The sequence below is a fragment of the Corynebacterium breve genome (assembly GCF_030252165.1).
Taxonomy (GTDB): Bacteria; Actinomycetota; Actinomycetes; order Mycobacteriales; family Mycobacteriaceae; genus Corynebacterium; species Corynebacterium breve.
The window spans coordinates 1,949,230-2,006,900 of sequence record NZ_CP126969.1 but is presented as its reverse complement, the minus strand read 5'-3'; the positions used below and the strand labels follow the sequence as shown (position 1 = coordinate 2,006,900).

The following is a 57,671-nucleotide window of genomic DNA, read 5'->3' as shown; positions in this document are numbered from 1 at the left end:
ATCTTCAGATCGACAATGAGGGGATGTTTTCGCTCTATGCGAGCAATGATATCTACGCTGAAACGGTACGTGTATTGCGGAAACGAAATCCGCGCGCGCGAGGGAAGATGATCCGCGACCGCGTGGGTAAGATCAAAGCCTGTCTCGGAGAGAAAGTCTCTGATCTTCCCGATGACCTTCCGTTTTCCGGTACAGATGAAGGCGATTACCACGTTCACGCTGCGGCAATTGAGGGCCAAGCCGATATTTTGCTGACCTTTAACAAGTCCGTCGATTTCACAGCTGATCCGGATAATGAACCGTATGAGATTTATCATCCCGACGATTTCTTCCAATTAGTAATTCAATCAAATCCTAGTTGCCTACTGCCTACCGTTCGAGGACAGTTTGAATACTGGTCCCTGAGACCAAAACACAATGGCCTCGAAAGGGCACTGCACGATGCACAGTGCCCGGAGTTTGCGAAAATTGTCCGCGAGGCGTTAAGCGAAATCGCACAGCGAATGTGAGCTACATCCGCGGCTCAATCGGGTTACCCTGCCACACGGTGTTGGCTGGGACCTGGTCGCCTCGCATCATCAACGAGCCTGGCCAAACAGTTGCACCCTGGCCGATCGACGATGCCGGCAGCGCCACCGAGTGCGATGCCAAGGTTGCGCCCTCTTCGATGGTGACGGTGTCCAGACTCATCACGCGATCCTGGAACAGGTGCGTTTGCACTACGGTACCTGGGCCAACACTTGCGCCCTTGCCCACGTAACACAGGTCGGTTTCCGGGAACCAGTACGAATCGATCCACGCGCCCCGGCCAATCTTCACACCAAGAGCACGCAGCGCCATGTTCAGCTCGCCCGAGCCAAGCGTTGCGTTGAGGAAATAAGGTGCCGCGACGGCCTCGACAAAGCTATCCTGCAGCTCGTTGAGCCACACGAACCACGTAAACAGTGCGTGATCGCCAGGACGATGCTTGCCCACGCAGACCCACTTGACCACCACGGTCACGGCCATCGCGACAAAGCCCGCTGCCATCAGGATCAGACCACCAGCAGCGAACGGGGCCCACACACCGACACTGACCAGCAGGTAATGCATGGCCGCGAGGATGCCGCCGGTAATCATCGTAAATGTCATCGGTGCCAAAAGACGCAGCGTCTCGATCAAGCCTCGGGCGATTTTGAGCCCGGTAGAAGGGGAGTAGGTACGAGCCTCGCCACCGTCAGCGTCAACCTCGACGCGGCGCATTCGCTCCGGCGGGCTGCCCCACCAGTTTGAGCCGGCCTTCGCCTTCTTCGGCGTCGAAGAGAGCACCGCAACCAGCGAGTTTTTCGCCAGCTTGCGACCAGGTGCCGTGATGCCCGAGTTGCCCACGAAAGATCGCTTGCCGACGACCGCCTCACCTGTCATCATCCAGCCACCGCCAAGCTCGTAGCCGCCGATCATGGTGTCGTCGGCAAGGAATGCTCCTTCACGGACCTCCGCTAGCTTTGGCACCATGACCGCAGTGGACACCTCAGCATCCTTGCCGATTTTCGCGCCGAGGGAGCGCAACCACGTTGGGGTGAGCGCGCCGGCATAGAGGGGGAAGAGACGGGTACGGGCATCGTCCATCAAGCGGGTGATCGTCCAGATCTTCCAGCCCTGCAAGGAACGCACAGGCGTCACACCAGGCTTAACGCCGATGGACATGATGCGCACACCCAGCCAGATCGCTACCAAAGTAACAGCGAACAAGACTAGGCCACCCAGCGCGCCGAAGACTACTGCGCCCAAGTACGGGCTGCCGCCGGTGAGCTCGATCAGCCAGACCACCGTCGCGATGGCACACGCCGCAGCAAACAGTGGCAAAGCTCCCAGGAACGCCGAGGTCAAACCGTAGATCAGAACCCAGATGGAACGGCGTGGCGGGTGCTCGACAGGGAAGCGGTGCTTGGAGCGGCCAACCTTCTTCGCCGGCGAGCCGGACCAGCGCGCCCCCTTCTTCACGGTCTTATTACCGGTCACGGTGGAGCCTGCCTCCACGTGCGCGTCCTCACCCACGTGGGTACCCGGAAGCAGGGTAGAGCGGGCGCCGATGCGGGCCTCGCGATCGATCCGAATGGAGCCGACGCGCAGAATGTCGCCGTCAATCCAGTAACCGGAGAGATCCACCTCGGGCTCCACTGCAGCGTAATCGCCGATGGTCAGCAGACCCGTCACAGGCGGCAGGGTGTGCAGATCCACACCCCGGCCAACCTTCGCGCCCAGCATGCGGGCGTATGAGATCACCCAGGTTGACCCCGAGATAGCACGGGAACCAGACGCATCGGCCCAGCGCTCCGCCGCCCAGAGGCGCAGGTGAACGCTACCGCCGCGGGGGTACTCGCCGGGCTTGATGCCGGTGGTGAGCAGGCGCGCGCCGAGCGCACCCAGTGGAAGACGACCGAGCGGAGTACCGAAGATCACCACGAGAACCGTGGCCAGCACCCAGTCAGTGTGCACGGCCCACTCGAGGCCGAGCATGAACAAAATGTTCGAGATGATCAGCCACCAAGAAACGATACTTGCAGCTTGCAAAGTCATCACAGGTAGTTGGATCAGGCTTTGGCACAACCGAACCGCCAGTGGAACGGGCTTGACCAAGCGAGGTTCGGCAGTGGTGTCGTCGCCAAGCGAAATGCCCGAATCAGCTGCAATGCGATCAACAGTTTCGGCGAGCTTCTCCAGTCGAGGGTGGTCGTAGAGGTCACGCACGGCAACAGTCGGGACCTCCTCGCGGATGCGCGCGACCAACGTTGCCGCCGCGAGCGACGAGCCGCCAAGCTCGAAGAAGTCCGCGTCCTTGTCGCTGACTGCAACACCGAGCACGTCGACCCAAATGTCCGCAAGCCAGGACTCGGTAGGGGTCAGGCCCTCGGCCTCGACACCTACACCAGGCAGTGGCCACGGCAGGGACTTCTTGTCCACCTTTCCCGAGGTGGTTACCGGCAGCTCGTCCATCACGCAGATGCGTGGAACGAGCGCGGCCGGCATATGTTCGGCCAAAGTGTCGTGGGCGGCTTGATGGTCGAAGCCAGCCGCAGGATCGTCTAGCGAAACATAGCCCACCAGCACGGAATCTCCCGCGCCAGTCTTTTGCACCGCCACCGCGGAGTTATACACGTTCGGCAGGGCAGCGACATTCGCATCCACCTCGCCCAGCTCGATGCGACGACCACCGATCTTCACCTGATCATCAACACGGCCCACGAAATACAGGCCATCTTCTTCCAAACGCACGTGATCGCCGGAACGGTACGCGCGAGGCCAATCGCCCCACGCCGCGTACTTCTCCGCGTCCTTCGCCGGATCAAGGTAACGCGCCAGGCCCACGCCGCCGATGATCAGCTCGCCAACCTCGCCTATTGCAACAGGCTGCTCTTGCTTATCGACGACAACCAGGTCCCACCCATCCAGCGGTAGGCCGATTCCGACCTCTTGGCCTGGGAAAAGCTGTGTTGCACAAGCAACCACCGTGGCTTCTGTCGGTCCGTAGGTGTTCCACATCTCGCGGTCCGGGGTGGCAAGGCGATCCACAAGTTCAGCCGAACATGCCTCGCCGCCTACGATCAGCAGGCGCACATGGTCCAGTGCTTCCGCAGGCCACAGGCCTGCAAGGGTAGGGACGGTAGACACCACAGTGATGTCGCGGCGGATCAGCCACGGGCCCAAGTCCTGGCCAGAGCGCACGAGCGAACGCGGCGCCGGAACCAGACACGCGCCACTTCGCCATGCCAGCCACATTTCTTCACAACTTGCGTCGAAAGCAACCGACAGACCAGCAAGAACGCGGTCCTCTGGGCCAAGCGGATAGTCGGCGCAGAAGATGCGCGCCTCGGCATCCACGAATGCTGCCGCCGAACGGTGCGATACCGCGACACCCTTCGGGGTGCCGGTGGAGCCGGAGGTGAAGATGATCCAGGCGTCGTCGTCAAGCGATGGCTTGCTGGTGTCGCCGTCGCGCTCTGGTGTGAGCATGCGGAACCCGCCGTCTTCGAAGAGGCCGTTGATACCTGCCTCGGAGAAGACTAACTCGGCGCGCTCGTCGGGATCGTCAGCATCGACGGGGACGTACGCTGCGCCGGCGTAGAGAGTTGCCAGGATCGCGGTGTAGAGTTCGCGGGTGCCCGAGGTCATCCGGATGCCGATGCGATCGCCGCGACGGATGCCATTGCGGTGAAGTTCGTCGGCCCAGGCGTGAATGTCTTCGATGAGTTCGGAGTATGTGATGACGTCGCCGTCATCAATAGCCGCCGCTTCCGGGTAGGTCGCGGCGGTGTCTTCGAGAACGTCGATCAGTGTACGGGGAGCAGGAGCACGGTTCGCTGCGAGAAACTGCTGCAAGCCTATCCCTCCTCCTGCAAGATGGCCTGAGTCAACTTGCGTAGGTGCTTGAGCTGCTTCGTGGTCGTCGCGTCGAGGGCACGGTCCTCGGCGGCCGTGACAAGTGCAGCCAGTTCGGCCTGGGCCTTGATGCCCTTCTTGGTTGGGGCGATGATCTGACGGCGGCGGTCTTTGGGGTCGCGCTCGCGGGCGGCCCAGCCGTGCTTTTCTAGGGAATCGATGAGGCGCACCATGTCGGAGGCGTCAACGGCAAGCGTTTCCGAAAGGTGGGTCTGGCTCGCAGCGTTCTCTTCAACGATGCAGGTCAGGACCCAAAACTCGCGCATGGTGGTGCCTCGGCTGCCGAGGGTGGCTTCGACCTCGTCGCGGGTGCGACGGCGCACGCGTTCAATTTGGAACGACGGCGACGAGACCAATGCTGCAGGCAGGTTAATTGGTGATGACATATCTACATGGTAGATCGCGATTATTACTTTGTAAAATGATTGGCTCGCGCCCATCAATTTAAGAAAGCAAATTAGTCACCCAATGGAAGCTGCTGCTCAATCCACTCGTTGGTGCCGCCAAGGACATTGATGCCGTTGTCCCAGCCGCGTGATTGCTCCATGTACTCGATCGCTTGCGCGCTGCGACCTCCGGAGCGGCAAATGATATACGCCGGCTCATCTGGATTGATCTGATCGCACAGCTGCACAAATTGGCTTAGCGGCAGGTTGACCGTGCCCTTGGCGTGGGCTTCGGCATACTCGTCTGGTTCGCGGACATCGATGAATTGCGCGCCCTCGGGCACGTCGTTTACGTGTGCTTCTTTCATGGTGCCCAATTTATACCGAACTCGAGGCAGTAGTGTTGAGCAACGTGAACCAAAATCACCCACGATCCGCGACCGGCGCCATTACTTGGCGACTTTGGACCGTCGTCATCCTCTTCGGTGCCCTGGCAGCGCTGCTACTTTATCTCCAGATCCCAGCCGTCATCGGCGGAAGCTTAGCGACGATCGCCTCGCTCACAGCCCCCATCGCCATCATCATGACCGTCGCATGGATCCTCGGCCTCCCCGCGCGGGTGATTCCGAAAGTAATTTTGTGGCTCGGCGTGGTCGGCTGCGTTGTCGGCGTCGGTGGACTGATCATGTCTCCCGGTCAGCCGGTGTTGATCGTCGTTTTTGCTCTTGGCGTGTGGTTGCTGCTTGTTGGGTTGATTGCATCGCTCGTAGTGGCGCCGAAAGTGTAGCGACGGGCACCTTCTACAAAAGCGTCTGGAAAACCAGACGGGTTTGCAGAAGGTGCCCGACGCGACCTTCCGCAAACCCGTACCACCAGCGGCACGCTTTTGCGCAATGCAAAAACGCACCAGTATTTCCCAGGGCTTTCGCCTGAGAAAATTAGTGCGCTGGAGCAGCCGGCGAGTTTAGTTCTCGGTCTTCGCGTCCTTTTCCTCTTCGAGGTTGTCGCGCGAGTTGTCGCCACCGTAAGCATCGATGGATGCCTGCAGGATCTTCTCTGCCTCAGCCTTGTTGCCCCATCCGGAACCGGAAACTTCCTTACCTGGCTCCAGATCCTTGTAGTGGACGAAGAAGTGCTCGATCTCGTCGAGGGTGAACTGGTCAACGTCCTCGATGTCCTGGAAACGCTCGAAACGGACGTCGTCGATAACGCAAAGGAGCTTGTCGTCGCCACCGGCCTCGTCGGTCATCTTGAAAACGCCGATCGGGCGAGCAATCACAGTGACACCAGGAAACACTGGCTCCGGGGTGATGACCAGCGCGTCTAGTGGATCGCCGTCGTCAGCCAGCGTGTTCTCAATGAAGCCGTAGTCAGCTGGGTACGCCATTGGGGTGAACAGGTAGCGGTCGAGGAAGACGCGGCCGGTCTCATGGTCGACTTCGTACTTGTTGCGGGAACCCTTTGGGATCTCAATGATGACTTCGATGGCCATTGTGGGCTATCTCCTTAACGCTAGGAACAATTAGTGGGGCTATGAAAACCAAGATCTACTCTACCGTGGACTAGGGTAAAGGCCGATGAGTGGGAAGAAAATTTGGGCAAGTGTGGCAACCGTCGTGGCGCTGGGCGCCGTGGGCGGTGTTGCCGGGACCGGTTATTGGGTGCATGACCAGCTCTCCGATTTGGAGGTCAAGCCTGGCTACGTGCTGCCTACCGCCGAACAGGTGCTGGTTCCGGCGACTCCGGATCCGATCGATCGCAACGCTCTAACTGCCACATTGCAGGCACTTTCCGACGACCCCGCCCTCGGAACCTTCCACGCCCGCGTCTCCGACGGCTTCACAGGCGAAGTGCTTTTCGACGCACACGCCGCCGAACCCCTCACCCCCGCGAGTTCTACCAAGGTGCTCACCGCCGCTTCTGCGATCTACACGCTTGGCCTCGACGACACCATCACCACCGAGGTTGTCCGTGGCACCAATCCCGGCGAGGTGGTGATCAAAGCCGCAGGTGACGTGTGGTTCTCCCAGGAAACTATCGACGATCTCGCCTCCCAAATCGGCGACGCCAGCGCAGTATTCGTCGATACGTCCATCTGGTCTGGCGACAAAATCATGCCCGGCTGGGACCCCGATAACATTGATGCCGGCTACATCGCACCACTAGAACCGGTCATGATCCACGGCGGCCGCATCGGCGACACCACCGGAGACGTCCCACGCTCACACACCCCGGCTACCGACGTCGCTCAAGCACTCGCCGATCAGCTGGGAGCTGGCACCGTGGGCACGACCACTGCTCCCGAAGGCGCCGAGGTCATCGCTTCAGTCGAGTCCCCGGAACTCGCCGAACGACTCGCCGAGATGATGAAGGAATCCGACAACGTTATGGCCGAAGCGATTGGCCGCGAAGTCGCCCTGCAGCGCGGCGCCGATGCTCCCCAAGCCACCTTGGATATCCTCGCCGAGGAAGGCTTCGACCTCACCGGGGTTACCCTGTCCGACAACTCCGGTCTTTCCACGGACAACCTGATCACCCCGCAGCTCCTCGACGACATTCTCGTCCGCGCCACCACCGAAGATGAGCTGCGCCCCCTGCTGGCCACCTTGCCCGTCGCTGGCGGCGAAGGCACCCTGACCACCCGCTATGGTGACCTGGGCGGCAAGGGGTGGGTCCGCGCGAAGACCGGCACGCTCACCGGGGTCAATGCCCTCGTCGGCACCGTGACTTCCGACCGTGGCAACGTCTACACTTTCGCATTCCTAGCCAACGATGCCGACATCAATGGTGCCCGCCGTGCGATGGACACCTTGGCCTCGGCATTGCGCGATTTCTAATGATTCCGTTTTGGCCTCGTCGCTCGCCGCACTTTCTCGCTTGTCGACGAGCGACTCGCCCCTGGACCCGCCCCGCAATCATTGGCCTTTCCGGTGGTCCTGATTCGCTGGCGTTAGTCGCCGCGGCCGCTGCCGAGGAGCTACCCGTTGAGGCCGTTGTTGTCGACCACGGCCTGCAGCCCGATTCCGCCGAGATCGCGCGCAGTGCCGCCGCACAGGCCCGTGAGCTGGGTGTTTCGACGCGCATCACACGCGTTTCTGTGGCACCTGGCAATGTGGAGGCCCAGGCCCGCGAGGCTCGCTACCAGGCGTTGCATGACATAGCCGACGGTCGCGACATCTGGGTTGGCCACACCGCCGATGACCAGGCCGAAACACTCCTGCTGGGCCTTTTGCGCGGTAACCCGACCGGCATGCCTCCCCGCAATGGCCAAGTGGTGCGCCCTTTCCTCGACCTGCGCCGCGCCGATACCGTCGCCGCCTGCGCTGAACTGGGCCTTTCGCCGTGGCAGGACCCGATGAACAACGACGCGGCTTATCGACGAGTCCGCATCCGCAATGAAGTCCTCCCCCTGCTTGGTGATGTGCTCGGGGGCGATGTCGTTGATCCTTTGGCGCACGCGGCGGGTCGCATCGTCGCAGATCAGGACTACTTTGGCGCGCGGGTGTCGTCGACAAGCGACTGTGCGGAGCTCGCGGCGATGCACCCGGCGGTGCGCAATCGCAGCATCGTGGCCTGGCTGAATGGGCTGGGTGTGGGGGCGAGTGGGTCGTCGATAAGCGGAATTGCGGCGCTGTGTACAGACTGGCACGGGCAGGGACCTGTACACGTGGGTGGGGGAATCGTGGTGGTGCGCCGTGCGGGGCAGCTCGTGGCCGAGCCAGAACCCGAACGGTAAAACCCGAACGCGCCGGATGGGGGAGGAGCGGCGAGGAGGCTATCCAGGGCGTTCGGGGTTTGCAGTTCGTGATGTGGAAATGGCCTGGCTAGGGAAGAGCGCACCTTAAGCGCTACACTGGTGCCATTCATTACTACCGCGCGATGTCACAGAGAAAGAGACGAAAAGCTCACCATGACCGCTCTATATGATCACAAAGATTTCAACGTTCCCGCGAACCGTTACGGCGAAGACATTGAAGCCATCCTGATCCCCGAGGACAAACTCGCGGAACGTATCCAGGAGCTGGCAGACATGGTCTCCGAGAAGTACAAGGATGCAGACGAATCGCTCATCCTGGTTTGCGTGCTCAAGGGCGCTGTTTTCTTCCTCACCGATTTTGCTCGCGCGCTGACGATCCCGGCGGAGATGGAGTTCATGGCGGTGTCGTCGTATGGAAACTCGACAACTTCTTCCGGCGTTGTGCGCATCCTGAAGGACCTAGACAAGGAAATTCAGGGCCGCGACGTGCTTATCGTCGAAGACATTATCGACTCCGGTCTGACGTTGAGCTGGTTGATGCGCAACCTCGAAGGACGCAACCCGAAGAGCCTCAACGTGGTGACCCTTTTGCGCAAGCCCGAGGTGCAAACCGCAGAGGTCGACATTATGGAGGTCGGCTTCGACATCCCGAACGAGTTCGTCATCGGCTACGGCCTGGACTACGCGGAGCGCTATCGTGACCTGCCATACGTGGGCACCTTGCACCCGCGCGTGTACTCGTCTGAAGACTAATTCACGTAGCTGCCTGGGAACGTTTTCGACCAATCAGGCGTTACATACGGTGACGTAATCCAACGAAAGGTTTAGCCCGGAAAGTCCGTACTTTTCGCAAGTCATTCATGAAGAACAAGAAAGTCTTACAGATCGGCCTGATGGCGGCCGCAGCGTTGATGGTGCTCTACCTTTTCACCATGCTTGGCGACGACACGCGCAAGTTCCAACCGGTAGACACCTCCATTGCCATGCAGCAATTGCAGGACAACAACGTCGAAGAAGCAGAAATCGACGACCGCGAGCAGCGACTCCGACTCACGCTCAAAGAGCCCATCACGGTAGAAGAACGTGACGGGCTTGAGCAGATCATGGCGCAGTATCCCGCGCGCACCGCTCCGCAGATCTTCGACGCAGTGAAAGCCACCGAGGCAGAAAAGTACACGACCAACGTGACCCAGGAGTCCTTCCTGCTGTCCATGTTGTCGTTCATGCTGCCGATGGTGCTGATCTTCGGCCTGCTGTTCTTCTTCATGTACCGCATGCAGTCGGGCGGCATGTTCGGATTTGGCGGTTCCAAGGCGAAGGAACTGACCAAGGACATGCCGGAGACCACCTTCGCAGATGTTGCCGGTGCCGACGAAGCTGTGGACGAACTCCAAGAGATCAAGGACTTCCTGCAGGATCCGTCGGTATACGAGAAGCTCGGCGCGAAGATTCCACGCGGCGTATTGCTCTACGGTCCTCCGGGAACCGGTAAGACATTGCTTGCCCGCGCTGTTGCCGGTGAAGCGGGTGTTCCGTTCTATTCGATTTCGGGTTCCGACTTTGTGGAGATGTTCGTCGGTGTTGGCGCCTCACGCGTGCGCGACCTGTTTAAGCAGGCCCGTGAGAATTCGCCCTGCATCATCTTCATCGACGAGATCGACGCCGTCGGCCGTCAGCGCGGCTCCGGCATGGGCGGCGGCCACGACGAACGCGAGCAGACCCTGAACCAGCTGCTGGTGGAGATGGACGGCTTTGGCGATCGTGAAGGCGTCATCCTCATGGCCGCAACGAACCGCCCGGACATCCTCGATCCCGCGCTTTTGCGCCCAGGTCGATTCGACCGTCAGATCCCAGTGACTAACCCAGACCTTGCTGGCCGCGCGAAGATCCTGAAGGTTCACGCGCAGGGTAAACCACTCGGCCCAGATGCTGATTTGGACGCGCTGGCCAAGCGCACCGCTGGCATGAGTGGTGCCGACCTAGCGAACGTACTCAACGAGGCTGCACTTCTTACAGCGCGCATCGGCGGCAACGTCATTACTGCCGACGCCCTAGAAGAGGCAACCGACCGCGTCATCGGCGGCCCACGCCGTTCCTCCAAGATCATCTCGGAGAAGGAAAAGAAGGTCACCGCGTACCACGAAGGCGGCCATACCCTGGCTGCGTGGGCGCTCAAGGACATCGAGCGCGTATACAAGGTCACGATTCTTGCCCGCGGCCGCACCGGCGGTCACGCCATGACCGCAGCCGAAGACGACAAGGGCATGTACAACCGCGATGAGCTCTATGCTCGCCTCGTCTTCGCGATGGGCGGTCGCGCCGCAGAAGAGCTGGTCTTCGGCGAGCCAACTACCGGTGCGTCTGCCGATATCGAGCAGGCCACCAAGATCGCGCGCGCCATGGTCACCGAATACGGCATGAGCTCCGCGCTAGGCACTGTGAAGTATGGCGAAGAGCAGGGCGACCCATTCGCAGGTCGTGGCGCCGGAGGGTCGTTAGACTACTCGCCGTCTGCTGCTGAAAAAATCGACGAGGAAGTACACAAGCTTGTCGACGCCGCCCACGAACGCGCCTACTCCATCCTCCGCGACAACCGCGACCACCTGGACACTTTGGCCTCCAAGCTCCTGGAGAAGGAGACTCTGCGCCGCCCAGATCTGGAAGCAATTTTTGAAGGAATCGAGCCACAAGGCTCCGGTTTGGGCCCCGTGGACCAGCGCTTCCCGCGCCAGGACAACCGCGAACCAGTCAAGACCCCGGTGGAACTTGCAGAAGAACGGGGCGAAGAGCCGCCGAAGAAGTTCTCCCTGCTGGAGGCCTCCCGACAGGCACGCGAGAAGCGCCTGGCAGAGAAGGCCGAGCGTGGATCCGCAGCACCAAACATGGCGCCCATGCCGATCCCACAGGGCGGTATTCAAGGTGGTATTAAGGGTGGTACTGAGGACACCCAGAACACCCAGCCGCAGTATGACGGCCCGAAGCCGCCTGCCGACTGGCACGTGCCGGGTGGAGCGTGGCCTCAGGCAGCTCCAAAGGACGACAATCAGCAGCCGGCTCAACACCCTGGGTGGAAGAATTACGACGCGGGCACTGAAGAACGGCCAAAGCATGCCGAACCGGAGCAGCCAGAACAGACAGAACAGCCGAAGGAAGAAATCATCGGCTTCCGCCTGCCGGAGAACGAGCGACCTGACAACCCTTGGCCTGCGGAAGAGGACACCACGCAGATGCCTCGTGTGAACCCAAGCGACGTTGCTGCCCCAAAGATGCCTGAACCAGAGCTGCCGGAGCATGAGTCGGTACGCCCAGAGCATCGCCCAGAGCATCGCCCAGAGCATCGCCCAGAGCATCGCCCAGAGAAGGATGAACAATAGTGACCGAACCAGGCCCTGACAATTTTGACCAAGAGCGGGCGGAAGCGGCGGTTCGTGAACTGTTGATTGCAGTCGGCGAGGACCCTGATCGCGAGGGCTTGAAGGACACCCCGTCTCGGGTTGCGCGTGCGTACAAGGAGATCTTCGCAGGTCTGCATACCGACCCAACCGAAGTCTTGGAGCGGACCTTTGCGGAGAACCACCAGGAGCTTGTCCTTGTGCGCGACATCCCGATCTACTCCACTTGCGAGCACCACCTTGTACCGTTTTTCGGCAAGGCGCACATCGGCTACATCCCTGGCAAAGACGGCCACGTCACCGGCCTGTCCAAGCTCGCCCGTCTGGCCGATATGTACGCTAAGCGGCCGCAGGTGCAGGAACGATTGACCAGTCAGATCGCGGACGCGCTCGTCGACAAGCTGGGTGCACAGTCGGTGATTGTGGTCATCGAGTGCGAGCACCTGTGCATGGGCATGCGGGGAATTCGCAAGCCTGGTGCCGTGACGACGACTTCTGCCGTGCGCGGTGGGTTTAAGAAAAACCATGCCTCGCGTGCCGAGGTCTTGAGCCTGATTAGGGGATAGTAGTGGTACGAGTTTCTGATCTAACGGTGCCGGGGCGCACGCTGATCATGGGGATTGTGAACGTGACCGCGGACTCGTTTTCCGATGGTGGCAAGTGGCTCGACCTCGATCGTGCGATCGCACACGCCCACGAGCTGGTCGCCCAGGGCGCGGACATGATTGACGTCGGCGCGGAGTCTACTCGCCCCGGTGCCACGCGCGTCGACCCTGAACTGGAGGCTGCCCGCGTTGCACCTTTGATCAAAGCGCTTGCCGACGACGGCATCGCCACCAGCGTGGACACGATGCGCGCATCCACTGCGTTGGCTGCTGCTGAGGCAGGAGTTGCCATGATCAACGACGTCTCCGGTGGCCTTGCCGACGACAACATGTACAAGGTCATGGCAGAGACCGCGTTGCCGGTGTGCCTGATGCACTGGCGCACCGTGCAGTTCGGCGACGCCGCAGGCAGTGCCGATCACGGCGGCGACGTGGTGCGCGACGTCCACGAAACCTTGGACCGTCTAGTTACCAACGCCGTGACAGCCGGTGTGGAGCACGACCAGATCGTGCTGGACCCAGGCTTGGGCTTTGCCAAGAGCGCAGCCGATAACTGGGCGCTGCTAAAGGCTTTGCCGGAGTTCATCGCGGGCGATCTGCCGGTGCTGGTGGGGGCAAGTCGCAAACGCTTCCTCACCGAGATCCGTGCGGCCCGCGGCTTAGATCACACCCCCATCGATGCGGATCCGGCCACTGCTGCGGTCACCGCGATTTCGGCGGCCCACGGCGCGTGGGGAGTACGAGTCCACGAGGTCGCGGTGTCGCGCGATGCAGTAGACGTTGCCGCCGCGTGGGAGAAGGGACAGGATTTCTAAATGGCTGACCGGATCGAACTCAAAGGCTTGGAAGTCTTCTCCTACCACGGCGTTTTAGATCACGAACGCGAATACGGCCAGGCGTTTACCATCGACATCACTTGTTGGATGGACTTTGCCGACGCAGCCGCTGCCGACGATCTTGAACTCACCATCAACTACGCGGAACTAGCCCAGCTGGCCTATGACATCGCGGCTGGCACACCACGCAACCTCATCGAGACCGTGGTGACTGAGATCGCGGACACTGCGATCGCACGCTACCCGCAGTTGCATTCGATCGAGGTCACGCTGCACAAGCCACACGCGCCGATCCCGCTAGTGTTTGACGACGTTGCCGTGGTGGCGCGCCGCTCCCGCAAGCAAGCCCCCGCGATCATGAGGAATGCATAATGCGCGCAGTACTTTCTATCGGCTCTAATATGGACGATTCGTGGGCCTATCTCGATCTTGTCGCTGCGCACTTCACCGACGAACTGGTCAACGCATCCGGCGTCTACAGCACCCCGCCATGGGGCGGCGTAGAGCAAGACGATTTTCTCAACCAGGCCCTAATCGTCGAAGTCACCGAAGGGCCGCTTGAGTTGCTTCGGCGCTGCCAGGCGCTAGAAAACGAGGCGAGCCGCTCCCGCGAGGTCCGGTGGGGGCCACGCACTTTGGACGTGGACATTGTGCAGCTTATCGACGACACCGGCGCCGAGATTACCAGTGATAGCGAGGAACTCACGCTACCGCACCCTCGTGCGCGCGAGCGGGCGTTCGTGTTGGTCCCATGGCTCGACGCTGATCCTCACGCGAAGCTTGGTGGGGAAGCGGTGGTGGATATCGTCGATAAGCTAGACAGGGATGAAGTCGAGCAGATAAGGCTTGTGGAACGATGACCCGCACCCCCATTTCCGGCCTCGTCGCAGCATTTGTGTTTTCCGCTGCGGCGATGGCGATTGTGACCTGGGGATTTTACGGCAGCTTCTCGACGATTCCCGTGATGGTGTCAGCCACGTTGTGGATCATGGCGATCTTTTGTCTCGTTCTGACATACGTGGTGAAAGACCGCCGGAAAGAAGGGCTGATCGGGCTGGATCGCTCGCAGCTCAATCCGATGATGGTGACCAATTTCTTGCTCATCGGCAAGGCGAGCGCATGGACCGGGGCGGTTGTCGGCGGCGGATACGCGGGCATTGGCACGTATGTGATTCCCAATCTGAGCATGCTGGCCGCGGCGCAGGCGGACCTGCCCGGGGTGCTCTCGAGTGCGGCTGGCGGAATCGCGTTGGCGGTGGCCGGAATAATTTTGGAGCGTGCTTGCGAGGTGTCGCCACCCGCTGATGGGGAAAGTATTGGTTAGGGTGTATGTATGACTGACGGAAATCGCACTTCAGACCGCGGGCAGCTGTGGATATACCTGCTTGTAGGCTTAGCGATTATCGCCACGGTGATCATGCTCTTTACCGACTCCAACGCGGCGCTTAAGCTCGCGCTTATCGCCGCGCTGTGGGCCGCTGCCATCGGGTTTTTCCTGGTGTCACGCTACCGTCGCGACAAGCTTGAAGCCGAACACGAACTAGAACTAGTCCAGGCAACCCACGAAGCTGAACTCAAAGCCGTTGAGGCAGAGGCCAACACCGACAAGCGCGCCCTTGAGCTGGTGCAAACCGCCGAGGGAAAGCAGCTCGTACCGGCGGATACTGAACTTCTGCGTGAAATTCGTGAGGAGCTTGCAGCGATCCGCAGCCAATTGGAAGACCTTGCGGGTCGCGAATTTGGCTACGAGCCGGCTGCGCTCCAAGCGGAGGCGCGACGAATTTTGGAACTCCAGGCCAAGGCCGCGTCGGCGTTTAGCCCGGTGGCGGAACCGGCCCAATCGCCAGCGTATTCCGAGGAAGACTCAGTGACTACGGCATTCGCAGCCGTTCCAAGCGTTGCGGACGAGCCAGGAGAGCAGGAACCACTCGACGATGAGCCGGACGAGATCGTGGCGGAAGAGGTCACGGACGAGGTTGTCGCTGAAGAGGCTGAGCCGGAGGCTGAGCCAGAGGTAGAGCCGGAGCCGGAGGCTGAGCAGGACAACACCGACGCGGAAGAAGCAGAGGAAGACGCACCGGCACCCGCTCCCGCTGTTGCTCGTGCACCTTCGGCGGATGCCGTCGCAGGTCGCGTCGGTGGGTTCGATGAGGCACAGAACCGCAAGCCGAACCCGCTGTCGCAGCTGATCAGTGAGCGTCGCGAAGAAGCAGCTGCTGAGGAAAGTGCTGCCGAAGAAGAAGAGTCGCAGTCGCGTCGTGGTCGTCGTCGTCGTGACGAGCACAGCGAAGGCTCCGTCTCCGTCGCAGAGCTGCTTGCTAGGGCGAGGAAAGAAAACAACTAAGTGAGTGCACCCCGTATGTCCGTCGGCGTTGTCGGCGGACACTTACTATTTTCACTACTTCGCGAGACCGGTCACACAGTCCACTGGATCGAGTCACCCTCGCAGGTCGCGCAGTTCGACCTTGTGGTATTCGATCTGCCCGGAAGTGAGCTAGCCAGCGCAGTTGAGATGTATGCACCGTTTGCTCGTCGCGGTCAGATCTATTTGCACACTGCGTTGGAGTTCGGCGTGCAGGCGCTTGATCCGATGGAGACCTCTGGGGCGATCGTCGTCACGGCGCACCAGCTCACCGAGCGCATGTGGGTCACCTCGGCAGCGGACGAACTCGGAGAGACTATCGTCGAGTTGCTGGTGGGCGAAATGGGCGGAAACGCCCTGCTTATCGACGACACCCAACGCGCACAAATCGAAGCTGCAATGTCCTACATGAACTTCGCCAACTTGATGCAGTCTGATGCGCGGTTGATGTTGTCGGATGCGATTGAGAATCCGGAACTCATCGAGGATCTGATCCCCGCGCCGAAGGTGCAGACGCACACGCCGGTGGAGGATTTGGATCGGCAGTACAAGGCGTTTGATAATCCGGGGCGGGCGCAGGCGTTTGCGGCGATGGTTCGTCGTCACGCAGAAGAGCGACACATACAAGATGCTGAACTTTGGGCCATCGCCCACATGAACGTCAAGGAGTGACATGACTTTCCAACCCGGCCACGCCACCGTGGTTACCGACCCGGCGCTGTTTGCTACCTACGGGCGAGCTTTCCGCAAGACAGGTAAGCGCGTGGTACTGGTGCCTTTGGGCAGCGGTGTGCACGCGGGCCACATCGCGCTGATTCGTGCGGCGCGTTCGCTTGCCGGTGCGATCACGATGGTCACCTACTCCGGTGACGAGGTGCCGGAGGACTTTGCCAAGGAGAAGGTCGACGTGGTTTTCCATGGCTCGCTGGACACGCACGGCATTGCTATTACCTCCGGGCTGGAGCACCTCGAGGAGCCATCGCTTATCGACGATGCCGTCACCCGCATCATCGCCGCCACCATTGCGTCGAGCGCGACCGATGTTGTCGCTGGCGAGAAAGACTTCGAAACCTTGGTGGCTCTGCAGCACGCCGTGGCCGGGTTGCACCTGAACGTGCAGCTGCACAGTGTTCCAACGGTGCGGATGCCGGATGGATTGGCGATCTCTCGGCGAAACGCGGATGTGGCCGAGGACCAGCGCGACAAGGCGGTGGTGATCGCAGCGGCACTCACAGCTGGGGCGCACGTGGCCGAGCATGGTCACGCGGTGATCCTAGAAACTGCCCGTGGAGTTCTTGAGGCAGGCGGAGTGACACCGTCGTATCTTGAGCTGCGGGATCTCGATTTCGGTCCAGCACCGGAGTTGGGTGATGCGCGCTTACTCGTCGGTGTTGACCTCGGTGGGGTGCACTTGGTGGACAATGTTGGAGTGCCCGTGGGAATTGGGTTTAAGAACATCGAAGAATAGCGTGGCGACGAGCAAGCGCCCCCTGCCGAACTGAGTCGGTAGGGGGCGCTTGGGTTCGTCGATAAGCGGTTAAGGCTTATGCCATACCAATCTTGCCGCCGTCAGTCTTCCAGACAACAACTGCTGCTGGGCGTGGCTTTGCGTCGCCACCCTCTGGCCAGTTGGAGGAAGGGTTCTCAACGGTGGACTCGTCGCCCTCGCCTGGGTGCTGAACGTTGACCAGGACGTGCTCGTCGTCGATGTAAGGGCCACAGGTCTCAGCGTCAGCTGGAACGGTCATGAAGCACTTCAGCTCGCCGCGGGTGTCGCCCTCGGTGGAGGCTGCGTACAGACCGTCGTGGGTGCCAAGCGCGTTGCCGTCGGTGGAGATCCACAGCAGGCCGTGCTTGTCGAATGCGACGTTGTCAGGGCAAGAGATAGGGGAGACCTTCTCCTTGTCGAAGCCGCCGAAGTAGGTGTAAGCCTCTTCTGGGTCACCACAAACGATGAAGAGGTTCCAGGTGAACTCCTCGCCGGTGCCCTTCTCAGCGTCGTCGATTTCCATGACGAAGCCGTTCTTGTTCTCCTTGATTGGAGCCCACTCCATTGGCTCCTCTTCGTTCTTCTTAGCGTTCTCGCCGGTTGCGCCACGGTAGGAGTTGTTGGTCAATGCAACGTAAGCCTTGCCGGTGACTGGGTTCTGCTCGAAGTCCTCAGGGCGGTCCATCTTGGTTGCGCCGACGGTGTCAGCTGCAAGACGGGTGTACACGCAGACCTCTTCTGGAGAGAAGCCTTCGATGTGGGACTCGGCGTTGCCGTCGATGTCAACGGTCACCAGTGGGTGCCAGGTGCCCTTGCCGTCGAACTGGCCATCCTCAGGAAGCTCGCCGGAGCCGTCGATCTCGTCTTCCTTGGAGTTGCCCTCGAGGGATGCAACGTACAGGGTGCCGGCGGTCATGAGCTTCATGTTGTGCTCCTTGTCGCCCTCCTTGTACTTGTCAGCGGTGACGAACTTGTAGATGTACTCGAAGCGCTCGTCGTCGCCCATGTAGACAACAGCGCGGCCGTCGTCAGCGATGTGGGTATTGCCAGCTTCGTGCTTGAAGCGGCCCAGCAGGGTGTGCTTGACAGGCTTGGACTCTGGGTCCATTGGGTCGATCTCGACGATGTAGCCGAAACGGTTGATCTCGTTTGGCTCCTTCTCCATGTCGAAACGATCGTGGAAGAGCTCCCAGCCACGCTCGGACTGGCCCTCTTCTTCAACACCAATACGGTCTGCGTACTCCTTGTTGCGGCCGTCAAGTGCCTTGGAGTTGGTCCAGTACTGGTCGATGTTCTCTTCACCGGAAAGGTAGGTGCCCCAAGGGGTAACGCCACCTGCACAGTTGTTCAGGGTGCCCAGAACTTCCATGCCGGATGGGTCCTCGTTGGTCTTGAGCAGGTCGGTGCCAGCTGCAGGGCCGGAGAAGGTCATTGGGGTCATAGCGGTGATGCGGCGGTTCAGTGGGCCGAACTCCATCTTCAGCTCGCCGGAGCCTTCGACCTTGGAAACCTCGATGATGGACTGACCGTGAGCTGCGAGGCCGATGTTGACCTGCTCCTCGGTTGGGTTCTCAGCATCGTAGTTAGGGTGCATCTGTGGCTCGGTGGTGTACTCGTGGGAGCACACGTAAACCATCTTGTTCTCGTCTTCTGGGTGATCGAAAAGACCGAGGAAGTCGTTGTTAAAGCCGAACTGCTCTTCCTGAGCCTTAGCGGTCTGGTTCTCGATGTCGAACTCAGGTGCGCCTTCGATAATTGGGTCGCCCCATGCAACGAGGACGGAGTACTCGTAGCCTTCTGGCACGGTGACATCGTCGTTGTTGTTTGGCTCGACTGGCTCGAACTTCATGCCGTCAACGGAAACGGTGTCTACCTTAACGTCCTTGGTAGGTGCTGCGGAGCCGTCTGCGGAGGAGGAACCGGAGGAAGCTGCTTCTTCCTCGGAAGGGGAGCAAGCTGCGAGTGCTGCTGCGCCACCGACTGCAACGACAGACAGGCTGCCTGCCTTTAGAGCGGAACGGCGGGTCATGTCGCCGAAGTACTCGTTGTCGGTAGTGTTGCGGCATTCGCCGAAGCAGTTGTTACCGCACTTGTAGGTGCAGGTAAGGCTGGAACGGCTGGAGGTGAACTTGTTGGAGAAAAGGTTGAGGCCCTTAAGTGCCATGGGGTGCTCCTTAAGTAAAAGCATAGTTTGGTCGAACTGTATGCACTCTAAACTGGGAACATGGCCACAAAGGGGCCTTGAGGTGTTCTTTAGTTGAATTCTGGGCGAAGAACGATGCTAATGGCATTAATATCCAGCCGCCTATAGATCATAAAACCTTTACTAATTGCGCGAAGGTTTCGTCGCAAAGTGAATTAAAACGGTCAAAGCCGTGATAAATAGTCGAATTCCTGTAGCCTGGTTCCTAATCAACCCTCTCAGGAAAGGACCCCTACATGTACGTCGACCAACTTCCCGACACCACGCGACGTCTCTCTGAGACAAGCCACCAGATCGTCAAAGACACCCTGCCGCTGGTGGGGGCCAATATCAACGACATCGCCCCAGTCTTTTACAAGAAGATGTTCGCCGCACACCCCGAACTCCTCGACAACACATTCAACCGTGGTAACCAAAAAGCCGGCGAACAGCAGAAAGCACTTGCGGCGTCCGTCGCAACCTTCGCCACCATGCTTGTCGACGACAACGCGCCCGATCCCGTAAACCTGCTCAACCGCATCGCGCACAAGCACGTCTCGCTAGGCATCGTGAAGGATCAGTACCCGATCGTGCACAAGCACCTACTTGCCGGAATTGCGGAAGTCCTCGGCGATGCCGTCACCGAAGAGGTGGCCAAAGCATGGTCGGAGGTGTACTGGCTCATGGCCGACGTGCTCATCGAGCAGGAGAATATCCTCTACGCTTCCGACGGGGTCGAGCCAGGCGACGTGTTCCGCGCCGTAAAAGTCACCGCCAAAGAGCAGCTTAGCGACGACGTCACGCGCTACACCCTCGAAGGCGACCTCACCGAGCCACAGCCAGGCCAGTACACCTCCATCGGCGTCAAGCTGCCGGACGGTGCACGCCAGCTGCGCCAGTACTCAATTGTCGATTCCGCGCCGGGTAGCTACACCATCGCTGTCGAAACCGAAGGCGAGGTTTCTTCGTTCCTTCGCGACAACGTCGGCATCGGCGATGAGGTGGAAGCCACCCTAGCTGCAGGAGATCTCGTTCTTCGTGATTCCAATGCGCCAGTCGTCCTCATTTCGTCGGGCATTGGCTCCACCCCGATGATCGGCATGCTGGGGTACTTGGCTCGAAAAGACTCCCAGCGCACTGTGACTTTCCTCCACGCCGACAACACCGAACAAAGCTTTGCGCAAAAGAATGAGGCTGAAGTGTTCGTCGACAAGCTTGCAAATGCAACCCTGACCACTGCCTACCGTGAGTCGGGTGAGAAGATCGACGTGGCGGCCGCCGACCTCGCAGGAGCTGACGTCTATTTGTGCGGAGGCACCGCGTTCCTGCAAAGCATCCGTGACTCAATCGCTGAGCTTTCCGACGATGCTGCGCCTCACAACGTCTACTACGAACTGTTCAGCCCCAATGACTGGTTGATCAACTAGGTGGGTGCAGTAGTCCCATCTCGCTTGCGCGTCGCATCTGCGCGCGTTTCCAACTCGAGTCAGGGCGCCGAGCAAAGATGCTGGCTGCCGAGACAGTTCGGAGACCCCTGTACTCCGTGACTGCCCTCGGCGGCATGCCGGAATACTCCGCTACATCTACAAATTCGGGAACCTCCTTGCGCAGCTTGCCGCTGATATGCACGTGAATGTGGGGATACCACGATCGCTCTAGACCCATCATTGCGAGAGCCGATTGGGCGCCGATCCAAGAATCCTTGCCGACGCAAGCCAGGGCTGCTGCATATTTGGTCAGATGGGTCACGGGAACCTCGAGGTGTTGGTAGACGCCGTGGGATATTCGTCGTAAAGCACCAGCACTAGCTAATCGACGAAACGCTCCGGGCGGGATTCCATGGGACCGTCCTTGCTCTGTGGTGATGATGCCGTGGTGATTTCCTGCTAGTTGTCGTAATTGAGTTCGGTATGTCATTTTTTCAGCATTGGACAAAAGCGTCTGGTTTTCCAGACGGGTTTGCGGAATGTGTGGAATTCGACCTTCCACACGCCAAATCTGTGGATAACTCCCGCTTGGCGATCCTTAAAGCCAACTATCTGGTATAGATCGACTACCCTGTTAAGGCGTGACTACCCAGGACCTTTCAGAGCAGCAACAGATCCGTCGAGCCAAGCGCGAGAAGCTTCTCGCCGAGGGGCATGACCCTTATCCAGTGATGGTTGATCGCACCCATTCGCTGACCGAGATCCGCGAAAAATACGCGATCGTCGGCGAGGGCGAAGGCGACGGTGTAACCAAGCTCGAGGCTGGCCAAGAGACCGAGGACATTGTTGCGGTCGCCGGTCGCATTATGTTTCAGCGCAACACGGGTAAGCTTTGCTTTGCAACGCTGCAGGAGGGTAACGGCACCCAACTCCAGGTCATGCTGTCGCTAGCCGAGGTGGGTGAGGAGCAGCTCGCTGCGTGGAAGGCTGACACTGACCTAGGCGACATCGTCTCCATCCGCGGTCGCGTGATTGCTTCACGACGAGGAGAGCTTTCCGTCCAGGCCCAATCCTGGCACATGGCGTCTAAGGCGCTGCGTCCGCTGCCTGTGGCTTTCGCTGACATGAACGAAGAGCAGCGCATTCGCCATCGCTACACGGACCTAATCATGCGCGAGGACGCCCGCAAGAACGCGATGACCCGTATTAAGGTCATGGCAGCTCTGCGGAAGTACCTGACTGGCGAGGATTTCGTCGAGATCGAAACCCCGATGCTGCAGACTCTGCATGGTGGTGCGGCGGCTCGTCCGTTTATCACGCATTCAAATTCGCTCGATATTGATCTTTACCTGCGTATTGCCCCGGAGCTGTTCCTCAAGCGCGCTGTCGTCGGTGGCATCGAGCGAGTTTTCGAGGTCAACCGCAACTTCCGCAACGAGGGCGTCGATTCATCGCACTCGCCGGAATTCACCATGCTGGAGACCTACCAGGCGTGGGGTACCTATGAGGACGGCGCGCGCACCATTCGGGAACTGGTCCAGTTTGTGGCTCAGGAGGTGTTCGGATCCACCACCGTGACCCTGGCGGACGGCACCGAGTACGATCTCGGCGGCGAGTGGAAGGTCATGGAAATGTACCCGTCGCTCAACGAGGCTTTGCAGCGAAAGTTCCCTGGACAGCCGGAGGTAACCATCGAATCGTCGGTTGAAGAGCTGACGGCGGTTGCCGGCATCATCGGCCTGGACGTGCCAAAGGGCCAGGGCTGGGGCCACGGCAAGCTGGTCGAGGAGATTTGGGAGCTGCTTTGCGAGGACCAGCTCGAAGGTCCCGTGTTTGTGAAGAACTTCCCAGTGGAGACTTCTCCGCTGACCCGTCAACACCGCGAGCAGCCGGGCGTGACCGAGAAGTGGGATCTCTACGTGCGCGGCTTCGAGCTTGCCACCGGCTACTCCGAGCTTGTCGATCCAGTGATTCAGCGCGAGCGTTTCGAGGACCAGGCGCGCTTGGCTGCCGGCGGCGACGAAGAAGCCATGGTGTTAGATGAGGACTTCCTCGCTGCGATGGAGCAGGGCATGCCTCCGACAGCAGGCTGCGGCATGGGCATCGACCGTCTCCTCATGGCCCTGACTGGCCTGGGCATCCGCGAGACGGTGCTTTTCCCAATGGTCAAGCCTGAAGCTTAACGACGAGAATCCCTCCCGGAATCCACACAGGATCCGAGAGGGATTTCTTGTGCCTATTTACTTGCCTAGTTAGTAGCGTGCGAAGTTCTGTACCGCGTACTGCTGGCCATCGTTGGTGGTCGCGATGCCCACGCCGACGTGGGTGATCGCCGGGTTCATCATGTTCTGGCGGTGACCAGGGGAGTTGAGCCACATGTCGATCATGTAGTCGGCATCGGCGTGCGCACCGGTGGTGAGGATGTTTTCTGCAGCCTTGGTCCAGCCCTGTGGGTACTGCGCATGGTAGTCGGAGCTGTGCACGAGGACGTCGCGCTTGGCCATGTTGTTGGCCCAGTTCTGCGCGATGTTGTTGATCTCGTTCATCGGCTTCAGTGGCGCCAGGCCCTCGGCTACGCGGGCGCGGTTGGTCTCCGCGATGAGGTCGCTTTGGGTCACAGATCCTTGGCTAACGACCGGGGCGGGAGCGGGCACCGCAGCATCTGGCGCGCCGGCGCCGGGGACGAGGCTGAGGATCAAAGCGATGATTGGCTGCAGAATGTTCATCGGATATTCCTTGTGGTGTCAGGGCAAGCGAGTAGTTTCCGGGGTAACAAAACCCCTGGTGGGAAGAATATTCCCCGACGATACCTTAAGAAGTTATGAAATGTTTACCGAAAACTACCCACGGGGGTACCTACCCACGTGTTGCCCGTGGCATTCCCTCGGCGAACCCAGCCGATGACTGCACGCCGACTACGGCCCGCTCTTGGAATTCGGCAATGGATCCAGCCCCTGCATAGGTAAAGGAGGAGCGGACTCCGGAGGTGATGTCGTCGAGAAGCTTTTCGACGCCCCCATGTTCGCCCAGGTAAATACGCGCAGTGGAAATACCTTCTTCAAACATGGTGCGACGGGCGCGTTCGAAAGCCTCGGTAGCAGCATTGCGGCTGGTCACGGCGCGACGAGAGGCCATGCCAAAAGATTCCTTGTACATGCGCCCGTCGGATTCCATGTGGAGATCGCCGGGAGATTCGAAGGTGCCCGCGAACCAGGAACCGATCATGACGTTCGATGCGCCCGCGGCAAGGGCCAGCGCCACATCGCGCGGATCGCGCACGCCGCCGTCGGCCCACACGTGGCTGCCAAGCTCCCGAGCGGCCTCGGCGCACTCCAGCACTGCGGAGAATTGCGGACGCCCCACGCCAGTCTGCATGCGTGTGGTGCACATTGCGCCAGGCCCCACGCCCACCTTCACGATGTCTGCGCCAGCCTCGATCAGCGCCCTGGTGCCTTCCGCGGTGACAACGTTGCCCGCCACCACCGGCACGTCCACGCCCACATCACGCACGCGCTTGATTGCCTCCATCATGCCCTGCTGGTGTCCGTGCGCAGTGTCGACGACTAAGACGTCTGCATCGCGAAGCTTCTCCACCGAATCCTCGATATCGGCGTTGATGCCGATCGCGGCGCCAACGCGGAGGCGGCCGTCGTCGTCAAGCGCTGGTTCATAGATGGTGGAACGCACGGCGGATTCGCGGGTCAGCAGTCCTACCAGTGAACCGTCAGTGCTGGTCACCGGGGCGATCTTGCGTCCGGCGTCGCGCAGTGCGGTAAACGCTTCGCGGGGAGCGATTCCATCGGGAAGTGTCATCAAATCAGTAGACATCAGGTCGCGGACCTGGCTGAAGTTGTCTGCGCCGAACATGTCGCGATCGGTAATGATGCCGATTGGGTGCTCACCATCGACAACGACGGCAGCCCCGTGCGCACGCTTGTGAATGAGGTTGCGCGTGTAACCGATGGTGTGATGTGGCTTGACGGTGATCGGGGTGTCGTACACCGGATGCGACGCTTTCACCTTGGCGATCGTCTCTGCGATGATGTCCGCCGGCACGTCCTGCGGAATGATCGCGATTCCCCCGCGACGCGCCATCGTCTCCGCCATGCGGCGGCCTGCAACTGCCGTCATATTCGATACGACCAGCGGAATCGTTGTGCCCGTGCCGTCCGATGTGGACAGATCGACGGACATTCGCGAACCCACCTCGGAGTGGTTTGGCACCATAAATACGTCAGAGTAAGTCAGCTCGTAGGGTGGGCGGGTGTCATTGAGAAAGCGCAACGCGAGGTTCTCCTAATGCTCTTCGGGGAAGACTGTCGCCCGCCATCGTAGGTGCATTTTTGCTTACCGACGAACACTGTAATGTGGTCCAATTCACTCGCGGTGGCTAAACTTGTAAATGTCACTTGTATAAGTGTTATAGTGGACCCATCGTTAATCAACAGGGTTGTTACTCAAACACCTAAGCTTTTGAGGCAAGACCTGGGAGATCGGCATCGTTTGCGCCGGTTTCCCGGGTCTTTTTGCATTTCAACCCAAGGACTCTGAAGGGAGTGACCATGGCAAAGACACAAATGCAGGACACCGCCGCCGACATCCTCACCGGCATCGGCGGACCTGACAACATTTCGTCTTTCACCCACTGCGCAACCCGCTTGCGCTTCGAACTCAACGACACCTCCAAGGCCGACAAGGACCGCCTAGAACAAAACCCGAAAGTCCTCGGCGCCATCGCGCAGGGTGGCAGCCACTACCAGGTCATCATCGGCGGCGACGTTGCCTCCGTATACAACGCGATGAACCAGCTGCCTGAAATGCAGGCGCGCAATAGCAAGTCCAACGACGACGTCAAAGCCGAGGCCCGCGCCAAATCCAAAGGAAAGTACTCCTGGCTCGATTCGTTTTTCGAGTATCTTTCTGATTCCTTCCGTCCCCTCCTCGGCGTCTTGCTGGGTGCTTCGCTGATCATTGCGTTTACCGCGGTGATGGAGGCTTTCGGCGTCGTCGACACGCGTGCTGCAGACAAAGCCGCAGGCTGGGTCTTCATCGACGCGATGTGGCGCAGCGTGTTTTACTTCCTGCCTGTGTTCGTGGCCTACAACGCGGGTAAGAAACTAAGGATCGACCCTTGGGTGCCCGCCACCATCATGTTCGCCTTGATGACCCCTGACTTCATCGGCCTCGGCGAGCACGCCTCCGTGATCAACACCACCAACGAAGCGCTGGGCACCGTCACCCAAAGCATCGACATCTTCGGCCTGACCCTGTTGCTCAATGATTATGGTGGCAACGTCTTCGTCCCACTGATCATGGCCCCTCTGGCAGCGCTGGTGTACAAGGGGCTCCAGAAAGTTATTCCTTCCGCGGTGCACATGGTCTTTGTGCCATTCCTCACCCTGGTGATCATGATCCCTATCACCGCATTCCTGATCGGCCCATTCGGCATCTTCCTAGGTAACAGCATCGGTACCGGCTTGGCATGGCTGAACACCAATGCACCGTTTATCTTCGCGATCTTGATCCCAATGCTGTACCCATTCCTCGTCCCACTGGGTTTGCACTGGCCGCTCAACGCCCTGATGCTGGTGAACATCAACACCCTGGGCTACGACTTCATCCAAGGCCCCATGGGCGTGTGGAACTTCGCCTGCTTCGGTGCAACCGCTGGTGTGCTGATCCTCTCCATGCGTGACAAGGACCCCGTCATGCGCCAGACCTCCGCGTCCGCACTGGCTGCAGGCCTGTTCGGTGGTATTTCTGAGCCGTCCCTCTACGGCATCCACTTGCGCTACAAGAAGATTTACCCACGCATGCTCGTCGGCTGTTTCCTGGGCGGCGTCACCATCGCCGTGCTCTCCGCGGGCTCGGGCGGCGTGCAGACGAATGCGTTTGTCTTCACCTCGCTGTTGACTACGGTCGTGTTCAAACCGATCGTTCCTTACCTGATCGCTATCGCTGTCGCGTTCTTCACCGCGATGCTCCTTATCGTATTGACCGATTACCGCACTCCAGAAGAGCGCGAAGAGTCCCTGGCCCGCGCCCGCGCTGCGCGTGAAACCGAGGAAGAGGAAGCATCGCTTATCGACGACTCCCCAGCCCCTGAAGCTGACTCCGAAGCAGCTCCTGCAGCAGCTCCTGCAGTAGCCGGCGCTACCGCTGCTACCGCTGCTACCGCCGTAGTCACCGCTACCCAGCTGCGCGCACCAGCGACAGGTCAACTCGTCGCTATGGCTGATATCAACGATGCAGCCTTCTCAGCCGGCGCTCTCGGCGAGGCCGTTGGCATCGTCCCGACGACCGGCACTGTTGTCGCGCCTGTCGCTGGCCAAGTCATCTCCGTGGCAAAGACCGGTCACGCGTTTGGCATCAAAACCGACGATGGCGTGGAGATTCTCGTCCACATTGGTGTGGATACAGTCAAGATGAAGGGCGAGGGCTTCACCCCCAAGGTGGAAAAGAAACAGCGTGTCGAGGTCGGCGATACACTGGCAGAAGTAGATTTCGAGGCCGTCGACGCCGCCGGTTTTGACCCCACCGTCATCATGACTGTGGTCAACTCGAAGCAGATGTCCGATATTTCCGTCCTTGCTAGTGGCGAGGTTGCCCAAGGCGATCCCGTCCTCGCAGTAGAAAAGTAGCAGTACCCAACCGATGCAGATTCTCCGCGTATTCAACAACAATGTCGTCCTTGCCAAGCAAGCAGACGGCGAGGTTGTTGTTACCGGACGGGGCATCGGTTTCGGTGCCCGCCACGGGGACACGGTGGACAAGGCTAAAGTGCACAAAGTCTTCGTCCCCGCCGACGGTCGTGATCCCGACCACCTTGGCGAGATGCTCGCCATGATCCCGGGTGAGGTCATCGCCATAGTGAACGCCTCCCTGGAAGAGGTCGGCGTAGATCCCACGATGCGCGAGAAGATCACCCTCGTGACAGCCCTGGCTGACCACGTCGCAATGGCGATCAAGCGCCAAGCGGAAGGCCAGCAGATCGAATACCCCCTCGAAGCCGAGGTGCGACATCTCTACCCTGAAGACTTGGCCTTAGCCCAGCGTCTTCTCCAGGCGATCAACCGCAGGCTCAACGCCCCGCTGCCTGACTCCGAAGCGATCGCTTTCACCCTCCACTTTGTCAACGCGAATTTCGCGTCCGGCGACCTGTCCTACACCTACAAAATGACAGGCGTCATTGAACAAATCCTCGACGTCATCGGCGCGCATTACGGCATCGAGTTGGACTCTTCGTTCATAAGCGTCGCCCGTTTTATCACTCACATGCGCTACCTTTTCGTCCGCTTAGCGACGAAACAGCAGCTCACCGAAGGTTCTCCCGAACTGAGTGAACAGATTCGTACTTTGTACCCAGAAGCCTCTACTTGTGCCCACAAGATCGCGAATATCGTGGAGTTGCGGTTTGATAGCGAGCTTTCCGACGAGGAAATCGCCTATCTGACTTTGCATACCGAGCGTTTGGGCACCCACCGAAAGGACACCTAACATGACCACCCGCACTGTTCTCCACGGAATCGGCGTTTCCGCCGGTACTTCGTTTGGGCCCGCAGCATTTGTCACGCCTGCAGCCGGAGTCGATGCCTCCGAGCCAGCCTGCACCGATGTCGAGACCGACGGCCAACGTGTGCGCGAAGCACTCAACGCCGTCGCCGAGGGGCTAAAAGCGCGCGCTGAAGGAGCCCCTGAAACCTCCAAGGCAATCTTGGAGGCGACCGCGACCCTGGCTACCGACCGTGGCCTGATCAAGGGCATCGACAAGGAGCTGAAGAAGGGCAGCGGTGTGACCCAGGCGGTCCACGATGCGGTGGAGACTTACGCCAACAAGCTGCGCAAGCTCGGTGGCTACATGGCAGAGCGCGTCACTGACCTTTACGACATCCGTGATCGCGCCACCGCACGCCTGCGCGGACTACCAGAGCCAGGAGTTCCCACCCTTTCCGAACCAAGCGTTTTGATTGCACACGACTTGGCGCCTGCCGAAACCGCGACCCTTGACCCCGAACAGGTTCGAGGCATCATCACAGAGGCCGGTGGCCCCACCTCACACACCGCGATCCTCGCAGCTCAACTGGGCATCCCTGCCGTGGTTAAGGCGACCGGAATTTCTGCAGCACTTGCCGCTGGCGAGCAGGTCGCCCTCGATGGCGGGGTCGGCGAGATCATCATCGCACCCACCGAGGCAGACACCGCCGAACTTGCTGAGCGCTCTCGTCGTCGCGCTTCCGCCCTTGCTGGTTCCTCTGGTGAAGGTTCGACTCGCGATGGACACAAGGTCAAGCTCCTTGCCAACATCGGTACCGCCGACGACGCGCGCAAGGCAGCAGCTTTCGACCTCGAAGGATCTGGCCTTTTCCGCACTGAGTTTCTCTTCCTGGATCGCGACTCCGCTCCAACCGTGGAGGAACAGACCAAGACCTACACCGAGGTTCTCGAAGCTTTTGGTGGGCGGCGCGTGGTCGTTCGCACCTTGGACGCCGGCGCTGATAAACCGTTGAGCTTTGCTGATCTAGGCGAAGAAGAAAACCCCGCACTGGGACGACGCGGACTGCGCCTTTCCATGATGCGCGAAGACCTCCTGGAAACTCAGCTGGAAGCGCTCGCCGCAGCGTACAAGGCAACGAACGCAGACCTCTGGGTTATGGCGCCGATGGTGGCAACTATCGACGAAGCCAAGTGGTTTGAAGCCAAGGCGCGCAGCTACGGCTTACCGAAGGTGGGCATCATGGTGGAAACCCCGGCGGCTGCGATCCGCGCGAAGCAGGTGTTGTCCGTGGTCGACTTCGCCTCGATTGGTACTAACGACCTTTCCCAATACACCATGGCGGCCGATCGCATGCAGGGTGAGTTGGCCAACCTGCTTACTCCGTGGCAGCCGGCAGTGCTGTCTATGATCCGCGCTACCTGCGAGGGCGGCAGCGCCACGGGCAAGCACATCGGCGTCTGCGGTGAAGCCGGCGGCGATCCGCTTATGGCACTGGTGCTGGTGGGGCTCGGTGTGTCGTCGCTAAGCATGGCTCCAAGCAAGGTCAACGCGGTGCGTGCAGCGCTGCGGGTCCACGACCTTTCCACCTGCCAGCAGATTGCGGCTTATGCGATTGATTCCTGGACTGCCGACGAAGCGCGTGAGGCGGCCCTGCGCGTGGCTGATCCGATGCTGCGTGATCTGCTCTAGAAAAACCTGATTCCACACCCTCCAAGGGCGTGTTCGCTACTGGCGTACACGCCCTTGACCTGTATAAACGTCCCTTCTGGGTAGGATTGGGGCAACAGGATTGAATAACGTGTCGAACACGCGCGTTATGGTGGATGACACACTAAAACTAAAGCGCAATTAATAAGGGGATGCCACATGTTTGAGCGGTTTACTGACCGGGCTCGCCGCGTCATCGTTCTTGCTCAAGAAGAAGCAAGGATGCTTAACCACAACTACATCGGTACCGAGCACATCCTGCTGGGACTGATCCATGAGGGCGAGGGCGTCGCAGCGAAGGCCCTGGAATCCATGGGCATTAATTTGGAAGACGTACGCCGCGAGGTCGAGGAGATTATCGGCCACGGCACCCAGCCGCACACTGGGCATATTCCATTTACTCCACGGGCTAAGAAGGTCCTTGAGCTTTCTCTGCGAGAAGGCCTCCAGATGGGACACAAGTACATCGGTACTGAGTTCCTCCTGCTCGGCCTGATCCGCGAAGGCGAGGGAGTTGCGGCCCAGGTGCTGATTAAACTCGGTGCTGATTTGCCCCGCGTGCGTCAGCAGGTTATCCAGCTTCTGTCCGGCTACGAAGGTGGCCAGGGCCAGAACCCCGAGGTGCCTGAGCAGGGCGGCGCTGGCCCAGTCGGCGCAGGTGCCGGTACTGGCCAAGGTGGTGGCCCAGGAGTTGGAGCCCCTGGCGCAGGTGGACGCACCGGCGAGCGCTCCAACTCGCTCGTATTAGACCAGTTTGGGCGCAACCTCACCCAGGCTGCCAAGGAAGGCAAGCTGGACCCAGTAGTGGGTCGTGAGAAGGAAATCGAGCGCATCATGCAGGTGCTCTCGCGCCGTACCAAGAACAACCCAGTTCTGATCGGTGAACCTGGCGTGGGTAAGACCGCTGTTGTTGAAGGCCTCGCGCTGGATATCGTCAATGGCAACGTGCCGGAGACCTTGAAGGACAAGCAGGTGTACTCGCTTGACCTGGGTTCATTGGTTGCAGGCTCCCGTTACCGCGGTGACTTCGAGGAGCGCCTGAAGAAGGTTCTCAAAGAGATCAACCAGCGCGGCGACATTATTCTCTTCATCGACGAGATCCACACCCTAGTTGGTGCGGGTGCTGCAGAAGGCGCGATCGACGCGGCCAGCCTGCTGAAGCCAAAGCTTGCCCGAGGTGAGCTCCAGACCATCGGTGCAACCACTTTGGATGAGTACCGCAAGCACATCGAGAAGGACGCAGCGCTTGAGCGTCGTTTCCAGCCAGTGCAGGTCGATGAACCATCAGTAGAGGACACCGTGCTCATTCTGAAGGGGCTGCGCGACCGCTACGAAGCGCACCACCGCGTCTCCTACACCGATGATGCCCTGGCTGCTGCTGCGAATCTGTCGGATCGCTACATCAACGATCGTTTCCTGCCAGACAAGGCGGTCGACCTGCTCGACGAGGCTGGTGCCCGCATGCGCATTAAGCGTATGACCGCCCCTGAAGGCCTGCGCGAGATCGACGAGCGCATCGCCGATGTCCGCCGCGAAAAAGAAGCGGCAATCGATGCGCAGGACTTTGAGAAGGCCGCGGGCCTGCGTGACACCGAGCGCAAGCTTGGCGACGAGCGCACCGAAAAGGAAAAGCAGTGGCGCGCAGGCGACCTGGAAGAAATCGCCGAGGTTGGCGAAGACCAGATCGCCGAAGTGTTGGCAGCGTGGACCGGGATTCCGGTATTCAAGCTCACCGAAAAGGAATCCAACCGCCTTCTCAACATGGAAGAAGAGCTGCACAAGCGCATCATCGGCCAGGACGACGCAGTCCGTGCGGTATCGCGTGCGATTCGCCGTACTCGCGCCGGCCTCAAGGATCCGAAGCGCCCATCCGGCTCGTTCATCTTCGCCGGCCCATCTGGTGTTGGTAAGACCGAGCTTTCCAAGGCGCTGGCTGAATTCCTCTTCGGTGATGAAGACGCACTGGTGCAGATCGACATGGGCGAGTTCCATGATCGCTTCACCGCATCGCGCCTGTTCGGTGCCCCTCCGGGATACGTCGGCTACGAAGAGGGCGGTCAGCTGACCGAAAAGGTCCGCCGCAAGCCGTTCTCCGTGGTGCTATTCGACGAGATCGAGAAGGCCCACAAGGAGATCTACAACACCCTCCTGCAGGTCCTCGAAGAAGGCCACCTGACTGATGGCCAGGGTCGCGTTGTCGACTTCAAGAACACCGTCTTGATCTTCACCTCCAACCTGGGCACCTCGGACATTTCCAAGGCAGTGGGTCTGGGCTTCTCCGGTTCCAGCGCTACCGACTCGGATGCACAGTACGAGCGCATGAAGAACAAGGTGCACGATGAGCTAAAGAAGCACTTCCGCCCAGAGTTCTTGAACCGTATCGACGAGATCGTGGTCTTCCACCAGCTCACTCAGGAGCAAATCGTCGAAATGGTCGAGCTGCTCGTAGCTCGCGTGGAGAAGGCCCTTGCCGCACAAGACATGGGCATCGAACTCACCGAAAAGGCCAAGAACCTCCTGGCAAAGCGTGGCTTCGACCCAGTGCTCGGTGCGCGTCCACTGCGCCGCACCATTCAGCGCGATATCGAAGATGTCTTGAGTGAGAAGATCCTCTTCGGTGAGATCGGCGCCGGCGAAATCATCACCGTGGATGTCGATGGCTGGGACGGCGAGTCCAAGGACACCGACGGGGCGACTTTCACTTTCACCCCGCGTCCAAAGCCGCTACCACAAGGCACCTTCGACGATCTCGAAGCTGAAGAAGTCCGCGAAGTCGAAGAGTCAATCGACTCCGTTTCTTCCGATCTGCCGGACACTATCGACGAGTTGGATAATCTCGACGGCCCAGAAGGCGAGGCCGGTACCGCTGGCGCAGGCCAGCCGCTGTAAAACAGCTCGTAGACAAAGAAGCGCCACCCCGCGAAGCGATGCAGGGTGGCGTTTTTGTGTGTCGGGCGAAGGTCCTTTGATAGATTAAAGGTTGACGGGGCTACTAAATGTTGTTCGTATATCAAGCAAGGACCGGGCGATGAAAAGGGTAGTAGCAAGCCTTTCGGCGATCAGCATTATGACGTTAGGGGTGAGCGGCTGCAGCTTCGATATCAGTATTGGAACCACGAGTTCCACTTATGCGCCACCACCTTCGACTGCATCCAGCATTGCAGAAGAAATAGCTCAACCATCCAATGCCGAGACTCAAGCTATCTGTGATGACTTCTTTGAGGTGTATGACGAATTCGAGTCCACCCCAAACCTCATGGAGCTTGAGGACAGTACTGATATCGCAGACAATCGCGAAGCCATCAACCTCCAAGCGAACATGCTCGATAGCGCAGCGGACGTTATGCCCGAACAGCACAAGCACATTTTTGAAGATGCGGCCACAGAAATGCGGAATTTTGCGGCAATGCCAGACGACGACTTCCAGTACTACTTCTGGGAGGCGGGCCAAGAAGAAGTGATTGAAAAGTTTAAGGCGACAGAACGGGCCTCGACGTTCCTCGAAGAACTCGGGTGCTATGAATAGGCCGTCGTAGTCGTGAGCGAGGGGAACAAAACACTCAGACTGTGTATTCATTAGGTAGACGCTCCACCGATGGAGTGAACTCCAGTTGAATTTCACCTAGTTGGCCCACGGGGAGTCGTGCTTCCTCGTATGGTGAACATCAACTTCATTAGTTCGATAGAGGCATGGCGTGCCCAACCTCTATCCCGTGAATCCAAAGGAACTACCTCATGAATCTGAAGAAGCTTGTCACAGTCGCATTCGTCGCCAGTGTTGGACTCGGTGGACTGACAGCCTGTGCTGAATCCGCCAATCCGATCGCGACGCTCACCGGGGGACCAGAAAAGATGTGTGGCGTCGTCGAAGATTACTCGGCCAAATACGAGGAGAAGTGGGGCGATCCAGAAAACATGTCGATGGAAGAGCTGGAACAGGCTCTCTCTGCGGAAAGCATTCAGCAAGCGATGGACGATAACATTCAGCTCTACGCCGACATGGAGAAGGTAGCTCCGAAGGAAATTCGCGACGAAGTTGCGGCTGCCAAGAAGGAAGCCGAGGCACTAGCGCAGGTGGATACCAGCGATCCGATGGCCGTAATGGACCAGGAATACTCCACCGATGCGATGCAGCAGGTCAGCGAGTACCTAAAGCAACACGGCTGCACCGCTTACGACGACCTAGCGCAGTAAAAACTAGCGCAGTAAATCAGCGCAGTAGAACTAAAACCCGCCGCAGTTTGAGGTGGCGGGAACGTCGTTGAACCGATCGACAAGCCAATTCGTAGCGGGCAATGCTTGGGTGAGCATCCCGCCCGCATGGTTGATGCCCAGCTTGAGGTCGGGAGTGAGTTCGGGGATGCCTTCGTCGACAAGCAAAACGTTGGAACCGGCAGCGCAGTAATCGCTCGCCATCTGGATCGTTTGCGGCGAGGGAACAAGGTCGTCGCTACCGCCGGTTGCTACCAAAATCGGGCCGGTGGTGGGGCGAAAACCTAGGCGTTGCGCGTCGAGCAGACCCAGGACGTGGGGGTCGTTGAAGGCGGCTTGGGGTAGGCTTTCGCCGGTGGTGGTGAGGGTTGAAGTGTCGGTAAGTCCCCAGCGCAGCATGCCATCGGGGATGCACGCGTTGGCGTTGGAATCGAGGAAATCACGCCCTTGCGCGTTGACTACCGCGTCGAAGGGCGCTTTGAACTCGGGGTAGCGCTCGCCCCAACCGTGGTAGGCAAAAGCAAGCACCGCTGCGATCGAGGAATTGTCCACCCCGCCCATCACATTGACCAAGTCCGCCGGCGCTGCACCGGAATACGTGCCTTTCAGGTTGATGTCAGGGGCGTAGTCGGCAAGGTGCTCTGCGGCCGCGGCAACCGCACCGCCTCCCTGTGAATAACCGAAGAAGGCCACGGGGTCGCCGGGAGACGTGGTCGCACGGGCCGCGTCGAGAACTGCGTGAGCCTCTTCCTCGTGCAACACATAGGTATGCGCGCCGGGGGTGCCAAGGCCGATGTAGTCGGTAATCACCACGCGCATGCCGCGCAAGGAGGCAGCGGAGTACATTGCTAGCTCGTAGTTTGTGCTCAGGGATTCGTTGATCGGGTCGACTTGGCCGAACAACCACGGTCCTTTCGAAGGTGCACATGCGTCCCCAGCCCCGCGCGTGCCAGGCGCGAAGATCACGGTCGGGGTGGGGCCGGCACCCTGCCAGGGATTCGCAGGTTCGATCTTCACGCCGCTGACTCCGATGAGGTCACCGTGAACTGTGGTGGAGGTATAGAGGAATTTCTCCGCGAAGCCAGGGAATTCCGGTCCGAGAACGTTGAGCAAATGGGGCGCGGGCTGGGTGCGCAGTACATCGCCCGGTGAGCCCAGGTCTGCAGGTGGCAGATAGAACGGGTCCTCGCCCGCGACCGGCTGGCCGGCCGGGGTGGATGAGGCCCAGGCCACGCCCTCTGCCCATTGGCTCGAGGTGGGCGACGGAGGTTGGGCGGCGGCGGGGGCGGCGACGAAGGTTGCGGCGACACAAGTGAGAAGTGATGTTACCGCGATACTAAGGTGACGGAACATACTTCGCTAGGCTAACTGGTTTCCCGGCTATAATCAGGCGTATGGGTCTGCAATACCGCGATAAGAAGAAAATCGGCAAGAACTCCTGGATCAACGTGTCAGGATCGGGAGTGTCCACCTCCACCAAGGTTGGTCCGGTGACGATCAACTCCCGTGGCGGGCTGTGGGTCAACTTACCGGGTGGGCTAAACTTCCGCGGGCGCTGGAAGTAGCCCTATTGGCCAGGTAGATGAAATAATCCCTGGTCATCTTGGACGGCGAGGCCGTCGTCGAGAAGCGAAAAGAGCGCGCGGGACAGCTGAGCCTTGTCCGGCCACACCACGTCAATTTTCGACTGCCCCACCGGCGCATCCGCCTCGCGCAACACTTTCATGATTTTGCCGCGCACCTGCCGATCGGTGCCGGCGAATTTTTGTACCTTTTTGCTGCGCAACTCGTCTTCGGTGGGGGCGGGCTTGCCGGCTTGGACCCAGGCGCAGTCGGCTTGGATGGGGCAGACGTCGCAAAGCGGTGAGGTCGCGGTGCAGATCAGGGCACCGAGCTCCATCAGCCCGGCCGAGAATACGGGACCCTTTCGTTCGGGAAGCAGGCTTGCCACCTGGGCAAGTTCGCGCTTCGAGGCAGGCGGGGCAAGCGGGCGACCCTCGACCGCGCGCGAATACACACGGCGCACGTTTGTATCCACCACCGGCACATTCTGGCCAAACGCAAAACACGCGACCGCGCGCGCTGTGTAATCGCCGATGCCGGGCAAGGCGAGCAGCTCGTCAACGTCAGCAGGGACTTTGCCGCCATGCCTCGCGACGATCACCCGCGCGCATTCCAAGAGCCGAAGGGCGCGGCGGGGATAACCCAGCGTTCCCCAAGCGCGTAGGACTTCGTCGGAGCGGGCTTGGGCGAATGACTCTACGTCGGGCCAGGTGTCCAGCCACTGTTGCCAAATGGGGGCCACCCGCGCGACGGGGGTCTGCTGGCTCATGACCTCAGAGAGCAGGATTGCCCAGGCAGAGGTGGCGGGATCTCGCCACGGAAGCGGCCTGGCATTGGCCTCGAACCACGAAATAACGGTGGAAACGGGGAAGTCCGTGGGATCAAGGTTCATGCTCTTCACAGTAAGTGACATAATAATGGTTATGCCTCACAACAAGACCCCACAGCAAATCTGGGATTCCCTTTTGGAAGGAAACCAGCGATTTGTTGGCCACGCCGTCGAGCGTCCACACTCCACCCCGGAGCGACTCATCGAACTGCAGGGTGGACAAGACCCAGTTGCAGCCGTCCTGTCGTGCTCTGACTCTCGTGCACCAGTGGAACTGATCTTTGACACCGGCTTCGGCGACCTTTTTGTTGTGCGCACCGCCGGTGAATCTTTGGCGCCCGCGGTTTTCGGCTCCATCGAGTATGCGGTAAAGAACCTCAACATCGGACTCATCGTGGTTCTGGGGCACCAAAACTGCGGCGCGGTTGGCGCGGCGATCGATGCATTGGACAACGCGCAAATCCCGACCGATGGGCAGCGCATCCTGATCGAAAAGATCATCCCGTCCGTCATCGTCTCCCGCAATAAAGGCGGCACCACCGCGGAGGAGGTCGAAGCAGAGCACGCAGCGATCACCGCCGACCAGCTCATCAAGCGGACCCCGGTCATCGCTGAGAAGCTTTTCGACGGCAAGCTCGGCGTTGTCGCTGCCCACTACGGCCTGGAAAACGGCATGGTCAAGGCTGTAAAGAAGTACGGCGTCGAATAGGGGCTGCCAGGCACAACCCAGACACGCCGGAGGGCGAATACACCTAATGTGACCTCCGCCGTTTTAGAGTTGAATATGTGACCAAAGAACCGCAACGACTGCCAGAGAAAATCTATGTCCGCCGGCGAGTAGCCGCGGCCGTAATCATCCTTGTTGTCGTTGCGTTAGTCATTTGGGGTCTTGTCTCGTGGGGACGCTCCTCCTCCGAATCGGAAGGAACGGCGGCGTCGTCGCAGACCACTTCGGCGCTCCCTGCTCCTGTAACCACTCCGACGGTTCCTGAGCCAGGTAAGGAAACCACCGAGGAAGAAACTAAGGACCAGGAGACGACGGAGGAGTCGTCGACAAGCGAAGAGTCCGAAGAGGAAACCTCTGAAAACCCCGCGGACAAGAAAACTTGCGAGCTGGCCGACCTGAAGATCGAAGCATCGACCGACAAGCCGACGTACGAGGGCGGCGAGCAGCCGACCATGTACATGAAGGTGCATAACCCGACAAAGGCCGACTGCGTAATCGAGCTCGAAGACGACACCCTGCGCTTTGAAGTGTACGACCTTGCGTCCAACGAACGCATGTGGGCCGACACCGATTGCTACCCATCCGTGGTGACGGGCGAACAGAAGTTCAAGGCAGGCGAGGACCGCAACTTCGAGGCCGTGTGGTCGCGCATGGGTTCCGCGCCGGGGCAATGCTCCGGTCGCAGTGCCGTGCCGGAGGGAGCCTACATGCTCTACGGCGTGCTCGGAGACAATCCTTCCGACGCGGCCACCTTCAACCTCAAGGGCTAAACGACGACTATCCCAGGCGGTGTAAACCGTCGTGGACGTGGCGCGCCCACAGCGAAGAGACGTTCTCAGCTTGCGCGATGGAGTCTACGTCGGCTTCGAGAAGTGCGGTCAGATTGCCAAACGCCTCGACTAGGTGATCCATGAGGAACTTCTGCACGCGCGGGACGCGGAGAGAGCTCGGTAGCCGCGCGGAGTGATTTCCCGCAGGAGGGTTTCCTCTGTGCCGGGCAAGTTCAGCAAGCGGGCAATGGGGGCGGCGGTGAGCATGTCGGCGTCGGGGAGGCGGTCAAGGGCTGCGACGACGTCGGCTACCTCGCCATCGCTCGGCACCCCCGGGGTAACCATGTAGTCCCTGATCAGCAAGGAGATCTGGGCGTCGTTGTCGCCGCGCAATTCAGATAGCTGCAAAGTGAGCTGGCGGGCGTCGGTGCCCAAGCCAATCACGTCTCGGTCGAGATCCTGGCCCGCGCGTTTCAGCAGGAGCTCGCGCTGGAGCACATTGATCACGTCGGAAACGGTGGCGTAGTTATTCATTTCGGCGACGAAGAGGCGCTGGTTAGCTAGATCGAGGCGGGTACGGTAGCGCTCCATTGTGGCTAGTTGCTGGTTAGCGCGGGTCATGATGACGGCGGGTTCTTCCAAAACGTGGCGCTCGCCTTCGACGTACAAGGTGATGGTGTTCATCGACGCAGAGACTGCGATGACGGGCCTGCCGGTGTGCAAGGCGGAGCGCTCGGCGCTGCGGTGGCGCGTGCCAGACTCGCGCGTCGGGTGGGCGGCGGACGGGACCAGCTGGACGTTTGCTCGGACAATGCGAGCACCGTCGGTGGACAGCACCACAGCGCCGTCCATCTTGGAAAGTTCGCGTAGAAGGGTCGGGGCAAAAGCGACATCGAAGGCGATTCCCCCGTCGCAGATGGAGGTGACAGTATCGTCGTCGCCAAGCACGATGAGCGCGCCGGTGCGACCTCGCTGGATGCGTTCGAGTCCGTCGCGCAGAGCGGTGCCTGGGGCGAGTCGGATGAGAGTTTCGCGCATTGTTGCAGGGGCCAGGTCAGTCATGGCATTGAAGCTTACTTTCTTGCCTTCTGCACCAAATCAAGCGCCTCGGATAACGACCCCACCTGCGAGATCTTCATGCCGGGAATGGATAGCTTATCGCCCGCTGGAACAATCGCGCGCTCGTAGCCCAGGCGCGCGGCCTCCTGCAGTCTGCGGGCAACATTGGGCACGCGGCGTAGCTCCCCGGCTAATCCGACTTCACCGATGACCACGGTTTTGTCGGGAAGGGGAGTCTCGTGCAGGCTCGACCACGTGGCTAAGGCGACTGCAAGATCGGTTCCGGTTTCGGTGATCTTCACGCCACCCACGGTGGCCACGTAGGCGTCCTTGTCGTTGGTGCGCTGCCCGCAACGCGCTTGCAGGACGGCCAGCACCATGGGGACTCGATTGAAATCCAAACCGGTGACCACGCGCCGAGGATTTTTCGCTACGGGATCCACGGTGAGTGCTTGGACTTCGGCGAGCATTGGGCGCACACCGTCCATCGCCACCGTAACTGCTGATCCATCGGGGGTGTTGCCGCGGTGGGAAAGGAACAATCCGGAAGGATCCGGAACCTCGCGGATCCCGTCGGCGGTTTGCTCGAAGCAGCCGACCTCGTCTGTCGCGCCAAAACGATTCTTGATTCCGCGCAACATACGCAAGCTTGATTGCCGGTCGCCTTCGAAATTAAGCACAACGTCGACAAGGTGCTCTAAAACGCGCGGACCTGCGACATTGCCGTCCTTAGTCACGTGGCCAACCAGCAGGATCGGAATGTTCGTTGTCTTAGCCAAGCTAGTCAACGCGGCGGTGACAGCGCGAGACTGGGCCACACCTCCCGGTACACCTTCGACACCCGCGGCGTGCATCGTTTGAACAGAGTCAACGATGATCAAACTCGGTTTAATTTGATCGACGTGCCCGAACACCACATCCAAGTTCGACTCGGCGGCGAGGTAGAGGGTGTCCTTCAAAGCGCCGGTACGCTCAGCACGAGCACGGACCTGGCCGGCAGACTCCTCGGCGGTGACGTACAGTGCCTTGCGGTCGTTGAGTCCCGCCCAACGACTAGCCACCTCAAGCAGCAAGGTCGACTTGCCTACGCCGGGTTCACCTGCCATCAACACCACAGAACCGGGCACGACACCGCTGCCTAATACCCGATCGAGTTCGCCGATGCCTGAGGGCATGGTTGTGGACGAGGTGGCGTCGATAAGCGTGATCGGTTTCGCAGGTGACGTCGGGGTGAGCGCCTGCGTCTTGACCGGCCCGCTGGTGACTGCGCTAGGCGCGCTTAGCGACTCTTGGAGGGTGCCCCATGATCCGCATTCGGGGCAGCGCCCGAGCCATTTCGGGGAGGCGTAACCACACTCGGAACAAGTGTGGATGCTGCGAGGTTTTTTAGCCATGGCATAACCCTAAGGCATGGGTCCGACATAGAGGCTTGTCGACGAATACCTGTCGCGGATTTGCGCAAAGCTCCCTCGGTGGCATCGCCGGATAGTGTCTTTTGATGCCTTCCGCAAAACCGTCTGGTTTTCCAGACGCTTTTGCCGAAGGTTCGCCGAGACAACTAAACCGCCACTGACGCAGTGGGCGCCGATGGCGGTTGAAAAGCTCTTACTGAGTCTTACTTTTTAGACTGTTCAGCTTCGGGACGGTTGGAGTCCTCGTGCTCGCCGGTTGGGGCAGAGACGGTCGCGTCGACCTCGATATCGTCGAGATCACCGAAGGTGAAGACTACTGGGCGGTTGCCAGCGTAGGCGAAGTCGTCGTTGTCAAGCGTAGTCTCGACGTACTGGATGCAGCCCTCGGACTGTGGCATCGCGTCGATGCCGTCCTTGGAGTCTGCGACGAGGCGGCAGTTGTACTTGATTGGTTCGGTGGAACCAAGGTTTACGTCGGCGCCGTCAACCTTGACAGATTCCAGGGTGTGCTCCTTCTGGGCAACATCCTGGTTGGTGACGGTAAATTTCAGAGCAGCGTCGCCGGACTCTGCATCAAGGACGATTGTTACGTCCTGGACAGCTACCTCGCCATTTTCGGAGGAAGCGCTAGCTCCGTCCACTGCAGCGACCTGGTCAGCGGTCTGGGTAATCTGGCCTGCAGAGCAGGATGCGAGCGCAAGGGCCGAAAGGGCAGCAGCGGAAATGATTCCTCCGCGACGTGCAGCCGACTTCAGGGACTTCACTGTGAGTGTCCTCCATCGTTAAGTTTCACAGAACGTGTATCACCGGTTTACCTTAGTATCTTTGCTGGCGAGATACACAGTTCGGGGTGAAATGTGACCTCAAAGCATGAACAGCCGGGGGTCAACCGGGGGTATACTTTCCGGCCCGCCTTCACCCCCAAGCACCGGTTCTTCGGTGGCATTCGGGAAATGGTAGAATGAGTGGGGTTAAGTGCGCGTTTTGTGTGCAACTTTTTTCATTTAGGTGTCTAGTCACGCGTGTTAAGGAGCAGGAATGGAATTCAAGGTCGGAGAAGTGGTCGTTTACCCGCACCACGGGGCGGCTCGTATTACCGACATTGAGCAGCGAGAAATTGGTGGGGAGACCCTCGATTATCTTGTGCTGCAGATTCTCCAGTCTGATCTGGAAGTTCGCGTGCCTGTGAAGAACACCGAGATGGTGGGCGTGCGCGATGTTGTTGGCAAGGAAGGCCTGTTGAAGGTGTTCTCCGTACTCCGCGAGATTGATGTGGAGGAGGCAGGTAACTGGTCACGTCGCTACAAGGCGAACCAGGAGCGTCTCGCTTCCGGCGACATCAATAAGGTTGCCGAGGTTGTCCGCGACCTGTGGCGCCGCGACCAGGACCGCGGTCTTTCCGCAGGCGAGAAGCGCATGCTGGGCAAGGCGCGCCAGATTCTTGTCGGTGAGCTAGCCCTCGCTCAGCCTGTCGACGAGGCAAAGGCTGAGGAGATGGAAAAGGAAATCCAGACCATCATTGATCGCCACGTTGCTGCGGGCATCGTAGAGGATCCAAACCCAGACGCAATTGACGACGAAGACGATGTGGATCTAGACGATCTCAGCTTCGACGATGAAGACTAAGCAGAAGACTAAATAGAAGCAAGCAAACGTGTCTCAACGAGTCATAGCGCTGGTGGCGGCAGCCGGTCGTGGTACGCGTCTTGGCGCGGAGATCCCCAAGGCGTTTGTCCCGCTGCGGGGCCGCACCCTGGTGGAACGCTCCGTCACGGCGATGGAAACTTCCGAAGTGGTTGATGAGATCATCGTGTTGGTCAGCCCCGATATGGAAAACCACGCCCGTAGCGTGCTGAAACACTATCCCCAGGTGCGCTTTGTGCACGGTGGCGGGGAGCGGGCCGACTCGATCTGGCAGGGTCTTCAGGCAATTCGCGACGAGAACGCTGTGGTCCTCATCCACGATGCCGCTCGGGCGCTGACCCCGCCCGGAATGATCTCGCGCGTGGCCAACGCGGTGCTCAAAGGCGCGCCAGCTGTCATTCCGGTGGTGCCTGTCGCAGATACGATCAAGCGGGTGGCGGGCCAAGCGGTCGTCGATACGCCTGATCGGTCGTCGTTGCGCGCGGTGCAAACTCCCCAAGGATTCGATTTGGCGCAGCTTCGTGCAGCCAACGAGAAGTACTTCTTGGCTGATGACCCAGGTTTTGTGGCCACTGATGATGCCAGCCTGATGGAGTGGTTCGGGGTGGACGTGTTGTGTGTGCAGGGGGATCCGATGGCGTTTAAGATTACGTCGCCGATCGATCTGACCTTGGCGCAGACCATTACCAACGAGGCCGAGCCGACCATTTTCGAAGTCCCAAGCAGTTAAGGAGCAGATCATGAACTTGCGGGTTGGAAACGCTTTCGATGCCCACCAAATCCAAGCGGGCAAACCATGCTGGATCGCGGGATTGCTTTTCGACGACCAAGACGGCTGCGAGGGGCATTCCGACGGCGATGTGGTATCCCATGCCATCGTCGATGCTGTGCTTTCGGCATGCCAGCTGGGCGACCTGGGAAGTTTCGTGGGTGTCGGCCGCCCCGAGTACGACGGAGTCACCGGCGCACAGTTGCTCACGGAACTTCGCGCGCTGCTTGACCAGCACGGCCACCGCGTGATCAACGTGTCGGCCCAGCTCATCGGCCAGACACCGAAAATGGGTCCGCGCAGGGAGGAAGCACAACGCGTGTTGTCGGAGGCACTCGACGCACCAGTTTCGGTTGGGGCGACCACCACCGACCACATGGGATTTACCGGTTCGGGGGAGGGCCGGGCGGCGATCGCTACAGCCCTCGTCGAACTGGCGTAGTTGCTACTCTGGTGGCATGAATTTCGCCTTGCCCAAACGCCCCTGGAACGCGGTTCAAAAACTCTACATCGCCGGCATTGCACTCGCTCTCGTGGCCGCGGTATTGATGCTGATTGGCGGGTACTGGATTCGTGCGCTCGTCCTGCTTGTTTTCGCTGTGGTTGCGTGGCTGACATTTCCGTCAAACGACGATGACATCATGCGCGAGCTGGGTCAGTATAAGCACGTGCGCGTCGACGTGGCTGAGGTCAAGGCATACCGTGTCGAGCACCCCGAGGCATCATTGGCCGAGGCAACGCTTGCGGTAAAGAAGCGCCACGCATGATCAGCGCAGGTCACGGCCCTACGATCGTCCTCGTCCACGGTGTGGGCGACAACGCGGCTGGCTGGGCGGACTTGATCCAGGCGCTTTCACCGCATCACCGAGTGGTGGCGGTAGACCAACGCGGCCACGGCTTCGCGCCGCGGTTCGAGCAGTTCGACGACCCTTTTGGCCAGCTCGTCGACGACCTCATCGCAGTGCTGGACGACGAAGGTCCCGCCTTAGTCATCGGCCACTCCATGGGTGGGGCGGTGGCTGCAGAGGCCGCTATCAAGCGGCCAGAACTATTCCGAGGCCTAGTGCTGGAAGACCCAGCGTGGATTGACCGTCCACGGGAAGAACTCGAGCTGATCGGCCAGGCGCGCGTTCTGTCGAAGGAGATGGATCTGAAGGACTTGCCTAGGGCAATCGCCGGCAAAATGTCTGAGGGCTGGAGCAACCAGGAGGCGCTGGCGTGGGGGATGGCCCATTTTCAGACCCAACGTGAATTCTTAGAAACCGGGGTCGTTGCTCAGGAACGGCCGTGGAAAGAAGTCCAGGGGGACCTAAAGGGCGCTGCAGTTCCTGCGGTGGTTTTTGTAGGAAGTGGACAAGGGGCGATCGTCGACAAGCAAGAGCTTGCGCTTCCCTACGTGGAGTTTCCTGGTGCCGGACACTGCATTAGGAGAGAACGGCCACAGGAGTTTTTGCAGTCCGTTGCGCAATTCATGCGCGATGCCTTGTAAAGTGCCTCTTATGGAAATTCTGATCCGCCGCTCACCAGAAGAGGTGGCGACTACCGCCGCAGACATCATCTCCACCCACCTGAAGCCCGGTGCCGTGCTTGGTCTTGCAACGGGCTCAACCCCGCTGGCGACCTATCAGGAACTCATTCGCCGGACCAAAGAGGGCGAGATTTCTTTCGCAGGTACCACGGCGTTTTGCCTCGACGAGTATATCGGCTTGCCACCTGAGCACGATCAGAGCTACCACTACGTGATCCGCAATGAATTCACCAAGCACATCGATATCAACGATGCGTACGTACACTCGCCGGACGGCATGAACCCGCGCCCGTGGGAGGCCGCTGAACAGTACGAGAAGGCGATCGTCTCCGCCGGTGGCATCGATATCCAGCTGCTGGGCATCGGAACCAACGGCCATGTCGGTTTCAATGAGCCAGCGACTTCGTTGCGTTCGCTGACCCGTGTGGAGACCTTGCACTCGCAAACTGTGTCGGATAACTCCCGCTTCTTTGACTCTGTTGATGACGTGCCACGCTACGCCATCACCCAGGGGCTGGGTACCATTCTGCGGTCGGGACAAGCATTGCTCATTGCCACGGGTAAGGGCAAGGCGCAGGCGATCGCCTCGCTGGTTGAAGGTCCTGTGACCTCGCAGTGCCCGGCGTCTGTGTTGCAGTTGCACAACAACGCTACCGTGATTGTCGACGAAGACGCAGCGTTCCTTTTGAAGGAATCCGACTACTACCGTCACGTTGAAGAAGCTCGCCCGGACTGGAAGGGCCTCGACGGCCGCCCGAAGCTCTAAGGAATAACAGTCACACGCTGCGGGTGGTCTAGACTGGGTCGCGTGACTCAACGCATTTTCGACACAGCCACCCGCACGCTTCGCGATTTCGAGCCGATCCGCCCCGGACACGTTTCGATCTACCTGTGTGGTGCAACGCCGCAGGCTCAGCCACATATCGGTCACCTGCGCAGCGGTGTCGCCTTTGATATCGTGCGTCGCTGGTTTATGGCGCAGGGCTACGATGTTGCGTTCGTCCGTAACGTGACGGATATCGACGACAAAATCCTGACCAAGGCTGCGGAAAACAATCGCCCGTGGTGGGAGTGGGTGTCTACCTACGAGCGAGAGTTCACCTGGGCGTACAACACCCTCGGCGTTCTTCCTCCAAGCGTAGAGCCACGCGCGACCGGACATGTGACCCAGATGGTCGACTATATGCAACGCCTCATCGACAACGGTTTTGCCTATGCCGTCGACGGGTCGGTGTACTTTGACGTGGCGTCCTGGTCCCAGGCTGAAGGGTCCGACTATGGCAGCTTGTCCGGCAACAAGGTTGAGGACATGGAGCAGGGCGAGACCGACAGTCATGGCAAGCGCGGTCCGCAGGACTTCGCGTTGTGGAAAGCAGCCAAACCAGGTGAGCCAAGCTGGCCAACACCGTGGGGCGAGGGACGTCCCGGCTGGCACCTGGAGTGCTCGGCGATGTCCACCTGGTACCTCGGCGGTAACTTTGACATCCACGGAGGAGGCCTTGACCTGCAATTCCCGCACCACGAGAACGAGCAGGCCCAGTCTCACGCGGTGGGCGACGAGTTTGCCAACTATTGGATGCACAACCACTGGGTCACGATGGCGGGCGAGAAGATGTCCAAGTCGTTGGGCAATGTCTTGTCGGTGCCGAACATGTTGGACATGGTTCGTCCCGTCGAGCTGCGCTACTACCTCGGCAGCGCGCATTACCGCAGCGTATTGGAGTATTCGCCGGAGGCTTTGAAGGAAGCAGCGCAGGGGTACCGGCGCATTGAGGATTACCTGCTCCGGGTGCCTTCTGCAAAACCGTCTGGTTTTCCAGACGCTTTTGCCGATGCGCTTAACGACGACTTTGCTGTCCCCCGCGCGCTGGCAGAAATCCACAACGCAGTGCGCGCAGGCAACAAGGCACTTGCCGACAAGGATCAGGCCGAGGCTGAGAGGATCGCAGGTGAGATTCGCGCCATGGTTCAGGTCTTGGGCGTGGACCCGCTAGACCCGAAGTGGGCGGACGGGTCGTCGACAAGCGATGAAGCGATGCACGCGCTGGACGTTCTAGTGCAAGCAGAACTCGAACGTCGCGTCACGGCGCGTGCGGAGAAGGATTGGGCCACCGCTGATGCGGTGCGCGACCGGTTGGCAGAGGCCGGCATTGAAGTGACAGACACCCCCGATGGCCCGAAGTGGCAGTTGAAGGATTAGAAACATGGCAAAACCATACGAGCGCCCAGACAAGCGCAAGGTGAACAAGAAGGGCGCTACCAAGGGATCGGGTGGGCAGCGTCGCCGCGGTCTAGCGGGCAAGGGGCCAACTCCGAAGGCCGAGGATCGCGTTTACCACGCAAAGCACAAGGCGAAGCAGGAGCGCGTGCGTCGCGATCAAGGCCGCCACGAGCGTGACACCGCTGATCTGGTCGTGGGCCGCAATCCGGTGGTCGAATGCTTGCATGCCAAGGTGCCTGCCGAGGCGCTGCTCGTCGCCATGGGCACCAGTGCGGATGATCGCCTGACGGAGGCGGTTGCCATCGCTAATGCGCGCAACATCCCGGTGCGCGAGATCCAGCGCCACGAGATGGACCGCCTGGTAGGCAATTCGATGCACCAGGGGATTGGCCTGCAGATTCAGCCATACCGCTACGCAAACGCGTTTGACCTGATGGCAAGTGTTGCGGAGCGCGGCGAGAAGGGCATGTTCGTCTTGCTGGACAACATCACCGACCCACGCAACCTCGGTGCCGTGATTCGTTCTACCGCAGCGTTTGGTGGACACGGCGTGATCATCCCTGAACGCCGTTCCGCGCAGGTGACCGGTGTTGCGTGGCGCACCTCGGCCGGCACCGCCGCCCGTTTGCCTGTCGCCCGCGAGGTCAACATGACCCGCACGGTCAAGGAGTTCCAGAAGAACGGCTACCAAGTCGTTGGCCTGGATGCTGGCGGCGAGCACACCCTGGACACCTATGAGGGTGGCACCGACAACGTGCTCATCGTCGTCGGTTCCGAGGGCAAGGGAATTTCCCGTCTCGTGCGCGAGAACTGCGACGTCATCATGTCGATCCCGATGGCGAGCTGGGTGGAATCCCTCAACGCGTCGGTGGCTGCCGGCGTAGTGTTGAGTGAATTCGCCCGCCAGCGTCGCCAAGCCTAAAGCCCGAAGAACTTAGCGACGACCTCTGCTCCCGTAAACACATCCGTCCCCGGTCCGATGCGCGCATCCAGCTGCTTCGGGCTGGGGACTACGTGTCCCATGCCTTCCACAGACCACAGCTCGGTGGTGGCCCCGCCGGTGAAACGATCAACAACCACTGTGTCCATGGGGTCGAAGCGCTGGTGCTCGCTGGATCCGTTGAGTCCCGCGTAGTACTCGGCCGTTGCGATTGCGCTGCGCACCTCGCCGCGCTGGTGGCCTGCGTATCCCGCCGCGCCACCTGCGTACGGCACCATGTCGTCGGCGGTGCCGTGCACCATCAGGACGGGCGTTGGTTCCCAGCCCGCGGCATCCGACAGCATATTCTGCTCCGCGGGTACCGGGGCGGCAAACAGCGCAGCGCCGTCTAGCAGTCCGGGCGCGTCGTGCAGCAGTCGCGTGACCATTTGACCTCCGTTAGAGTATCCAGCAGCGAAGACGCGTCCGACAGAGTAGTCATCGCGAAGCTTGGCGACGAGCTCGCGAGTGAATCCCACATCATCGATCCGGAGACGGCGGGTGGCCTCGTTGAAGTCGCGCCGGGAGTCATTGAAGTGGTGGTGCACACCGTCGGGGTAGCAGATCACTACGCCGTGCTGGTCTGCGAGGGCGTCGAACGTGTTGCCAGTGAAGTTGCGCGCCACGTTGGATGACTGCATCGAGCCGTGGAAGTAGATCACCACGTCCGCAGCTGCGGGCATCTCGTCGGGGACGATCGCGATGTAGGTGCGGTCGCGACGATCGAATTCGAGGGAAGAGCGCTGAACTTTCACGCGACCGATACTAGCTAACGCACCTTACGTTCTTCACCGGGGTGGGGGTGGCGGCCTTCGTCGTGGGTGTGGACGCGTTTGGTGTAGGCGGCTTCATCGCGGCTGGCACCGCGCTTGCGCACGCTTCCGATAATGCGACAGACGAGGTAGATCACGAAGGAAATCGTGGCTACAAACACACTGACGGGCACTCCTGGTGCCAACGAGAGGATCAGTCCGCCTACCGACGACACGAAGGCGAATAGCGTTGACCACAACACCGCACGAACTGGACTCGATGTAATCTGCACCGCAGCCGCGCCGGGAGTAATCAACAGCGCCATGACCAGCAGCGCACCGACGATCTGCACGGATTGTGCCGAGGCTAGGCCAACCAGGACGGCGAAGAACACCGTGATGGCACCGACGGGAACGCCAGCCGCCCGCGCCATCACTGGGTCGGCAGAAGCGAACAGGAGCGGGCGCCAGAAGATGATCACCGCTGCGACCACGAACACTGTGGTGACGGCCAACAAGTTCAACGAATCGCGTGATACACCGACGATCTGGCCCATGAGCAGACTCATCGCAGTAGACGAGTTACCGGGGTAAAGGTGCAAGAACAGCACAGACAGCCCCATGCCGAAGCTCATGACCACGCCCACGGCGGAGTCTTGCTGGCCCTTCATGCCCAGCAGCGCCAAGACAATCGCTGCGACGACTGCTCCGGCCACGGCACCAAGGCCGATGTTGAGCCCAAAAAGCAGTGCTGCCGCAGCACCCATGAGTGCCAGCTCTGAGGTCGCGTGCACAGAAAACGACATCTGTCGCAGCACGATCACACTCGACATCACGCCAGACAGGATGCCCAAGAGGACCGTCGCCACAAGAGAAACCTGTACGAAGTCGACGCTGAGCAAGTATTGGGTGTCTTCGATGAATTTCTGCACCTAGATCACCACCATTCGGCCGTCAACCTCGACTACATCGACGCGGGTGTTGTACAGCTCTGAAAGTACCTCGGAGCGCATGACCTCGTCGACAGGGCCTACCGTGTGCCCATTGGGGGCAAGATACAGCACACGGTCAGTGACCCGAAGAATCGGATTGATCCCGTGGGTGACAAACAACACGGCGCACTTGTGATCGCGACGACGCTGATCAAGACGCGCCACCACCTCTTGTTGCTTCGCGATATCTAAGGAGAGCAGTGGTTCGTCGGCAAGCACGAGCTCAGGGTCATTAGCAAAAGCCTGCGCCTGGCGGACCAGCTGCTGCTGGCCACCCGACAGGGTGCCCACCGCCCGGTCCGCGATTCCCTCGGCGCCTACGGCCTCCAGAAGCTTGTCGACGACCTCCCGTTTCGGTCGCCTCCCGCGCACCACGCCGTGCGCCAACGACAATGAGACTAGGTCGCGCGCCCGGATCGGCAAGTCTTTGGGGAACATCTGCTGCTGCGGGATAAAGCCCAACCGGGCGTTGACGTCTACGGAACCGCTGGTGAGCTGGCGAGTTCCCAGAATCGCGTGCAACAGTGTGGATTTGCCCACGCCATTGGGGCCCAACACCGCGATGAACTCGCCAGGTTCGACCTGGAGGTTCAGCCCCGACCACAACGGGTCGATCGCGGCGTCGTTGAAACGCACGAGCATGTGAGAAATCCTTTACGAAGAAATACTGAAAGCCCCTGGGAGAATTCCAGAGGCTTCCAGGTTGGTGTGCTCTTTACTTTACAGCGTCGGAGAGTGCTTGCACGCGCTGCTCAAAGTACTCAAGGAAGTTGGTTCCTTCCTCGGGGGTCTCGTTGATCTCGACGATGGTGACATCGTTTTCCTCGGCTGCTTTCTTTATGCGCTCCGCGGTATCGGTAGCAGTTTGCGGGTTGAACAGCAGCACGTCGACCTCGTTGCCCTTGAGTACGTCGAGGAACGCTGCAAGATCGGAGGCTGCAGGCTCGGTCTCAGTGAGAATGGCCTTGCGGTAGGACTCAGGGGTGATGTCTTCCATGTTGGAGTCATCGATGATGTAGTCGCCAACCGATTCGGACTGGACAATTTTCGCCGCTGGCAGTTCCTCGATCAGCTGGTCCATTTCTTTCATTCGATCCAGGACTGGCTGCGCGTCCGCTTCGATACCAGGAGTGTTGGCCGTGGCAGCAGCTTCGATTTCTTCGGCCACGTACTCGACAGCGTCGGTGTCGTACCAGATGTGCTCATTGCCCTCGATCATCTCGATTGGTCCGTGGTCGTGCTCCTCGTGGTCAGTGTGGCCTTCGTGTTCGTCGTGGGCCTCTTCTCCGTGATCGTGGCCTTCATGATCCCCATGATCGTGGGCGATAAGTGGCAAAGCATTGACGATCTTGTCTTCGTCAACAACGTCGTACAGCCAGGCATCGTACCCGCCGCCGCCTACAACCACGATGTCCGCTTCAGTGGCCTTGGCTAGATCGGCCGCCGAGGGGTCGAAGTGGTGCGGGTCGATGGAGTTGCCGGTGATGATCGGTGTGACGGTTGCCTTTTCATCGGTGACAACTGCTGATGCGACATCGCCCCAGATGCTGGTGGAGGTGACGATATTAAGGCCGTCAGATTCAGACGATGCGGTGGTGGTTCCCGCGTCGCCGGAACATGCGGACGCGAAAAAGAGAGTCCCAATGGCTACTGGCACAAAATACTTCCGACTCGATTTCATATCAACCAATTAACCCCTAATGAAAATGTTTGTCAACTTGAAAATGTATTGGAAATGCGCAGGTGTGAGGGAATCGTCGTCAAGCACGCCCGCTGATAGATTGGATGCATGCCTCCACGCCCTGTCAAGCGAGGGACTCTCGCCTCAATTGCTGCGGATCTGGGGATTTCGCGTACGACGGTTTCCAACGCATATAATCACCCGGATCAGCTCTCGCCCGAGCTGCGCGAAAAGATCCTCGCTGCAGCAGCCGCCAGAGGCTACTCCGGGCCGGACCCGATGGCACGCTCGCTTCGCACACGCCGCGTCGGATCGTTTGGGGTGCTTCTGACCGAGCAGCTCTCATTCGCCTTTGAAGACTTAGCATCGATTGAGTTCTTGGCCGGACTGGCAGCGAGCTCATTTGGCAAGCGCAACTCGATGACGCTGGTACCCGTTGGGCCGCACGACGAGGATTCGACCCAGACGGTGCAGCAAGCAGTGGTGGATGGTTTTGTCGTTTACTCGGTGGCCGCCGACGATCGCCACTTAGCGGCGGCCCGTGCGCGTCAGCTGCCCATCGTGATTGTCGATCAGCCCTATGACATTTTCGACCTTCCATATGTCGGTATCGATGACCGCGTCGCGATCCAGCCCGCCGCCCAAGCGCTTATCGACGCAGGTCATCGCCGTGTTGGAATCCTTACCAAGCGTATTCATCAAGAGCGCATGGATGGCCCGGTGACCGCAGAGCAGATCGAAACTGCAGAGCTCCACGTCCAACGCGCCCGTGTCCAAGGCGCAATTGAAGCTTTCGAGGCCGCTGGAATCACTGAGGTTCCGGTGATTTCACGGCACTTCAACGATCACGCTGCAGCTGTCGACGCGGCCCGCGAAATGCTGGAATGCCACCCCGAGGTGACAGCGATTTTGTGCACCACCGATTCCATGGCGTTTGGCGTGTTGGACTACTGTGCCGCCCAAGGAATCGACGTGCCCGGCCAACTGAGTGTTACGGGCTTTGACGGAGTGGAGCTCGCTCACGTGCGCGGACTGACCACCGTTAACCAGCCGAACCGCCGCAAGGGCGCGATGGTGGGCAAGATCCTCGAAGAGCTGGTCGACGCCTACGTGAACGATCACGCGCCTGCCGACCCCACTCCGCGGGTGGTGATTCCGACCACCTTTACTCCCGGTCAGACGGTGGCAGCGCCCAGGAACTCTGCCCTCGCCTGAGCAAGTTCCTGGTAGAAAGTGGCCATTGCCCCAACGTCGGGGACGCGGTGACCAGCAACTGTGTTGGCGGAACCCACTTTGATTCCCACATCATGAGTGCCGAGAACTGGGTAGACAGATTCATCGGTAACATCGTCACCTGCGAAAACGGTGGCGTCGAAGCCTACTTTGCGTAGCTTGACCCATGATCCCTTGGTCACGTCCACCGCCGAAAACTCGATGATATTACTGCCCGGTGTGACGGGGTGGCCCTGCGTGTCCAACGCAGCAGCACGATCGAGCAATTCTGCAGCCAACTCAGGATCTTTCTGCGCCAACTGCGCAACGTGAATTACCCGCTGGTAGGGCTTAATCTCAACGTACGCCGGGGAGTGGCCGGAAACGATGGCATCCAGCTCGGCCTCGATGTGGGTGAGAAAGGCGGCGTCGTCGTCGGAAAGCACTACTGCACCATCCGATGGTTCCGCGCCGTGCGAGCCGACGAGGACCACCGGTGCCTCAAGCGGACACACGCGACGCAATCCTGCAAGGTGCCTGCCGGACAGGACGACGACCTCGGTGTCGCGCATGCCGGCTAGGCGCTCCAGGGCGGCGACCGCGCCGGGATGCGCTTGTACTGCGTAGGGATCGGGGTTGAGCTCGGCCAAGGTGCCGTCGAAATCGGTGACAACCAAAAGGCGTTCAGATTGTGCGAGGGACGCGATCAAGTTCACTGCGCCATCAACCTCATCGATGGCTGATCCACAGCGTCCGATGTCTTGGTCAGGATGATCTCGGTGTCATTGAGGCGCTTGATGGCGTAAGACGCATCGACAACGAAGAACCGTTCCATCGAATCGTGAACAAACTTCGGGCCACCTTCACATTCGCCCGGCTCGCGAAACTCGATCTTTTTCATCGTCATTTCGGTCGCCTCGCGCGCGGGAGTGTCCTTGCCGTCCTTGGTAAAGCTCACCGCGCCCTGCAACGGACCACACCCTGTATTTCCGGAGATAGTCGCCTGGCCAAACACAATGTGCGCCGCACCCGCCGCGGATGCGGGCAACACGTCAGGGGAAGACGGCTGCGTATTCAAGCTCACGATCTGCCAGTTGGGCCCGATCATCTCGTCGGAAGGTGGGGGAGTGGAGCAACCGCTGGCGAGCAGAGCCACAGCAACTGCGCCAACAACTAGCTTGTGCATCTATGCGTTTTCCTTTCCAGCGCGGGAGCGCGTTGCGTTCAACTCATTCAGGAACGTTTCCGCCCAGCGAGCCACCGTAAAGTCATTGACCTGTTGATTCAATTCCTGCATGGTGGTGCGAGCGGCTTCCGAGCCCTGCGCGGAAATCGCATCGAGGATCGCCGACTTGATCGACTCGGTATCAAAAGGATTGCACAAATGTGCCTTGTGCAGTTCGACCGCAGCACCCGCAAATTCCGACAGTACTAGTGCGCCGTTGCCTTCTGGGTGGCACGCCACATACTCCTTGGCCACCAGGTTCATTCCATCCTTAAACGGGGTGACCAGCATGATGTCCGCCGCAGCATAGTAGTTTCGCAGCTGCGCCTTCTGCATTTGGCGATGGTAGTAATGCACCACCGGACGCCCAATCTCACCGAAACGCCCGTTGATCCGCCCCACAGCCTCCTCCACCGCCGAACGTGTCTGCTGATAGTGGTCGATGCGCTCCCTCGACGGCGTAGCAATCTGGATGAAGGTGACGTCGTGGACTTGGCCTTCGTCGTAAAGCTCCTCCAGCGCGGTAAGGCGTTGCAGAATGCCCTTGGTGTAATCGAGGCGATCGACGCCCAAGAGCACCGTGTGGGGGCTGCCTAATTGTTCGCGCAGCTTAGCGACGATCTCCTGCTCCACAGGCCCAAACGTGGACGGGTCAATCGAGATGGGGAAAGTTCCGGTGGTGATGTCAGCGTCCACGATGGCGCGGAAATTCTCCTCGTCGCGGGAGCGCTGGAAGCCGACCAAATCGGCGCCGTGGAGCCCAGCTATGAGTTCCGCGCGCCACGGCAATTGGCGGAAGAGGTCCGGCGAGGGGAACGGGATGTGGAGGAAGAACCCGATGGTGAGGTCGGGACGCATCTCACGTAACAGCCCGGGAACCAGCAGGAGCTGGTAGTCCTGCACCCAAACCGTGGCGTTGTCGGCAGCAACGGCTGCGACCTCAGTAGCGAACTTCTCGTTGACGCTGCGGTAGGTTTCCCACCACGATTGATCGTAGACCGGAGGCACGATGAGATCGTGGAAGAGTGGCCACAGGGTGGCATTGGAAAACCCCTCGTAGAACTGTTCATAGTCCTGTTGATCGAGGGGGACGGGATGGAGCAACACGTTGCGGTCATGGAATGGTTCCATCGCGGCATCAACTACGCCAGGCCATCCCACCCAGCAGCCGTGGTGTGCTTGCAGGACCGGTTCTAAAGCTGCGACAAGTCCGCCCGGGGAAGGGACCCACTGGCCATAAACTAAATCTACTGGCAGCCGGTTCGCTACCACCACGAACGAGTTGTCGCCGACCATGTCTACTCAGTCTACTCAGTCTACTCAGCCGAGCCGGTGGACTTCTTAGTGGCTTTCTTTGTAGCCTTCCTGGTGGTCTTTTTCGTAGTTTTCTTCGTTGTCTTCTTGGTGGTCTTCTTAGTCGACTTCTTCTTTGTAGCCTTCTTCTTGGTGGCCTTTTTCTTCGTCGCCTTCTTGGTAGCCTTTTTTGCTGCAGGTTCGGCTTCTTCAGGGGCGAGCTCTTCTGCGAACTTCTTGTACACCAGACCGGTTGGCTCTACACCCAGCATGGACATCAAAGTGACACCGTCCAGCAGGTCCTCTGCGTAAGTAGCCACGATGCGGCGCGCGCCTTCTGCGGTTTGTTCCTCTAGCTCGTGGATTTCTTCAGCAGACGGGCGGCTGTCGTTGATCTTTGGTGGCACGTATTCCTCCTGAAATGACGCCAGGGGCGATTGAAAATAAACCTAGGTACGCACATTCTACGCTAATGCGGTCGAGGTTTTTGTCCTCGCCTCCCCTTTTGGCCGGACCGCTGAGCAAGTTGCGCACGTTGGGTGCGGGCTGCTCGCTCGGCGCGTCGGATCTGCTGGAAGGTGATGCGACCTGCGTGAAGAAACGCGGTGTACGGTTTGATCACCTGAGGTCGACGGATGCGACGAGCAATCCATTCTCCCAACGTCACGCCCGCTGCGAGCGCCAACGCAGTGGCGACCGCGATGCCCAGGTTGGTCAGGCCCACGACCATCTGATCGTTCAATACCGCGTACATGCCGCGGTAGACGGTCAGGCCCGGAAGAAGAGGGGTTACGCCAGCAACGGCGGTAATCAGCGGTGGAATCAAGAACCGACGAGCAAGCAGACCACCGCCGAGGCCGATCATGGTCGCGCACACCGCGCTGGCAAGTACTGAACTCGCGCCCATCGGAAGCAACATCAGGTAAAAGGCCACGGAACCTATCACTGCTGTGGCGCCAGAGACCCAAACTGCGCCCCACTCGGCATAGCTGGCGATGGCGAAACCAATCGTCGCTAGTGTGCCCGCAACAATACGAGCAACTGCCGACGAGAACGTAGGCACAGGGGCGAGAGTTTCCAAGGGAGGAAGCCCAAAGCCAATTACGTCGCCCAGCTGAATGCCCGTGGCTACACCGGCGACGATGCCACCGGTATGCAACATGGTTTGGAAGAAGCGCGCCGAGGCGGTCACAGGCGCACCCGTCATTCCGTCCTGCAACGATTGCACCAGGGTCAGGCCGGCGAGCAGGACCACGATGCCGGATGCGATGACCAGACTCGGGGAGAATGAAAAGCCGATACTGCCAGCGATTCTGTAGGTGATCGCGGCGGGCACAGTGGCAAGAAGCCCGCCTAGGACGCATTGGAAGAAGTAGGGGAGGTCGTGGTGGCCAAACCAATCGTTGATGATCATGATCAGCATGCCGGTGATCGCGCCGAGGAGTGCCATCCAGAGGTCGCCACCAAAAAGGATTGCCACGGCACCACCCAAAAGGCCCCATCCGAGGTAGCTCATGAGGCGACCATAGGGCGGTGGTGAGAGATAAATCTCATTCAAAATCTTTTCCGCGTGTTCTGGTCGCGTCGCACCGGAACGAATCGAGCGGATCAAGCGGTCTACCTCGGACAATTTGGAAAAGTCGAGGCCCAGAGTCTTTACAACGCGAAGCACGCTCACAGGTGTCTTCTGTGTCGTACCGATCGAGGTATGCATATTGATGGTGTTCATCGTGATGTCGATGTGGCAATAGTGCAAACCATACGACGAGGTCACCGTATGAATCTGCGCCCTCGTATCGGCGTTGGAGGTGCCCGAGGCGAGCAAGATATCGCCAATCCGCGCAGCGATATTCATCACGGCTGCGACCTGCGCCGGGTCGGTCAGATCAACAGGCGCAAGTGGCGATGGCGGTGGAGACGATGTTGCGGCATCGATGGTGGCCAATCGGCCTGATCCACGGATCTTTCCCCACAACTTTTCTACTGCGTTGGACAACTGGTTAGACACATCAAGCAGACTAGTATCTTTTTGCCAGGGTCGAGTACCCACGCATCAATGTATTGTATTACCTGAAATGGCCCTAAGAAGTAAGGATCTAAAAATGATGCGCATCGGAATTGTCGGTTACGGCAACCTAGGCAAGAGCGTCGAGAAGCTTATCGACGACCAACCGGACATGGAAGTAGGCGCAATCTTCTCGCGTCGCGCCACCTTGGACACGACTTCCCGCGTCCTCCCAGTTGCTGACTTTGCGCAGTACAAGGACGAGATCGACGTTGCAATTCTATGCTTGGGCTCGGCTACTGATATCCCAGAGCAGGCCCCAGAGTTTGCCAAGTACACCCCGACCGTAGATACCTACGACAACCACCGCGATGTCCCACGTCACCGCGAAGCAATGGACAAGGTCGCTCGGGAAAACAACACCGTCGCAGTGGTTTCCACCGGCTGGGATCCAGGCATGTTTTCCATCAACCGCACCATGGCGGAAGCTCTTTTGCCAGGCGCGAAGCAAAACACCTTCTGGGGTCCAGGCCTGTCCCAGGGTCACTCCGACGCGGTTCGTCGTATTGAGGGCGTAAAGGCCGGGGTGCAGTACACCATCCCAGCAGAGGATGCGCTGGACCGTGCCCGCAAGGGCGAGACCGAGGGCCTAGACGGCAAGAGCGCTCACAAGCGTGTGTGCTACATCGTCGCCGACGAAGCTGACCAGGAGCAGATCGAGCAGGAAATCCGCACCATGCC

Annotated in this window: 56 protein-coding genes and 1 pseudogene (2 of these 57 only partly in view); 35 read left to right on the top strand and 22 right to left on the bottom strand. The window is 59.8% G+C overall.

The window, feature by feature from the left end:
- Positions 1–509 carry the 3' portion of a PIN domain-containing protein gene (locus QP027_RS09765; protein WP_284824432.1) on the top strand. 67 nt of this gene lie to the left of the window's left edge, so only the last 509 of its 576 coding nucleotides appear in the window; the start codon falls outside the window, past its left edge; its stop codon occupies positions 507–509.
- Position 510: 1 nt separating this feature from the next.
- Here QP027_RS09765 and QP027_RS09760 read toward each other — a convergent pair whose 3' ends face one another.
- The 3 genes from QP027_RS09760 to QP027_RS09750 all read right to left on the bottom strand — a co-directional run bounded on the left by QP027_RS09760 (position 511) and on the right by QP027_RS09750 (position 5,173).
- The gene (locus QP027_RS09760; protein WP_284824431.1) at positions 511–4,359 is read right to left on the bottom strand and encodes a Pls/PosA family non-ribosomal peptide synthetase; all 3,849 of its coding nucleotides are present in this window, start codon (positions 4,357–4,359) and stop codon (positions 511–513) included.
- A 2-nt stretch (positions 4,360–4,361) separates the two neighbouring features.
- The gene (locus QP027_RS09755; protein WP_284824429.1) at positions 4,362–4,805 is read right to left on the bottom strand and encodes a MarR family winged helix-turn-helix transcriptional regulator; all 444 of its coding nucleotides are present in this window, start codon (positions 4,803–4,805) and stop codon (positions 4,362–4,364) included.
- A 71-nt stretch (positions 4,806–4,876) separates the two neighbouring features.
- Positions 4,877–5,173, bottom strand: coding sequence for a rhodanese-like domain-containing protein (locus tag QP027_RS09750; protein ID WP_284824428.1), 297 nt, complete (start codon positions 5,171–5,173; stop codon positions 4,877–4,879).
- 44 nt (positions 5,174–5,217) lie between these two features.
- Here QP027_RS09750 and QP027_RS09745 point away from each other — a divergent pair, with 44 nt between their 5' ends.
- Positions 5,218–5,592: a hypothetical protein gene (locus tag QP027_RS09745; RefSeq protein WP_284824426.1), complete on the top strand. Its 375-nt coding sequence runs from the start codon at positions 5,218–5,220 to the stop codon at positions 5,590–5,592.
- A gap of 177 nt (positions 5,593–5,769) precedes the next feature.
- On the opposite strand, the gene QP027_RS09740 is transcribed toward QP027_RS09745, so the two are convergent.
- The gene (locus QP027_RS09740) at positions 5,770–6,297 is read right to left on the bottom strand and encodes an inorganic diphosphatase (RefSeq protein WP_284824424.1); all 528 of its coding nucleotides are present in this window, start codon (positions 6,295–6,297) and stop codon (positions 5,770–5,772) included.
- Positions 6,298–6,382: 85 nt separating this feature from the next.
- On the opposite strand from QP027_RS09740, the gene dacB reads away from it, so the two are divergent.
- The 12 genes from dacB (at position 6,383) to QP027_RS09680 (ending at position 17,225) form a co-directional block, all read left to right on the top strand.
- Positions 6,383–7,642 (top strand): D-alanyl-D-alanine carboxypeptidase/D-alanyl-D-alanine endopeptidase, encoded by a 1,260-nt coding sequence (dacB, locus tag QP027_RS09735; RefSeq protein ID WP_284824422.1) that lies wholly within the window; start codon positions 6,383–6,385, stop codon positions 7,640–7,642.
- Complete coding sequence (gene tilS / locus QP027_RS09730) at positions 7,642–8,541, top strand: tRNA lysidine(34) synthetase TilS (RefSeq protein ID WP_284824420.1); 900 nt, start codon at positions 7,642–7,644, stop codon at positions 8,539–8,541. The genes dacB and tilS overlap by 1 nt, the downstream gene beginning before the upstream one ends.
- Before the next feature lie 174 nt (positions 8,542–8,715).
- Positions 8,716–9,315, top strand: coding sequence for a hypoxanthine phosphoribosyltransferase (gene hpt / locus QP027_RS09725; protein WP_284824418.1), 600 nt, complete (start codon positions 8,716–8,718; stop codon positions 9,313–9,315).
- A gap of 107 nt (positions 9,316–9,422) precedes the next feature.
- Complete coding sequence (ftsH, locus tag QP027_RS09720) at positions 9,423–11,936, top strand: ATP-dependent zinc metalloprotease FtsH (protein ID WP_284824417.1); 2,514 nt, start codon at positions 9,423–9,425, stop codon at positions 11,934–11,936.
- Entirely contained in the window at positions 11,936–12,520 is a 585-nt protein-coding gene (gene folE, locus QP027_RS09715; protein WP_284824416.1) for a GTP cyclohydrolase I FolE, read from the top strand. Before ftsH ends, folE begins: the two co-directional genes overlap by 1 nt.
- Before the next feature lie 47 nt (positions 12,521–12,567).
- Complete coding sequence (gene folP, locus QP027_RS09710; protein WP_284827013.1) at positions 12,568–13,374, top strand: dihydropteroate synthase; 807 nt, start codon at positions 12,568–12,570, stop codon at positions 13,372–13,374.
- Positions 13,375–13,767: a dihydroneopterin aldolase gene (gene folB, locus QP027_RS09705; protein WP_284824414.1), complete on the top strand. Its 393-nt coding sequence runs from the start codon at positions 13,375–13,377 to the stop codon at positions 13,765–13,767. It begins immediately after the preceding gene.
- On the top strand, positions 13,767–14,255 hold the full coding sequence (gene folK, locus QP027_RS09700; RefSeq protein WP_284824413.1) for a 2-amino-4-hydroxy-6-hydroxymethyldihydropteridine diphosphokinase: 489 nt from the start codon (positions 13,767–13,769) through the stop codon (positions 14,253–14,255). The genes folB and folK overlap by 1 nt, the downstream gene beginning before the upstream one ends.
- Positions 14,252–14,719, top strand: a complete 468-nt coding sequence (locus QP027_RS09695) for a DUF3180 domain-containing protein (RefSeq protein ID WP_284824411.1) — start codon at positions 14,252–14,254, stop codon at positions 14,717–14,719. The genes folK and QP027_RS09695 overlap by 4 nt, the downstream gene beginning before the upstream one ends.
- Before the next feature lie 9 nt (positions 14,720–14,728).
- Positions 14,729–15,739 carry a DUF6779 domain-containing protein gene (locus QP027_RS09690; protein ID WP_284824409.1) on the top strand — a complete coding sequence of 337 codons (1,011 nt, stop codon included), beginning with the start codon at positions 14,729–14,731 and terminating at the stop codon, positions 15,737–15,739.
- Positions 15,740–16,429, top strand: coding sequence for a 6PGD fold domain-containing protein (locus tag QP027_RS09685; protein ID WP_284824408.1), 690 nt, complete (start codon positions 15,740–15,742; stop codon positions 16,427–16,429). It begins immediately after the preceding gene.
- 1 nt (position 16,430) lies between these two features.
- The gene (locus QP027_RS09680) at positions 16,431–17,225 is read left to right on the top strand and encodes a pantoate--beta-alanine ligase (RefSeq protein WP_284824407.1); all 795 of its coding nucleotides are present in this window, start codon (positions 16,431–16,433) and stop codon (positions 17,223–17,225) included.
- A gap of 76 nt (positions 17,226–17,301) precedes the next feature.
- On the opposite strand, the gene QP027_RS09675 is transcribed toward QP027_RS09680, so the two are convergent.
- Positions 17,302–19,410: a PhoX family protein gene (locus QP027_RS09675; RefSeq protein ID WP_284824405.1), complete on the bottom strand. Its 2,109-nt coding sequence runs from the start codon at positions 19,408–19,410 to the stop codon at positions 17,302–17,304.
- A gap of 275 nt (positions 19,411–19,685) precedes the next feature.
- On the opposite strand from QP027_RS09675, the gene QP027_RS09670 reads away from it, so the two are divergent.
- A complete protein-coding gene (locus QP027_RS09670; protein WP_284824403.1) occupies positions 19,686–20,855 on the top strand; it encodes a globin domain-containing protein in 1,170 nt (389 codons plus the stop codon).
- On the opposite strand, the gene QP027_RS12350 is transcribed toward QP027_RS09670, so the two are convergent.
- Positions 20,848–21,345, bottom strand: coding sequence for a type IV toxin-antitoxin system AbiEi family antitoxin domain-containing protein (locus QP027_RS12350; RefSeq protein ID WP_432418590.1), 498 nt, complete (start codon positions 21,343–21,345; stop codon positions 20,848–20,850). The genes QP027_RS09670 and QP027_RS12350 overlap by 8 nt on opposite strands.
- A 151-nt stretch (positions 21,346–21,496) precedes the next feature.
- On the opposite strand from QP027_RS12350, the gene lysS reads away from it, so the two are divergent.
- Positions 21,497–23,038, top strand: a complete 1,542-nt coding sequence (gene lysS, locus QP027_RS09665; RefSeq protein WP_284824401.1) for a lysine--tRNA ligase — start codon at positions 21,497–21,499, stop codon at positions 23,036–23,038.
- 69 nt (positions 23,039–23,107) lie between these two features.
- Here lysS and QP027_RS09660 read toward each other — a convergent pair whose 3' ends face one another.
- Positions 23,108–23,581 carry a CAP domain-containing protein gene (locus QP027_RS09660; protein ID WP_284824400.1) on the bottom strand — a complete coding sequence of 158 codons (474 nt, stop codon included), beginning with the start codon at positions 23,579–23,581 and terminating at the stop codon, positions 23,108–23,110.
- A 130-nt stretch (positions 23,582–23,711) separates the two neighbouring features.
- Positions 23,712–25,139, bottom strand: a complete 1,428-nt coding sequence (locus QP027_RS09655; RefSeq protein ID WP_284824398.1) for a GuaB1 family IMP dehydrogenase-related protein — start codon at positions 25,137–25,139, stop codon at positions 23,712–23,714.
- Positions 25,140–25,417: 278 nt separating this feature from the next.
- On the opposite strand from QP027_RS09655, the gene QP027_RS09650 reads away from it, so the two are divergent.
- The 6 genes from QP027_RS09650 (at position 25,418) to QP027_RS09625 (ending at position 34,251) form a co-directional block, all read left to right on the top strand.
- Complete coding sequence (locus QP027_RS09650; protein ID WP_284824397.1) at positions 25,418–27,496, top strand: glucose PTS transporter subunit IIA; 2,079 nt, start codon at positions 25,418–25,420, stop codon at positions 27,494–27,496.
- Positions 27,497–27,509: 13 nt separating this feature from the next.
- The gene (locus tag QP027_RS09645) at positions 27,510–28,352 is read left to right on the top strand and encodes a PRD domain-containing protein (RefSeq protein ID WP_284824395.1); all 843 of its coding nucleotides are present in this window, start codon (positions 27,510–27,512) and stop codon (positions 28,350–28,352) included.
- Position 28,353: 1 nt separating this feature from the next.
- On the top strand, positions 28,354–30,039 hold the full coding sequence (gene ptsP, locus QP027_RS09640; RefSeq protein WP_284824394.1) for a phosphoenolpyruvate--protein phosphotransferase: 1,686 nt from the start codon (positions 28,354–28,356) through the stop codon (positions 30,037–30,039).
- Between the two features lie 177 nt (positions 30,040–30,216).
- Positions 30,217–32,946 carry an ATP-dependent Clp protease ATP-binding subunit gene (locus QP027_RS09635; protein ID WP_284824392.1) on the top strand — a complete coding sequence of 910 codons (2,730 nt, stop codon included), beginning with the start codon at positions 30,217–30,219 and terminating at the stop codon, positions 32,944–32,946.
- Positions 32,947–33,085: 139 nt separating this feature from the next.
- Entirely contained in the window at positions 33,086–33,583 is a 498-nt protein-coding gene (locus tag QP027_RS09630; protein ID WP_284824391.1) for a hypothetical protein, read from the top strand.
- Between the two features lie 209 nt (positions 33,584–33,792).
- Entirely contained in the window at positions 33,793–34,251 is a 459-nt protein-coding gene (locus tag QP027_RS09625; protein WP_284824389.1) for a hypothetical protein, read from the top strand.
- A 30-nt stretch (positions 34,252–34,281) separates the two neighbouring features.
- On the opposite strand, the gene QP027_RS09620 is transcribed toward QP027_RS09625, so the two are convergent.
- The gene (locus tag QP027_RS09620) at positions 34,282–35,622 is read right to left on the bottom strand and encodes a lipase family protein (protein ID WP_284824388.1); all 1,341 of its coding nucleotides are present in this window, start codon (positions 35,620–35,622) and stop codon (positions 34,282–34,284) included.
- A gap of 41 nt (positions 35,623–35,663) precedes the next feature.
- On the opposite strand from QP027_RS09620, the gene QP027_RS09615 reads away from it, so the two are divergent.
- Positions 35,664–35,834 carry a DUF4236 domain-containing protein gene (locus QP027_RS09615; protein WP_284824387.1) on the top strand — a complete coding sequence of 57 codons (171 nt, stop codon included), beginning with the start codon at positions 35,664–35,666 and terminating at the stop codon, positions 35,832–35,834.
- 2 nt (positions 35,835–35,836) lie between these two features.
- On the opposite strand, the gene QP027_RS09610 is transcribed toward QP027_RS09615, so the two are convergent.
- Positions 35,837–36,724, bottom strand: a complete 888-nt coding sequence (locus QP027_RS09610) for an HhH-GPD family protein (RefSeq protein WP_284824386.1) — start codon at positions 36,722–36,724, stop codon at positions 35,837–35,839.
- A 31-nt stretch (positions 36,725–36,755) separates the two neighbouring features.
- Between QP027_RS09610 and QP027_RS09605 the strand changes: the two genes are divergently transcribed.
- Together QP027_RS09605 and QP027_RS09600 are read left to right on the top strand one after the other, a co-directional pair.
- The gene (locus tag QP027_RS09605; protein ID WP_284824384.1) at positions 36,756–37,370 is read left to right on the top strand and encodes a carbonic anhydrase; all 615 of its coding nucleotides are present in this window, start codon (positions 36,756–36,758) and stop codon (positions 37,368–37,370) included.
- Between the two features lie 77 nt (positions 37,371–37,447).
- Entirely contained in the window at positions 37,448–38,158 is a 711-nt protein-coding gene (locus tag QP027_RS09600) for a hypothetical protein (protein WP_284824383.1), read from the top strand.
- A 7-nt stretch (positions 38,159–38,165) separates the two neighbouring features.
- On the opposite strand, the pseudogene disA reads toward QP027_RS09600, so the two are convergent.
- The 3 genes and pseudogenes from disA to QP027_RS09585 all read right to left on the bottom strand — a co-directional run bounded on the left by disA (position 38,166) and on the right by QP027_RS09585 (position 41,393).
- A pseudogene (gene disA / locus QP027_RS09595) lies at positions 38,166–39,220 on the bottom strand (DNA integrity scanning diadenylate cyclase DisA).
- A gap of 11 nt (positions 39,221–39,231) precedes the next feature.
- Complete coding sequence (gene radA / locus QP027_RS09590; RefSeq protein ID WP_284824381.1) at positions 39,232–40,611, bottom strand: DNA repair protein RadA; 1,380 nt, start codon at positions 40,609–40,611, stop codon at positions 39,232–39,234.
- 221 nt (positions 40,612–40,832) lie between these two features.
- Positions 40,833–41,393 carry a hypothetical protein gene (locus QP027_RS09585; RefSeq protein ID WP_284824380.1) on the bottom strand — a complete coding sequence of 187 codons (561 nt, stop codon included), beginning with the start codon at positions 41,391–41,393 and terminating at the stop codon, positions 40,833–40,835.
- Positions 41,394–41,667: 274 nt separating this feature from the next.
- Between QP027_RS09585 and QP027_RS09580 the strand changes: the two genes are divergently transcribed.
- From QP027_RS09580 to rlmB, 8 genes are read left to right on the top strand one after another with little or no spacing between them, the layout of a single operon-like run.
- Positions 41,668–42,255 carry a CarD family transcriptional regulator gene (locus QP027_RS09580; RefSeq protein ID WP_284824378.1) on the top strand — a complete coding sequence of 196 codons (588 nt, stop codon included), beginning with the start codon at positions 41,668–41,670 and terminating at the stop codon, positions 42,253–42,255.
- A 28-nt stretch (positions 42,256–42,283) separates the two neighbouring features.
- Positions 42,284–43,003, top strand: coding sequence for a 2-C-methyl-D-erythritol 4-phosphate cytidylyltransferase (gene ispD / locus QP027_RS09575; protein WP_284824376.1), 720 nt, complete (start codon positions 42,284–42,286; stop codon positions 43,001–43,003).
- Between the two features lie 10 nt (positions 43,004–43,013).
- On the top strand, positions 43,014–43,484 hold the full coding sequence (ispF, locus tag QP027_RS09570; protein ID WP_284824374.1) for a 2-C-methyl-D-erythritol 2,4-cyclodiphosphate synthase: 471 nt from the start codon (positions 43,014–43,016) through the stop codon (positions 43,482–43,484).
- Between the two features lie 16 nt (positions 43,485–43,500).
- Entirely contained in the window at positions 43,501–43,809 is a 309-nt protein-coding gene (locus QP027_RS09565) for a hypothetical protein (RefSeq protein ID WP_284824372.1), read from the top strand.
- Positions 43,806–44,531, top strand: coding sequence for an alpha/beta fold hydrolase (locus tag QP027_RS09560; protein WP_284824369.1), 726 nt, complete (start codon positions 43,806–43,808; stop codon positions 44,529–44,531). Before QP027_RS09565 ends, QP027_RS09560 begins: the two co-directional genes overlap by 4 nt.
- A 10-nt stretch (positions 44,532–44,541) precedes the next feature.
- Entirely contained in the window at positions 44,542–45,336 is a 795-nt protein-coding gene (gene nagB / locus QP027_RS09555) for a glucosamine-6-phosphate deaminase (RefSeq protein WP_284824367.1), read from the top strand.
- 42 nt (positions 45,337–45,378) lie between these two features.
- Positions 45,379–46,770 carry a cysteine--tRNA ligase gene (gene cysS, locus QP027_RS09550; protein WP_284824365.1) on the top strand — a complete coding sequence of 464 codons (1,392 nt, stop codon included), beginning with the start codon at positions 45,379–45,381 and terminating at the stop codon, positions 46,768–46,770.
- A gap of 4 nt (positions 46,771–46,774) precedes the next feature.
- The gene (gene rlmB, locus QP027_RS09545) at positions 46,775–47,713 is read left to right on the top strand and encodes a 23S rRNA (guanosine(2251)-2'-O)-methyltransferase RlmB (protein WP_284824364.1); all 939 of its coding nucleotides are present in this window, start codon (positions 46,775–46,777) and stop codon (positions 47,711–47,713) included.
- Here the strand turns inward: rlmB and QP027_RS09540 are convergent.
- From QP027_RS09540 to QP027_RS09525, 4 genes are all read right to left on the bottom strand, one after another.
- Entirely contained in the window at positions 47,710–48,525 is an 816-nt protein-coding gene (locus QP027_RS09540) for a CE1 family esterase (RefSeq protein ID WP_284824362.1), read from the bottom strand. The two genes, rlmB and QP027_RS09540, sit on opposite strands and share 4 nt — an antisense overlap.
- A gap of 14 nt (positions 48,526–48,539) precedes the next feature.
- Positions 48,540–49,454, bottom strand: a complete 915-nt coding sequence (locus tag QP027_RS09535) for a metal ABC transporter permease (protein WP_284824360.1) — start codon at positions 49,452–49,454, stop codon at positions 48,540–48,542.
- Entirely contained in the window at positions 49,455–50,156 is a 702-nt protein-coding gene (locus QP027_RS09530) for a metal ABC transporter ATP-binding protein (protein ID WP_284824358.1), read from the bottom strand.
- A gap of 73 nt (positions 50,157–50,229) precedes the next feature.
- Complete coding sequence (locus QP027_RS09525) at positions 50,230–51,171, bottom strand: metal ABC transporter solute-binding protein, Zn/Mn family (RefSeq protein WP_284824357.1); 942 nt, start codon at positions 51,169–51,171, stop codon at positions 50,230–50,232.
- Positions 51,172–51,303: 132 nt separating this feature from the next.
- Here QP027_RS09525 and QP027_RS09520 point away from each other — a divergent pair, with 132 nt between their 5' ends.
- Positions 51,304–52,410, top strand: a complete 1,107-nt coding sequence (locus QP027_RS09520; protein WP_284824355.1) for a LacI family DNA-binding transcriptional regulator — start codon at positions 51,304–51,306, stop codon at positions 52,408–52,410.
- On the opposite strand, the gene otsB is transcribed toward QP027_RS09520, so the two are convergent.
- From otsB to thrE, 5 genes are all read right to left on the bottom strand, one after another.
- On the bottom strand, positions 52,371–53,123 hold the full coding sequence (otsB, locus tag QP027_RS09515; protein WP_349293165.1) for a trehalose-phosphatase: 753 nt from the start codon (positions 53,121–53,123) through the stop codon (positions 52,371–52,373). The two genes, QP027_RS09520 and otsB, sit on opposite strands and share 40 nt — an antisense overlap.
- Entirely contained in the window at positions 53,120–53,593 is a 474-nt protein-coding gene (locus tag QP027_RS09510) for a hypothetical protein (protein ID WP_284824353.1), read from the bottom strand. Before QP027_RS09510 ends, otsB begins: the two co-directional genes overlap by 4 nt.
- Positions 53,594–54,928 (bottom strand): alpha,alpha-trehalose-phosphate synthase (UDP-forming), encoded by a 1,335-nt coding sequence (locus QP027_RS09505; RefSeq protein ID WP_284824351.1) that lies wholly within the window; start codon positions 54,926–54,928, stop codon positions 53,594–53,596.
- Positions 54,929–54,948: 20 nt separating this feature from the next.
- Positions 54,949–55,332: a hypothetical protein gene (locus tag QP027_RS09500; RefSeq protein WP_284824349.1), complete on the bottom strand. Its 384-nt coding sequence runs from the start codon at positions 55,330–55,332 to the stop codon at positions 54,949–54,951.
- A gap of 62 nt (positions 55,333–55,394) precedes the next feature.
- Positions 55,395–56,921, bottom strand: a complete 1,527-nt coding sequence (gene thrE / locus QP027_RS09495; protein WP_432418630.1) for a threonine/serine exporter ThrE — start codon at positions 56,919–56,921, stop codon at positions 55,395–55,397.
- 109 nt (positions 56,922–57,030) lie between these two features.
- On the opposite strand from thrE, the gene QP027_RS09490 reads away from it, so the two are divergent.
- Positions 57,031–57,671: the 5' portion of a diaminopimelate dehydrogenase gene (locus QP027_RS09490; protein WP_284827006.1), read on the top strand. Its footprint extends 313 nt past the window's final position; 641 of the gene's 954 nt are visible here — the first part of the coding sequence; the start codon lies at positions 57,031–57,033; its stop codon lies beyond the right edge, outside the window.

Coding starts and splice junctions, on each gene's coding strand:
- QP027_RS09755 (WP_284824429.1), bottom strand. CDS start 4,805: ATGTCATCACCAATTAACCTGCCTGCAGCATTGGTCTCGTCGCCGTCG.
- QP027_RS09750 (WP_284824428.1), bottom strand. CDS start 5,173: ATGAAAGAAGCACACGTAAACGACGTGCCCGAGGGCGCGCAATTCATC.
- QP027_RS09740 (WP_284824424.1), bottom strand. CDS start 6,297: ATGGCCATCGAAGTCATCATTGAGATCCCAAAGGGTTCCCGCAACAAG.
- dacB (WP_284824422.1), top strand. CDS start 6,383: ATGAGTGGGAAGAAAATTTGGGCAAGTGTGGCAACCGTCGTGGCGCTG.
- tilS (WP_284824420.1), top strand. CDS start 7,642: ATGATTCCGTTTTGGCCTCGTCGCTCGCCGCACTTTCTCGCTTGTCGA.
- hpt (WP_284824418.1), top strand. CDS start 8,716: ATGACCGCTCTATATGATCACAAAGATTTCAACGTTCCCGCGAACCGT.
- ftsH (WP_284824417.1), top strand. CDS start 9,423: ATGAAGAACAAGAAAGTCTTACAGATCGGCCTGATGGCGGCCGCAGCG.
- folP (WP_284827013.1), top strand. CDS start 12,568: ATGGGGATTGTGAACGTGACCGCGGACTCGTTTTCCGATGGTGGCAAG.
- folB (WP_284824414.1), top strand. CDS start 13,375: ATGGCTGACCGGATCGAACTCAAAGGCTTGGAAGTCTTCTCCTACCAC.
- folK (WP_284824413.1), top strand. CDS start 13,767: ATGCGCGCAGTACTTTCTATCGGCTCTAATATGGACGATTCGTGGGCC.
- QP027_RS09695 (WP_284824411.1), top strand. CDS start 14,252: ATGACCCGCACCCCCATTTCCGGCCTCGTCGCAGCATTTGTGTTTTCC.
- QP027_RS09690 (WP_284824409.1), top strand. CDS start 14,729: ATGACTGACGGAAATCGCACTTCAGACCGCGGGCAGCTGTGGATATAC.
- QP027_RS09680 (WP_284824407.1), top strand. CDS start 16,431: ATGACTTTCCAACCCGGCCACGCCACCGTGGTTACCGACCCGGCGCTG.
- QP027_RS09675 (WP_284824405.1), bottom strand. CDS start 19,410: ATGGCACTTAAGGGCCTCAACCTTTTCTCCAACAAGTTCACCTCCAGC.
- QP027_RS09670 (WP_284824403.1), top strand. CDS start 19,686: ATGTACGTCGACCAACTTCCCGACACCACGCGACGTCTCTCTGAGACA.
- QP027_RS12350 (WP_432418590.1), bottom strand. CDS start 21,345: ATGACATACCGAACTCAATTACGACAACTAGCAGGAAATCACCACGGC.
- QP027_RS09660 (WP_284824400.1), bottom strand. CDS start 23,581: ATGAACATTCTGCAGCCAATCATCGCTTTGATCCTCAGCCTCGTCCCC.
- QP027_RS09650 (WP_284824397.1), top strand. CDS start 25,418: ATGGCAAAGACACAAATGCAGGACACCGCCGCCGACATCCTCACCGGC.
- QP027_RS09645 (WP_284824395.1), top strand. CDS start 27,510: ATGCAGATTCTCCGCGTATTCAACAACAATGTCGTCCTTGCCAAGCAA.
- ptsP (WP_284824394.1), top strand. CDS start 28,354: ATGACCACCCGCACTGTTCTCCACGGAATCGGCGTTTCCGCCGGTACT.
- QP027_RS09635 (WP_284824392.1), top strand. CDS start 30,217: ATGTTTGAGCGGTTTACTGACCGGGCTCGCCGCGTCATCGTTCTTGCT.
- QP027_RS09630 (WP_284824391.1), top strand. CDS start 33,086: ATGAAAAGGGTAGTAGCAAGCCTTTCGGCGATCAGCATTATGACGTTA.
- QP027_RS09625 (WP_284824389.1), top strand. CDS start 33,793: ATGAATCTGAAGAAGCTTGTCACAGTCGCATTCGTCGCCAGTGTTGGA.
- QP027_RS09620 (WP_284824388.1), bottom strand. CDS start 35,622: ATGTTCCGTCACCTTAGTATCGCGGTAACATCACTTCTCACTTGTGTC.
- QP027_RS09615 (WP_284824387.1), top strand. CDS start 35,664: ATGGGTCTGCAATACCGCGATAAGAAGAAAATCGGCAAGAACTCCTGG.
- QP027_RS09610 (WP_284824386.1), bottom strand. CDS start 36,724: ATGAACCTTGATCCCACGGACTTCCCCGTTTCCACCGTTATTTCGTGG.
- QP027_RS09605 (WP_284824384.1), top strand. CDS start 36,756: ATGCCTCACAACAAGACCCCACAGCAAATCTGGGATTCCCTTTTGGAA.
- radA (WP_284824381.1), bottom strand. CDS start 40,611: ATGGCTAAAAAACCTCGCAGCATCCACACTTGTTCCGAGTGTGGTTAC.
- QP027_RS09580 (WP_284824378.1), top strand. CDS start 41,668: ATGGAATTCAAGGTCGGAGAAGTGGTCGTTTACCCGCACCACGGGGCG.
- ispF (WP_284824374.1), top strand. CDS start 43,014: ATGAACTTGCGGGTTGGAAACGCTTTCGATGCCCACCAAATCCAAGCG.
- QP027_RS09565 (WP_284824372.1), top strand. CDS start 43,501: ATGAATTTCGCCTTGCCCAAACGCCCCTGGAACGCGGTTCAAAAACTC.
- QP027_RS09560 (WP_284824369.1), top strand. CDS start 43,806: ATGATCAGCGCAGGTCACGGCCCTACGATCGTCCTCGTCCACGGTGTG.
- nagB (WP_284824367.1), top strand. CDS start 44,542: ATGGAAATTCTGATCCGCCGCTCACCAGAAGAGGTGGCGACTACCGCC.
- rlmB (WP_284824364.1), top strand. CDS start 46,775: ATGGCAAAACCATACGAGCGCCCAGACAAGCGCAAGGTGAACAAGAAG.
- QP027_RS09530 (WP_284824358.1), bottom strand. CDS start 50,156: ATGCTCGTGCGTTTCAACGACGCCGCGATCGACCCGTTGTGGTCGGGG.
- QP027_RS09520 (WP_284824355.1), top strand. CDS start 51,304: ATGCCTCCACGCCCTGTCAAGCGAGGGACTCTCGCCTCAATTGCTGCG.
- QP027_RS09510 (WP_284824353.1), bottom strand. CDS start 53,593: ATGCACAAGCTAGTTGTTGGCGCAGTTGCTGTGGCTCTGCTCGCCAGC.
- QP027_RS09505 (WP_284824351.1), bottom strand. CDS start 54,928: ATGGTCGGCGACAACTCGTTCGTGGTGGTAGCGAACCGGCTGCCAGTA.